Source organism: Streptomyces sp. NPDC006512, from assembly GCF_040611935.1.
Lineage (GTDB): Bacteria > Actinomycetota > Actinomycetes > Streptomycetales > Streptomycetaceae > Streptomyces.
In genome coordinates, this window is sequence record NZ_JBEXPG010000029.1 from 1 (window position 1) to 55,903 (window position 55,903).

Annotated in this window: 55 protein-coding genes and 1 riboswitch (1 of these 56 cut by a window edge); of the genes, 18 read left to right on the top strand and 37 right to left on the bottom strand. The window is 72.1% G+C overall.

The genetic code is table 11. The annotated features are described in order from the left end of the window. Positions 1-130: 130 nt before the first annotated feature. Positions 131-1,168, bottom strand: coding sequence for a mechanosensitive ion channel domain-containing protein (locus ABZZ17_RS21155; protein WP_356877922.1), 1,038 nt, complete (start codon positions 1,166-1,168; stop codon positions 131-133). A 56-nt stretch (positions 1,169-1,224) separates the two neighbouring features. Between ABZZ17_RS21155 and ABZZ17_RS21160 the strand changes: the two genes are divergently transcribed. From ABZZ17_RS21160 to ABZZ17_RS21185, 6 genes are all read left to right on the top strand, one after another. Then, positions 1,225-1,794: a dienelactone hydrolase family protein gene (locus ABZZ17_RS21160; RefSeq protein WP_356877842.1), complete on the top strand. Its 570-nt coding sequence runs from the start codon at positions 1,225-1,227 to the stop codon at positions 1,792-1,794. Positions 1,795-2,097: 303 nt separating this feature from the next. After that, the gene (locus ABZZ17_RS21165) at positions 2,098-3,123 is read left to right on the top strand and encodes an adenosine deaminase (RefSeq protein ID WP_356877843.1); all 1,026 of its coding nucleotides are present in this window, start codon (positions 2,098-2,100) and stop codon (positions 3,121-3,123) included. 36 nt (positions 3,124-3,159) lie between these two features. Continuing rightward, entirely contained in the window at positions 3,160-3,849 is a 690-nt protein-coding gene (locus ABZZ17_RS21170) for a glycerophosphodiester phosphodiesterase (RefSeq protein ID WP_356877844.1), read from the top strand. 59 nt (positions 3,850-3,908) lie between these two features. After that, positions 3,909-5,027, top strand: a complete 1,119-nt coding sequence (locus ABZZ17_RS21175) for a histidine kinase (RefSeq protein ID WP_356877923.1) — start codon at positions 3,909-3,911, stop codon at positions 5,025-5,027. After that, complete coding sequence (locus ABZZ17_RS21180) at positions 5,024-5,737, top strand: response regulator transcription factor (RefSeq protein WP_356877845.1); 714 nt, start codon at positions 5,024-5,026, stop codon at positions 5,735-5,737. The genes ABZZ17_RS21175 and ABZZ17_RS21180 overlap by 4 nt, the downstream gene beginning before the upstream one ends. A 144-nt stretch (positions 5,738-5,881) precedes the next feature. Beyond that, a complete protein-coding gene (locus tag ABZZ17_RS21185) occupies positions 5,882-7,084 on the top strand; it encodes a serine hydrolase domain-containing protein (protein WP_356877846.1) in 1,203 nt (400 codons plus the stop codon). A gap of 20 nt (positions 7,085-7,104) precedes the next feature. Here ABZZ17_RS21185 and ABZZ17_RS21190 read toward each other — a convergent pair whose 3' ends face one another. From ABZZ17_RS21190 to ABZZ17_RS21200, 3 genes are all read right to left on the bottom strand, one after another. After that, positions 7,105-7,647: a hypothetical protein gene (locus ABZZ17_RS21190; protein ID WP_356877847.1), complete on the bottom strand. Its 543-nt coding sequence runs from the start codon at positions 7,645-7,647 to the stop codon at positions 7,105-7,107. 98 nt (positions 7,648-7,745) lie between these two features. Then, a complete protein-coding gene (locus ABZZ17_RS21195; protein WP_356877848.1) occupies positions 7,746-8,924 on the bottom strand; it encodes a spermidine/putrescine ABC transporter substrate-binding protein in 1,179 nt (392 codons plus the stop codon). A gap of 101 nt (positions 8,925-9,025) precedes the next feature. Then, entirely contained in the window at positions 9,026-10,465 is a 1,440-nt protein-coding gene (locus ABZZ17_RS21200) for a gamma-aminobutyraldehyde dehydrogenase (protein WP_356877849.1), read from the bottom strand. Between the two features lie 169 nt (positions 10,466-10,634). Between ABZZ17_RS21200 and ABZZ17_RS21205 the strand changes: the two genes are divergently transcribed. The 10 genes from ABZZ17_RS21205 (at position 10,635) to ABZZ17_RS21250 (ending at position 20,391) form a co-directional block, all read left to right on the top strand. Next, a complete protein-coding gene (locus ABZZ17_RS21205) occupies positions 10,635-11,138 on the top strand; it encodes an Lrp/AsnC family transcriptional regulator (protein WP_356877850.1) in 504 nt (167 codons plus the stop codon). Beyond that, positions 11,123-12,502, top strand: coding sequence for an aspartate aminotransferase family protein (locus tag ABZZ17_RS21210; protein WP_031144108.1), 1,380 nt, complete (start codon positions 11,123-11,125; stop codon positions 12,500-12,502). Before ABZZ17_RS21205 ends, ABZZ17_RS21210 begins: the two co-directional genes overlap by 16 nt. 177 nt (positions 12,503-12,679) lie before the next feature. Further along, positions 12,680-13,429 carry an ATP-binding cassette domain-containing protein gene (locus ABZZ17_RS21215; protein ID WP_356877851.1) on the top strand — a complete coding sequence of 250 codons (750 nt, stop codon included), beginning with the start codon at positions 12,680-12,682 and terminating at the stop codon, positions 13,427-13,429. Then, the gene (locus tag ABZZ17_RS21220) at positions 13,411-14,514 is read left to right on the top strand and encodes a hypothetical protein (protein WP_356877852.1); all 1,104 of its coding nucleotides are present in this window, start codon (positions 13,411-13,413) and stop codon (positions 14,512-14,514) included. The genes ABZZ17_RS21215 and ABZZ17_RS21220 overlap by 19 nt, the downstream gene beginning before the upstream one ends. Positions 14,515-14,540: 26 nt before the next feature. Beyond that, positions 14,541-15,632, top strand: coding sequence for a Rossmann fold nucleotide-binding protein (locus tag ABZZ17_RS21225; protein ID WP_356877853.1), 1,092 nt, complete (start codon positions 14,541-14,543; stop codon positions 15,630-15,632). An 80-nt stretch (positions 15,633-15,712) separates the two neighbouring features. Further along, positions 15,713-16,630, top strand: coding sequence for a hypothetical protein (locus tag ABZZ17_RS21230; protein WP_356877854.1), 918 nt, complete (start codon positions 15,713-15,715; stop codon positions 16,628-16,630). Positions 16,631-16,750: 120 nt separating this feature from the next. Then, positions 16,751-17,401, top strand: a complete 651-nt coding sequence (locus ABZZ17_RS21235) for a hypothetical protein (RefSeq protein ID WP_356877855.1) — start codon at positions 16,751-16,753, stop codon at positions 17,399-17,401. Between the two features lie 60 nt (positions 17,402-17,461). Then, positions 17,462-17,701, top strand: coding sequence for a ferredoxin (locus ABZZ17_RS21240; RefSeq protein WP_356877856.1), 240 nt, complete (start codon positions 17,462-17,464; stop codon positions 17,699-17,701). Continuing rightward, positions 17,691-19,085 (top strand): FAD-dependent oxidoreductase, encoded by a 1,395-nt coding sequence (locus ABZZ17_RS21245; protein WP_356877857.1) that lies wholly within the window; start codon positions 17,691-17,693, stop codon positions 19,083-19,085. The genes ABZZ17_RS21240 and ABZZ17_RS21245 overlap by 11 nt, the downstream gene beginning before the upstream one ends. 58 nt (positions 19,086-19,143) lie before the next feature. Further along, positions 19,144-20,391 (top strand): cytochrome P450, encoded by a 1,248-nt coding sequence (locus ABZZ17_RS21250; RefSeq protein ID WP_356877858.1) that lies wholly within the window; start codon positions 19,144-19,146, stop codon positions 20,389-20,391. A gap of 32 nt (positions 20,392-20,423) precedes the next feature. Here ABZZ17_RS21250 and ABZZ17_RS21255 read toward each other — a convergent pair whose 3' ends face one another. The 9 genes from ABZZ17_RS21255 to rpsB form a co-directional block, all read right to left on the bottom strand. Beyond that, a complete protein-coding gene (locus ABZZ17_RS21255; RefSeq protein ID WP_356877859.1) occupies positions 20,424-21,458 on the bottom strand; it encodes an ABC transporter ATP-binding protein in 1,035 nt (344 codons plus the stop codon). Then, positions 21,458-23,074, bottom strand: coding sequence for an iron ABC transporter permease (locus ABZZ17_RS21260; RefSeq protein ID WP_356877860.1), 1,617 nt, complete (start codon positions 23,072-23,074; stop codon positions 21,458-21,460). Before ABZZ17_RS21260 ends, ABZZ17_RS21255 begins: the two co-directional genes overlap by 1 nt. Positions 23,075-23,130: 56 nt before the next feature. Beyond that, positions 23,131-24,228 (bottom strand): thiamine ABC transporter substrate-binding protein, encoded by a 1,098-nt coding sequence (locus tag ABZZ17_RS21265; protein WP_356877861.1) that lies wholly within the window; start codon positions 24,226-24,228, stop codon positions 23,131-23,133. Positions 24,229-24,309: 81 nt separating this feature from the next. Continuing rightward, positions 24,310-24,419, bottom strand: a riboswitch (TPP riboswitch). Between the two features lie 67 nt (positions 24,420-24,486). Continuing rightward, complete coding sequence (rlmN, locus tag ABZZ17_RS21270) at positions 24,487-25,599, bottom strand: 23S rRNA (adenine(2503)-C(2))-methyltransferase RlmN (protein ID WP_356877862.1); 1,113 nt, start codon at positions 25,597-25,599, stop codon at positions 24,487-24,489. Between the two features lie 158 nt (positions 25,600-25,757). Beyond that, positions 25,758-26,834 (bottom strand): phosphatidate cytidylyltransferase, encoded by a 1,077-nt coding sequence (locus ABZZ17_RS21275; RefSeq protein ID WP_356877863.1) that lies wholly within the window; start codon positions 26,832-26,834, stop codon positions 25,758-25,760. After that, entirely contained in the window at positions 26,834-27,391 is a 558-nt protein-coding gene (frr, locus tag ABZZ17_RS21280) for a ribosome recycling factor (protein WP_243630638.1), read from the bottom strand. The genes ABZZ17_RS21275 and frr overlap by 1 nt, the downstream gene beginning before the upstream one ends. Positions 27,392-27,487: 96 nt before the next feature. Further along, positions 27,488-28,267 carry a UMP kinase gene (gene pyrH / locus ABZZ17_RS21285; protein ID WP_281207363.1) on the bottom strand — a complete coding sequence of 260 codons (780 nt, stop codon included), beginning with the start codon at positions 28,265-28,267 and terminating at the stop codon, positions 27,488-27,490. A 162-nt stretch (positions 28,268-28,429) separates the two neighbouring features. Beyond that, a complete protein-coding gene (tsf, locus tag ABZZ17_RS21290; RefSeq protein ID WP_356877864.1) occupies positions 28,430-29,266 on the bottom strand; it encodes a translation elongation factor Ts in 837 nt (278 codons plus the stop codon). 135 nt (positions 29,267-29,401) lie between these two features. After that, complete coding sequence (gene rpsB, locus ABZZ17_RS21295) at positions 29,402-30,295, bottom strand: 30S ribosomal protein S2 (protein WP_356877865.1); 894 nt, start codon at positions 30,293-30,295, stop codon at positions 29,402-29,404. Between the two features lie 250 nt (positions 30,296-30,545). On the opposite strand from rpsB, the gene ABZZ17_RS21300 reads away from it, so the two are divergent. Next, positions 30,546-31,052, top strand: coding sequence for a M23 family metallopeptidase (locus ABZZ17_RS21300; RefSeq protein ID WP_356877866.1), 507 nt, complete (start codon positions 30,546-30,548; stop codon positions 31,050-31,052). A gap of 66 nt (positions 31,053-31,118) precedes the next feature. On the opposite strand, the gene ABZZ17_RS21305 is transcribed toward ABZZ17_RS21300, so the two are convergent. From ABZZ17_RS21305 to proS, 18 genes are all read right to left on the bottom strand, one after another. Beyond that, positions 31,119-31,658, bottom strand: coding sequence for a helix-turn-helix domain-containing protein (locus ABZZ17_RS21305; protein WP_356877924.1), 540 nt, complete (start codon positions 31,656-31,658; stop codon positions 31,119-31,121). 89 nt (positions 31,659-31,747) lie between these two features. Next, positions 31,748-32,584, bottom strand: a complete 837-nt coding sequence (gene whiG / locus ABZZ17_RS21310) for an RNA polymerase sigma factor WhiG (protein ID WP_356877867.1) — start codon at positions 32,582-32,584, stop codon at positions 31,748-31,750. A 209-nt stretch (positions 32,585-32,793) separates the two neighbouring features. Next, positions 32,794-34,155 carry a DNA-processing protein DprA gene (gene dprA / locus ABZZ17_RS21315; protein ID WP_356877868.1) on the bottom strand — a complete coding sequence of 454 codons (1,362 nt, stop codon included), beginning with the start codon at positions 34,153-34,155 and terminating at the stop codon, positions 32,794-32,796. Next, positions 34,152-35,777 (bottom strand): YifB family Mg chelatase-like AAA ATPase, encoded by a 1,626-nt coding sequence (locus tag ABZZ17_RS21320; RefSeq protein WP_356877869.1) that lies wholly within the window; start codon positions 35,775-35,777, stop codon positions 34,152-34,154. Before ABZZ17_RS21320 ends, dprA begins: the two co-directional genes overlap by 4 nt. After that, on the bottom strand, positions 35,777-36,148 hold the full coding sequence (locus ABZZ17_RS21325; RefSeq protein ID WP_356877870.1) for a YraN family protein: 372 nt from the start codon (positions 36,146-36,148) through the stop codon (positions 35,777-35,779). The genes ABZZ17_RS21320 and ABZZ17_RS21325 overlap by 1 nt, the downstream gene beginning before the upstream one ends. 229 nt (positions 36,149-36,377) lie before the next feature. Continuing rightward, positions 36,378-36,686 (bottom strand): DUF2469 domain-containing protein, encoded by a 309-nt coding sequence (locus ABZZ17_RS21330; protein WP_281206306.1) that lies wholly within the window; start codon positions 36,684-36,686, stop codon positions 36,378-36,380. 55 nt (positions 36,687-36,741) lie between these two features. Beyond that, the gene (locus ABZZ17_RS21335; protein WP_356877871.1) at positions 36,742-37,209 is read right to left on the bottom strand and encodes an NUDIX hydrolase; all 468 of its coding nucleotides are present in this window, start codon (positions 37,207-37,209) and stop codon (positions 36,742-36,744) included. Between the two features lie 109 nt (positions 37,210-37,318). After that, positions 37,319-38,101 (bottom strand): signal peptidase I, encoded by a 783-nt coding sequence (lepB, locus tag ABZZ17_RS21340; protein WP_356877872.1) that lies wholly within the window; start codon positions 38,099-38,101, stop codon positions 37,319-37,321. A gap of 44 nt (positions 38,102-38,145) precedes the next feature. Then, a complete protein-coding gene (lepB, locus tag ABZZ17_RS21345; RefSeq protein ID WP_356877925.1) occupies positions 38,146-39,042 on the bottom strand; it encodes a signal peptidase I in 897 nt (298 codons plus the stop codon). Positions 39,043-39,156: 114 nt separating this feature from the next. After that, complete coding sequence (gene lepB, locus ABZZ17_RS21350) at positions 39,157-39,909, bottom strand: signal peptidase I (RefSeq protein WP_356877873.1); 753 nt, start codon at positions 39,907-39,909, stop codon at positions 39,157-39,159. 283 nt (positions 39,910-40,192) lie between these two features. Further along, positions 40,193-40,918 carry a signal peptidase I gene (lepB, locus tag ABZZ17_RS21355; protein WP_356877874.1) on the bottom strand — a complete coding sequence of 242 codons (726 nt, stop codon included), beginning with the start codon at positions 40,916-40,918 and terminating at the stop codon, positions 40,193-40,195. Positions 40,919-40,962: 44 nt separating this feature from the next. Next, entirely contained in the window at positions 40,963-41,313 is a 351-nt protein-coding gene (gene rplS, locus ABZZ17_RS21360) for a 50S ribosomal protein L19 (protein WP_030227407.1), read from the bottom strand. A gap of 133 nt (positions 41,314-41,446) precedes the next feature. Further along, complete coding sequence (trmD, locus tag ABZZ17_RS21365) at positions 41,447-42,268, bottom strand: tRNA (guanosine(37)-N1)-methyltransferase TrmD (RefSeq protein WP_356877875.1); 822 nt, start codon at positions 42,266-42,268, stop codon at positions 41,447-41,449. Further along, positions 42,268-42,825 carry a ribosome maturation factor RimM gene (rimM, locus tag ABZZ17_RS21370; RefSeq protein WP_356877876.1) on the bottom strand — a complete coding sequence of 186 codons (558 nt, stop codon included), beginning with the start codon at positions 42,823-42,825 and terminating at the stop codon, positions 42,268-42,270. Before rimM ends, trmD begins: the two co-directional genes overlap by 1 nt. Before the next feature lie 164 nt (positions 42,826-42,989). Then, on the bottom strand, positions 42,990-43,229 hold the full coding sequence (locus tag ABZZ17_RS21375) for an RNA-binding protein (RefSeq protein ID WP_030011889.1): 240 nt from the start codon (positions 43,227-43,229) through the stop codon (positions 42,990-42,992). 2 nt (positions 43,230-43,231) lie between these two features. After that, complete coding sequence (gene rpsP / locus ABZZ17_RS21380; RefSeq protein ID WP_030162461.1) at positions 43,232-43,672, bottom strand: 30S ribosomal protein S16; 441 nt, start codon at positions 43,670-43,672, stop codon at positions 43,232-43,234. A gap of 268 nt (positions 43,673-43,940) precedes the next feature. Continuing rightward, complete coding sequence (locus tag ABZZ17_RS21385; protein WP_356877877.1) at positions 43,941-44,540, bottom strand: hypothetical protein; 600 nt, start codon at positions 44,538-44,540, stop codon at positions 43,941-43,943. 252 nt (positions 44,541-44,792) lie between these two features. Next, a complete protein-coding gene (gene proS, locus ABZZ17_RS21390) occupies positions 44,793-46,205 on the bottom strand; it encodes a proline--tRNA ligase (protein ID WP_356877878.1) in 1,413 nt (470 codons plus the stop codon). Positions 46,206-46,336: 131 nt separating this feature from the next. On the opposite strand from proS, the gene ABZZ17_RS21395 reads away from it, so the two are divergent. Beyond that, positions 46,337-47,017: a methyltransferase type 11 gene (locus tag ABZZ17_RS21395; RefSeq protein WP_356877879.1), complete on the top strand. Its 681-nt coding sequence runs from the start codon at positions 46,337-46,339 to the stop codon at positions 47,015-47,017. A gap of 39 nt (positions 47,018-47,056) precedes the next feature. Here ABZZ17_RS21395 and ftsH read toward each other — a convergent pair whose 3' ends face one another. From ftsH to ABZZ17_RS21425, 6 genes are all read right to left on the bottom strand, one after another. Beyond that, positions 47,057-48,994, bottom strand: a complete 1,938-nt coding sequence (gene ftsH / locus ABZZ17_RS21400; RefSeq protein WP_356877880.1) for an ATP-dependent zinc metalloprotease FtsH — start codon at positions 48,992-48,994, stop codon at positions 47,057-47,059. A gap of 176 nt (positions 48,995-49,170) precedes the next feature. Then, the gene (ffh, locus tag ABZZ17_RS21405; RefSeq protein WP_356877881.1) at positions 49,171-50,745 is read right to left on the bottom strand and encodes a signal recognition particle protein; all 1,575 of its coding nucleotides are present in this window, start codon (positions 50,743-50,745) and stop codon (positions 49,171-49,173) included. Positions 50,746-50,970: 225 nt separating this feature from the next. Then, positions 50,971-53,412 (bottom strand): [protein-PII] uridylyltransferase, encoded by a 2,442-nt coding sequence (locus tag ABZZ17_RS21410; RefSeq protein ID WP_356877882.1) that lies wholly within the window; start codon positions 53,410-53,412, stop codon positions 50,971-50,973. A 17-nt stretch (positions 53,413-53,429) separates the two neighbouring features. Next, positions 53,430-53,768 carry a P-II family nitrogen regulator gene (locus ABZZ17_RS21415; RefSeq protein ID WP_356877883.1) on the bottom strand — a complete coding sequence of 113 codons (339 nt, stop codon included), beginning with the start codon at positions 53,766-53,768 and terminating at the stop codon, positions 53,430-53,432. Next, positions 53,765-55,105, bottom strand: a complete 1,341-nt coding sequence (locus ABZZ17_RS21420) for an ammonium transporter (protein WP_356877884.1) — start codon at positions 55,103-55,105, stop codon at positions 53,765-53,767. Before ABZZ17_RS21420 ends, ABZZ17_RS21415 begins: the two co-directional genes overlap by 4 nt. Positions 55,106-55,412: 307 nt before the next feature. Further along, on the bottom strand, positions 55,413-55,903 hold the final stretch of the coding sequence (locus ABZZ17_RS21425) for a hypothetical protein (protein WP_356877885.1). The gene runs 1,003 nt beyond the window's last position; the window shows 491 of its 1,494 coding nt (coding positions 1,004-1,494); its start codon lies beyond the right edge, outside the window; the stop codon is at positions 55,413-55,415.

Here is a 55,903-nt window from a genome sequence, read left to right on the forward strand (position 1 = left end):
TACGCGGGCTTCCGCCCGGCGCACCGAGAGCACGCACCAGACGCCGCAGGGCCGCCCTCCGGGCGACGACGGGAGTTTGACGACAGGCCCTAGGCAAGCCGCTCCCCGCCCGGGCGCGGGCTCGCCGCGGCTACGGGCGGGGGGCGGCCTCGGCCGTCGTGACGCGGGGGAGGGCGTACGGGTGGTGCGCGGTCAGCCAGGTGAGCAGCCGCTCGCGGACCGCGCAGCGCACGGTCCAGACGTCGTCGGCGTCCTTCGCGGTGACCACCGCGCGGACCTGGATGGTGTTCGGGGTGGTGTCCGTGACGACCAGACCGCTCGCCCGGCCGTCCCACTCGGGCACGTCCTTGAGGATCTCCGCCAGCTGCTCCCGCATCAGCGCGACCGGCGCCGAGTGGTCCAGGTGCCAGAAGACGGTGCCGGTCATCTCCGCGCCGCCGCGCGACCAGTTCTCGTAGGGCTTGCTGGTGAAGTACGAGACCGGCATCGTGATCCGGCGCTCGTCCCAGGTGCGGACCACGAGGAAGGTGAGGGTGATCTCCTCGACCGTGCCCCACTCCTTGTCCACGACCACGGTGTCACCGATGCGCACGGTGTCGCCGAAGGCGATCTGCAGCCCGGCGAAGAGGTTGCCGAGGGCGGCCTGGGCCGCGATGCCCGCCACGATGCCGAGGACCCCGGCCGAGGCCAGCATCGAGGCGCCGAGGGTGCGCATCGGCGGGAAGGTCAGCAGCATGGCGGCGATGGCGACCACGACGACGACGGCCGTGACCACCCGCTGGATCAGCGCCACCTGGGTGCGGACCCGGCGGACCCGGGCGTTGTCGGGGGCGCCGGCCGCGTAGCGCGCGTACGAGGCGTCGACGATCGCCGTCGCGATGCCCACGAGGAGCCAGGCCGTCGAGGCGATCATCACCAGGGTCAGCGCGCGGCCCACGCCGACGCTGTGGTCGGGCAGGACCTCGGCCTTCCGGTAGCTGGCCCGGAGCAGTGCCGTGCCCATGACCAGCCGGAAGGGCAGGCGGCAGCGCCGCAGCAGTCCCCACAGCGGGGTTTCCGGGTGCCGGGCGTCCACCTTGCGCAGCAGCAGGTCGAGCAGCCAGCCGACGAGCAGCGTCAGCGCCACGATGATGCCGATGACGAGGACCGGACGCAGGAGTTTCTCCATATCCATGCCAGAGAACGTAACCGCGAGAGGCGTCCGGAAACTGGCACGATGGAGGTATGAACATCATGCTCTTCCATTCGACGTACGGGCTGAGGCCCGCGGTGCACGCGGCGGCCGACCGGCTGCGCGCGGCCGGACACCGGGTCGAGGTGCCCGACCTCTTCGAGGGGCGCACGTTCGGCACGGTCGAGGAAGGCATCGCCCACCAGGAGGAGATCGGCCGGGACGAGCTGCTCAAGCGGGCGGTGCTGGCCTCGGCGCCCCACTCCGACCAGGGACTGGTCTACGCGGGCTTCTCCTTCGGCGGTTCCGTCGCCCAGCACCTGGCGCTGGCTGACGACAAGGCGCGCGGGCTGCTGCTCCTGCACGGTACGGCGGACCTGGCGGAGGACGCCTCCGCGGACGAGCTGCCGGTGCAGCTGCACATCGCCGACCCGGACCCGTTCGAGCCGCACGACTGGCTGACGGCCTGGTACCTGCGGATGCGGCGGGCGGGGGCGGACGTGGAGGTCCACACCTATCCCGGGGCCGGGCACCTCTTCACGGACCCGGACCTCGACGACTACGACGCGCAGGCCGCCGAGGAGACCTGGAAGGTGGCGCTCGGCTTCCTCGACACCCTCTAGTGCCGTGGCCGGGAAGGTTTGCCGGGTCGCGGCGTCCGGTGCGGTGCGTCTCAAGGCGGAGGGCCGCGGCTCGTACTGGACGTACCTCCGTGGTCCGACAACGCGGAGAGGTGCCGTGCCGGGCGTCGCGACCCGGTGGACCTTTCCGGTCACGGCACTAGGCCGTCTCTTCCGGATCGTGCCGGGCCGGTGCCGCCCGGCACGATCCGGAAGGGACGACCTGGGCGCTGCCGCCGACAGGCCCGGGGGCTGCCTACGATGAAGCCGACCTGACCGCACCCGCGCGCCCACGGAGGCACACCCATGCCCGACCTGCACCCCTTCATCGCGGGGCTGCCCAAGGCCGAACTGCACGTCCACCACGTCGGTTCGGCCTCCCCGCGCATCGTGGCCGAACTCGCCTCCCGCCACCCCGACTCGAAGGTCCCCACCGACCCCGAGGCGCTGGCCGACTACTTCACCTTCACCGACTTCGCCCACTTCATCGAGGTCTACCTGTCGGTCGTCGACCTCGTGCGCACCCCCGAGGACGTCCGGCTGCTCACCTTCGAGGTGGCCCGCGACATGGCCCGGCAGAACATCCGCTACGCCGAGCTGACCATCACCCCGTACTCCTCGACCCGCCGCGGCATCGACGAGAAGGCCTTCATGGAGGCCATCGAGGACGCCCGCAAGGCCGCCGAGACCGAGCTCGGCGTCATCCTGCGCTGGTGCTTCGACATCCCCGGCGAGGCCGGCCTGGAGGCGGCCGAGGAGACCACCCGCCTCGCCGTCGACCTGCGCCCCGACGGCCTGGTGTCCTTCGGGCTCGGTGGCCCCGAGATCGGCGTACCGCGCCCGCAGTTCAAGCCGTACTTCGACCGGGCCCGCGCCGCCGGCCTGCACAGCGTGCCGCACTCCGGCGAGACCACCGGCCCCGAGAGCGTCTGGGACGCCGTCCGCGAGCTGGGCGCCGAGCGCATCGGCCACGGCACCAGCGCGGCGCAGGACCCTGAGCTGCTGGCGTACCTCGCCGAGCACCGCATCGCCCTGGAGGTCTGCCCGACCTCCAACATCGCCACCCGCGCCGTCGCGAACCTCGACGAGCACCCGGTGAAGCAGATGGTGGCCGCGGGCGTGCTCGTCACCATCAACAGCGACGACCCGCCGATGTTCGGATCCGACCTCAACAACGAGTACGCGGTCGCCGCCCGGCTGCTGGACCTCGACGAGCTCGGGCTCGCGCGCCTGGCGAAGAACGCCGTCGAGGCCTCGTTCCTGGACGAGGGCGGCAAGGCGAAGCTGAGCGCGGAGATCGACGCCTACACGGCGGCCTGGCTGTCGCGCTGACCTTCCGTCGAGCGCTCCGGCCCCGAGAATGGGGCCATGAGCACTCTGACTGCCGTCGGCCACCGCGGCGATCCCTACCGGTTCCGTGAGAACACCCTCGCCTCCGTCCGCTCCGCCTTCGCACGGGGAGCGGACGCGGTGGAGGTCGACGTCCGCCTGACCCGCGACGGGGTACCGGTCCTGCTCCACGACGACACGCTCGAGCGGCTGTGGGGGCACGACGTGCGGCTCGACGCCGTGACGGCCCCGCAGCTCAAGGAACTGACGGAGGGCCGGGTCCCGACCCTCCGTCAGGCCCTGATGGAGGCCGGGGCCGGCCGGCTGATGCTCGACCTGCCCGGCGCGTCGTCCGAGGCCGTGCGGACCGTCGTGGGCCTGGTGCGGGAGTGCGGTGCGGGCGAGCGCACCTACTACTGCGCGGGCCCGAACACCATGCTGGCGGTGCGTGCCGCCGATCCGGCCGCGGAGATCGCCCTGACCTGGACGACGCTGTCGCCGCCGCGCCGGGTACTGATCGACGCGGTGCGCCCGCGCTGGCTCAACTACCGCTTCGGGCTGGTCGACCGGCCGCTGACGGACGCCCTGCACCGGGACGGGCTCCTGGTGTCGGCGTGGACCGCCGACACCAAGCGGTCGATGCGGGCGCTCCTGACGGCGGGCGTCGACGCGATCACCACGAACCGGGTGGACGTGCTGACGGCCGTGAGAGCCGGCCTCGGCCGGTGATACGCGCCTGGGGGGAGTGGGTGCGGCGGGCGGATCCGCGCCGGCAGGACCTGGGGCTGATGCTGCTGGTGCAGCTGGCCACCGCCATCCCGTTCGTCGTGCCCCGGGATCCGCGGGAGGATCCCGCGACCTGGACGGCGTACCTGGTCACGGTGCTGGGCAACCTTCCGCTGGTGTGGCGGCGGCGGGCGCCCGTGCTGATGCTGTTCGCGGTCGTGGCGGCCGGGTCGGTCTACCAGCTGGCCCTGGACGGTCCCGGGCAGCCGCTGCCGTACACCGGGCTGATCTGCCTGTACACGATCGCGCTGCACTGCCCGGAGCGGGTGCGGCTCGTCATGGGCGGGGTGGCGGTGGTGATCATCGTGATCTCGGTGGCGCTCAACACGCGCACGGCCCGGGAACTGCTGTTCACGCTGTTCGTGTTCGCGGCGGCGTACGCCCTCGGGCGGCTCCAGGCCACCCGCCAGGCCTACACGGCCGCCGTCGAGGACCGGGCGGCCCAGCTGGAACGGGCGAACCGGATCGAGGCGGAGCAGGCGGCGGTGCGCGAACGCGCCCGGATCGCACGGGAGATGCACGACGTCCTCTCGCACGCGGTCAGCATCATGATCGTGCAGGCCGAGGCGGGCCCGGTCGCGGTGCGCAGTGCTCCGGCCCGGGCCGAGGCGGCCTTCGAGGCGATCGCCGAGACGGGCCGGGACGCGATGGCGCAGCTGCGCACGATGCTGGGCGTGCTGCGGACGCAGGAGGCGGCGCCGCGTGCGCCGCAGCCGGGGATCGCGGCGCTGCCCGCCCTGCTGGACCGGGTGCGGGCGAGCGGGCCGAGGGTGTCGTACGCGCGGACGGGCGAGGTGCGCGAGCTGCCCGCCGCGCTGGAGGCGACGGTGCACCGGGTGGTGCAGGAGGCCCTGACGAACGTGGTCAAGCACGCCGGGGCCGGTGCGGTGGACGTACGGCTGGACTACGGGTCGGCGGCGCTGACGGTGACGGTCGCCGACGACGGGCGGGGGCCCGGCGGGGTCCCGTCCGGGGCGCCGGCCGGCGGGCACGGGCTGATCGGCGTCCGCGAGCGGGCGGCCGCCCACGGCGGTACGGCCTGGACGGGACCGGGCCCGGACGGGACCGGGTTCGTGGTGCGGGTGGATCTTGTAACGTCCCCGCTGGAGGTGGGGACGTGACGATCCGTGTGGTGGTGGCCGACGACCAGGAGCTGGTGCGCAGCGGCTTCGCGATGATCCTGGACTTCCAGGAGGACATCGAGGTCGTGGCGGAGGTCGGGGACGGCGCGGCGGCGGTGGAGGCGGTGGCCCGGCTCGCTCCGGACGTGGCGCTGCTGGACATCCGGATGCCGGTGCTGGACGGGATCGAGGCCTGCCGGGCGATCTCGGCGCGCGGTGCGTGCCGGACGGTGATGCTGACGACCTTCGACTCGGACGCGTACGTGTACGAGGCGCTGCACGCGGGGGCCAGCGGTTTCCTGCTGAAGGACGTCCGGCGGGACGACCTGGTGCACGCGGTACGGGTGGTGGCGGCGGGCGAGTCCCTGCTGGCGCCCTCGGTGGCGCGGCGGCTGATCGAGGAGTACACGGCGGCGACGGCCCGGCCGGCGGCGCGGGAGCTGTCCGCGCACCGGCTGGAGGTGCTGACGGCCCGGGAGCGGGAGACGCTGCTGCACCTGGGGCGGGGGCTGTCGAACGCGGAGATCGCGGCGGCGCTGACGGTGAGCGAGCACACCGTGAAGTCGCACGTGGGGAACGTGCTGGCGAAGCTGGGGCTGCGGGACCGGATCCAGGCGGTGATCTGCGCGTACGAGACGGGGCTGATCGCGGCGGGGGCCACCGCTCCCGCGGGGGTGTCCGGGACGCGGGATTCTCCCTCTGGGGAGTGAGAGGCGGCGTGTCGGCTCCCCCGCGCCGGTGAGTTGTCGTACCGCTGAAGACCCCTCTCGCTGGTGATCCGCAACCACCCCCGTGACCAGCAACATTGAGGTCGTCGGGGCAGCCGGTCCCGGGATCTCACAGGGGGAACCACCATGAACGCAACGACCCGTACGCTGATCGCCGCCGCTCTGGTCCTGGGCGTGGCCTGCGGTCCGGCGGTCGCGGCGCACGCCGCGCCCGATCCGGTTCCCGTGCCCGTTTCGGCGGGGGCCGTTCCGCCCGTCTTCTCGGCTCCGCCGAACGCGGCGGCGCTGGAGAAGGCCGTCGCGGGTCTCGGCGCGGACCACGAGGACGCGACGGCCGCGCTGGTCCGGGTGGGTGGTACGAGTGGCAGCTGGCGGGGCGCGTCCGGCGTCGCCGACGTCCGGACGGGGCGCCCGGCGGTCGAGGAGGGCCGCTTCCGGGCCGGGTCGGTGACGAAGACCTTCACCTCGGCGGTGGTGCTCCAGCTGGCCGCCGAGGGCCGGCTGCGCCTGGACGGGACGGTGCAGGAGTACCTGCCGGGGCTGCTGCCCGCGTCGTTCAAGCCGGTCACCGTGCGGCAGTTGCTGAACTACACCAGCGGAATCCGCCCGGCCGACAGTCCGGCCGACACGTTCGAGGAGGCCTACGCCCACCGGTTCGACCTCGACGACCCGCGCGCCCTGATCGCCAACGCGGTGGCGAAGGGGCCGGAGTTCGACCCGGGGACGAGGCAGCACTACCTGAACATCGACTACACGATCCTGGGTGTGCTGATCGAGAAGGTGACCGGCACCTCGTACGAGAAGGCCCTGACGAAGCGGATCTTCCAGCCGCTCGGCCTGCGCGGCACCTCACTGCCGGGCCCGCGGCAGACGCGCATACCCGGCCCGCACAACCGGGGTTACCAGGCGGTGCCGCTGCCCGACGGCGGCAGGAAGCTGGTCGACGTCACGGAGTGGGGCTCCTCGCGGGAGTGGGCCGCCGGGGACCTCATCTCGACCACGGCGGACCTGGAGCGCTTCACGAAGGCCCTGTTCGGCGGCCGGCTGGTGCCCGGGGCTCAGCTGGAGGAGATGTTCACGGTGCCGGACGTGCCGGACTTCACCACCGGGGCCCCGGCGGAACTGACGGCGGGGATGAAGCGGTTCGCCCTGCCGGGCGGCAAGGAGGCCTGGGGCAAGACGGGCGGGCGGCACGGCTACAACACCGTGATCGGCGGTACCCGCGACCTGTCGCGCACCCTCGTGTACTCGGTGAACTCCACCGACGCCAAGGGCCCGGACATGAACAGGGTGGCCCTCGGCATCGTGAACGCGGCCTTCGCCGGGTAGGGCGGGGCAGCGGCCCGCGCTCAGGCGCCGGCGGGCAGGTGCTCGGCGGGCCGGGCGTCCAGGGGCTGGGCCTCCACAGGCTGGGCGCCCAGGGGCTGGGGCAGGGGCAGGGCCTCCAGGCGCTTGATCATGCGGCGCAGGATCAGCAGGGGTATCACCCCGAAGACGCCGAAGGACATGTCGATGACCGACCACCAGAAGGGGATGCCGCGGATCGGGCCGCAGATCAGGGCCAGCGGGATGATCCCGGCGCAGGCCACCATGCCGGCCTCGACGATCCAGATGTTGCGGACGGGGTCGCGGTGGACGCCGTAGAAGAAGACGGCGATCACCAGGTGGGCGAAGGCCAGCCAGTCGGTGCCGTAGAGGAGGAAGGGGTACTCGGCGTCGGCCCGTGTGAGGCCGTCCCCGACCCGCTGGAGCCAGTCGTTGGAGACCAGGGCGTTCGCCCACCGGAGCTCCGTGACGAGGGGGAAGGCGGTGAGTCCGCTGAGGACCAGGCAGACGAGGAACAGGGCAAGCCAGGCACGGATCCGCCGCTCAAGGGCGCTTCTCTCGCTCATGGAAGACACCCTACTCCCGAAGTTGAACACGTTCAGCCAATTTCATGAACGTGTTCAACTCTTCGGGTCTCGTATGGCGCGGACGCGGCCGGCGGCGGTCAGAGCCCGACGATGGAGTTCCAGCGCCGGGCGAGGGAACGGCGTTCGGCCGAGGAGATGTCCCGGGCCACGGCCAGGCGTTGGCGCATGTCGGCGTCGGGGAAGATCAGCGGGTTCCCGGCCAGTTCGGCGGTCTCCTTGTCCGGGGAGCCGGCCAGCACCTCCCGGGCGGCGGGCACGGGGCAGACGTAGTTGACGGAGGCGGCGAGTTCCGCGGCCACCGCGGGGTCGTAGTAGTGGTCGACGAGGGCCTCCGCATTGGCCTTGTGCCGGGCCAGGTTGGGGATGAGCAGGCTCTCGGCCCAGAGCTCGGCCCCCTCTTCGGGGACCACGAACTCGATGTCGGGGTTGTCGGCCTGGAGCTGGATGGCGTCACCGGAGTAGGCCTGGCACGCGAGGACGTCCCCCTTGCTCAGATCGGAGGTGTAGTCGTTCCCGGTGAACCGGCGGACGTGCTTCTTGCGCACCAGCTCCTCGACCTGGTCGCACATCCGGTGGAAGTCCGCTTCGGTCCACCGGGTGACGTCGACGCCGTTGCCCTGCATCAGCAGGGCGAAGGACTCGTCGAGTCCGGAGAAGAGCGTCACCTTGCCCGCCAGGTCCGGCTGCCAGAGGTCCTTGACGGACTTGATCTCGCGGCCCAGCGCCCTGCGGTTGTAGGCGATGCCCGTGATGCCCGACTGCCAGGGGACGGTGTGCAGCCGGCCCTCGTCGAAGGCGGGGGAACGCAGCTGCGGATCCAGGTACTTGGTGACGTTTCCCTGAGCCGCGCGGTCCATTTCCTGGGCCCAGCCCAGGTGGACGAAGCGGGCCGCCATCCAGTCGCTGACGACGACGAGGTCGTGGCCGGTGGCCTGGCGGTTCATCAGAGCCGGGCTGATCTTGCCGAAGAACTCGTCGTTGTCGTTGATCTCCTCGGTGTACCGGACCTCGATGCCGGTCCGCTCGGAGAAGGCGTCGAGCGTCGGGCGGCTCTCCTCGTCCTCCTCGTCGGTGTCGATGTAGAGCGGCCAGTTCGAGAAGGCGACGCTCCGGTCCCGGGCGGAGAGGTCCTCGCCCCGCCGCCGCTCCTGCGGGACGTAGGCGGCGGGAACACCGCAGCCGCCGAGGGCGGCCACCAGGCCCGCGGCACCGAGGCCGCGCAGCGCCGCGCGGCGGGAGAAGGCGAGTTCAGGCATGGGCACAGCCTCGGACACGCCGAAGGGGCGGGCAATAGACAAGGTGTCTACTGCCCGCCCCTTCAGAGCCCTGCGGTGATCAGTGTGATCACCGTGCGGGATCAGCCGTCGAGCGAGGTCATGACGTGCTTGATGCGGGTGTAGTCCTCGAAGCCGTAGGCGGAGAGGTCCTTGCCGTAGCCGGACTTCTTGAAGCCGCCGTGGGGCATCTCGGCGACGAGCGGGATGTGGGTGTTGATCCACACGCAGCCGAAGTCGAGGTTCTTGGACATCCGCATCGCGCGGCCGTGGTCCTTGGTCCACACGGAGGAGGCGAGGGCGAACTCGACGCCGTTCGCGTACTCCAGGGCCTGGGCCTCGTCCGTGAAGGACTGGACGGTGATGACGGGGCCGAAGACCTCGTTCTGGATGATCTCGTCGTCCTGCTTGAGGCCGGAGACGACGGTCGGGGCGTAGAAGTAGCCCTTGTCGCCGACCTGGTGGCCGCCCGCCTCGACCTTGGCGTGGGCCGGGAGGCGCTCGATGAAGCCCGCGACCTGCTTGAGCTGGTTCGGGTTGTTCAGCGGACCGTAGAGCACGTCCTCGTCGTCCGGCTGACCGGTCTTGGTGTCCGAGGCGGCCTTGGCAAGCGCGGCCACGAACTCGTCGTGGACCGACTCGTGCACGAGCACGCGGGTGGCGGCGGTACAGTCCTGGCCCGCGTTGAAGTAACCCGCGACCGCGATGTCCTCGACGGCCTTGGCGATGTCGGCGTCCGGGAAGACCACGACCGGGGCCTTGCCGCCGAGCTCCAGGTGGACGCGCTTGACGTCCTTGGAGGCGCTCTCGGCGACCTGCATGCCCGCGCGCACCGAGCCGGTGATGGAGGCCATCGCCGGGGTGGAGTGCTCGACCATGGCCTTGCCGGTCTCGCGGTCGCCGCAGATGACGTTGAAGACGCCCTTGGGCAGGACCGAGTCGATGATCTCCGCCATGAGGACGGTGGAGGCCGGGGTGGTGTCCGAGGGCTTGAGCACCACGGTGTTGCCCGCGGCGATCGCCGGGGCGAACTTCCACACGGCCATCATCATCGGGTAGTTCCACGGCGCGACCTGGGCGCAGACGCCGACCGGCTCGCGGCGGATGATCGAGGTCATCCCGTCCATGTACTCGCCGGCCGAACGGCCCTCCAGCAGGCGGGCGGCACCGGCGAAGAAGCGGATCTGGTCCACCATCGGCGGCAGCTCCTCGCTGGCCGTCAGGCCCAGCGGCTTGCCGGTGTTCTCCGACTCGGCGGCGACCAGCTCGTCCGCGCGCGCCTCGAAGGCGTCCGCGATCCTGAGCAGGGCCTTCTGCCGCTCGGACGGGGTGGTGTCGCGCCAGCCCGGGAAGGCGGCCGCGGCGGCGGCCATGGCCGCGTCCACGTCGGCCTGGCCGGACAGGGGGGCCGTCGCGTACGCCTCGCCGGTGGCGGGATTGACCACCTCGGTGGTCCGCCCGTCGGCGGCGTCCTTGAACTCCCCGCCGATGTAGTTGCGCAGACGACGCAGTTCGGTGGTCACTACAGCCACTCTCCTGATCACATGTCCAATGATTGAGACGAATCCCCAGCCTAGCCCCTCGGGTGACGCTTTCGACAGAGCCAGACACAGCCAACTACGAAATCCGTGCAATCGAAGACTTCGCACAACGGATTTCATCGCTTACGGGTTGCGGAACAGACGACTCCTCGTGCACAGTGAGGTCGTGGTCAGTCGAAGCGCAGATTCCAGGAACAGACAACCGTCCCCTTCGGTCAATGCTGTGTCCCTGGCGATCATCGAGCAACTGCAAGAGGACGGCCGCCGTCCCTATGCATCGATCGGCAAGGCCGTCGGCCTGTCCGAAGCGGCCGTACGCCAGCGCGTGCAGAAGCTGCTCGACCAGGGAGTCATGCAGATCGTCGCCGTCACCGACCCGCTCACCGTGGGCCTGCGACGGCAGGCCATGGTCGGCATCAACGTCGAGGGAGACCTCGACCCGGTGGCCGACGCGCTGACCGACATGGCCGAGTGCGAGTACGTGGTGATGACCGCGGGGTCGTTCGACCTGATGGTGGAAATCGTCTGCGAGGACGACGACCACCTACTCGAAACGATCAACAAGAAGATCCGCACGCTCCCCGGCGTGCGATCAACCGAAAGCTTCGTTTACCTGAAGCTGAAGAAGCAGACCTACATGTGGGGAACCCGATAACCGTGAGCCAGGACCTCTCCAAGACCGCGTACGACCACCTGTGGATGCACTTCACCCGCATGTCGTCCTACGAGAACTCCCCCGTCCCCACCATCGTCCGGGGCGAGGGCACCTACATCTGGGACGACAAGGGCAAGCGCTACCTGGACGGCCTCGCCGGCCTGTTCGTGGTCAACGCCGGTCACGGCCGCAAGGAACTGGCCGAGGTCGCCTACAAGCAGGCGCAGGAACTCGCGTTCTTCCCCATCTGGTCGTACGCGCACCCCAAGGCCGTGGAGCTCGCCGAGCGCCTCGCCCACTACGCCCCCGGTGACCTGAACAAGGTCTTCTTCACCACCGGTGGCGGCGAGGCCGTCGAGACCGCCTGGAAGCTCGCCAAGCAGTACTTCAAGCTGCAGGGCAAGCACACCAAGTACAAGGTCATCTCGCGTGCGGTCGCCTACCACGGCACCCCGCAGGGCGCCCTGTCCATCACCGGCCTGCCGGCCCTCAAGGCCCCCTTCGAGCCGCTGGTCCCCGGCGCGCACAAGGTGCCGAACACCAACATCTACCGCGCCCCGATCTTCGGCGACGACCCCGAGGCCTACGGCCGCTGGTGCGCCGACCAGATCGAGCAGGAGATCCTGTTCGAGGGCGCCGACACCGTCGCCGCCGTCTTCCTGGAGCCGGTGCAGAACGCCGGCGGCTGCTTCCCGCCGCCGCCCGGGTACTTCCAGCGGGTCCGCGAGATCTGCGACGAGTACGACGTGCTCCTCGTCTCCGACGAGACGATCTGCGCGTTCGGCCGTCTGGGCACGATGTTCGCCTGTGACAAGTTCGACTACGTGCCGGACATGATCACCTGCGCCAAGGGCATGACCTCGGGCTACTCCCCGATCGGTGCCTGCATCATCTCGGACCGCCTCGCGGAGCCCTTCTACAAGGGCGACAACACCTTCCTGCACGGCTACACCTTCGGCGGACACCCGGTGTCCTCCGCGGTGGCCCTCGCCAACCTCGACATCTTCGACAAGGAAGGCCTGAACCAGCACGTGCTGGACCAGGAGGGCAACTTCTTCAACACCCTGAAGAAGCTGCACGACCTTCCGATCGTCGGCGACGTCCGCGGCAACGGCTTCTTCTACGGCATCGAGCTCGTGAAGGACAAGGTCACCAAGGAGTCCTTCACGGACGAGGAGACGGAGCGCGTGCTCTACGGCTTCCTCTCCAAGGCGCTCTTCGAGAACGGCCTGTACTGCCGCGCCGACGACCGTGGGGACCCGGTCATCCAGCTGGCCCCGCCGCTGATCGCGGACCAGGGCACCTTCGACGAGATCGAAGGCATCCTGCGCTCGGTGCTCACCGAGGCGTGGACCAAGCTCTGACAGGCGCGGACCGGACCCGAATCGTCCGGCCACACGGCCCGGACCCTCCGTTCGAGTGAGAACGGAGGGTCCGGGCCGTGTGCTGTCACCATCCAAGCGGTTCATCTCTTTACATCTCAGTGCGGCGCCAGTGACCGAAAGGGCTCCGCTTCGTTCCCCCGGACGGAGGTGTACGCCATGGTGGCTCCACCGGACACTGCCCCGCCAGACGATGACGTCCTGTGGGCGCGGTCCCTTCACTACTCCCACAGCGGTTCCCCCGGCCTGATCGGGGTCTCCGCCGGCGTGCGGCAGGGCGAGATCCTGGCCGTGACCGGCCCCCGCGGCAGCGGGAAGACCACCCTGCTGCGCTGCCTGGCCGGGCAGCTGGTCCCGGAACAGGGCGAGGTCTGGTTCGACGGCGTCCCCGTCCACACCCTGGGAGCCCTGGCCCGCGAGCGCCTGCGCCGCGACCGGTTCGCCTGGATCGGCCCCGAGCCGCAGCTGCTGCCCGAGCTCAAGGTGTGGGAGAACACGGCCCTGCCGCTGCTGCTCGCCGGCGTCGCGCACCGCGCCGCCAAGCACGCCGCCTGCGAGTGGCTGGACCGCCTGGACATCGGCGCCTTCGCCCGCAAACGCCCCGGCGCCCTGACCCGGTCCGAGTCCCAGCGGGTCGCGCTGGCCCGTGCCCTGGTCGGCGAGCCGGCCGTGCTCTTCGCCGACGAGCCGACGGCCCCCCTGCACCGCGCCGAGCGGGCCCTGCTCCTGCGCACGCTCACCACCGCCGCCCGCTCGCACGGGATCACCGTGCTGCTCGCCACCCACGACGAGGAGAGCGCCGCCGCGGCCGACCGCGGCCTGGCCCTCCTCGACGGCCGCCCGGCCACCGCCGAGGACGGCTCCCCCCGGACGACGGAGGACCAGGCCGCGTGCTCGCTCTCCGCCTAGCCCGCGGCTCCCGGCCCCTCGTACAGCTGCGGCGGCTGCTCGTCGCCGCGGCCTCGGCCGGCACCGGATTCCTGCTGCTGTACGTCCTCGCCGGGGCGACCGCCCGACCTGCCGGATCGTTCCCGCGCCTGTTGTGGGCCCTGGTGCCGCTGGCCGCGACCGTCCAGTTCGCCGTGGCCGTGGCCAGGACCGACCCGGCGACCCGGCCCCGCGAGGGGCTGGACGCCGTCGGACTCGGACCCGTACGGCTCGCCCTGGCCGCAGCGGTCTCCACCGCCGTCGCGTGCGCCCTCGGCAGCGCCCTGGCCCTGGCCGCGTTCCTGCACCTGCGGGGCGAGCTGACCGGGCTGCCGTTCGACGGCACGGGCGCCCGGCTGCTGCACGCCGAACAGCCGCTGCCCGTCGCGGCCGCCCTCACCCTGCTGACCCTGGTCCCGCTGACCGCCTCGGCCGCCACGGCCCTCGCCCTGCGCCCCCGCCCCCTGCCGCGCGGGGCCATCGCCCCGGCCCCGGCGCCGTCCCCCCTGACCGGGGTGCCGTGGGGGGTGGCGCTCACCGCGTGCGGACTGACCGTCGAGGCCTACACCGGCCCGGACGGGGCGGCGATGCCGGCCGGCTGGGCCCTCATCGCCGCCGGGCTCGCCCTCGCCGGGCCGGGGCTCGCCTACACCTGCGGAACCCTCGTCCAGGCCGCCCGCCCGGGCGCGCTCCGGCTGCTGGCCGGCCGGGCCCTCCAGGAGGAGGCCCCCCGGCTGGGCCGGCCCCTCGGGGTGCTGTGCGCGGTCGGCGCGGCCGCCCTGACGGCCGTCGCCCTGCGCGGCCGGGCCGGACCGATCGACCCGCTGGGCCCGCTCACCGGACCCGCCGCCCTGCTCGTGGCGCTGTGCGCGGCCGCGACCCTTCTCACATCGGCGGTCGAATCGAGGCAGTCCCGGTCCGCCGCCCGGGCCGCCCTCCTCGACCTCGGAACCCCCGGAACGGTGCTGCGTACGGCGGCTACGGTGCGGGCCGGAGCACTGCTCGCGGTGTGCCTTCCGCTGTGCTGGGGTGTGGCGCAGCTGACGTCCCTGGCGTTGACCCGCTGACGGAAACGGCCCTTAGGGTGGGCCGAATGGTCAACGCAGACATCGAGATCGAGACGCTCGCCGAATTCGACCGTGTCGTCGCCCGGGGTTCCCTGAGCGGCTACCGCGTCCAGTCGGTCAACCTGCTGGAGCGGACCTTCGCGCTGCTGTCCGCCGACACCTCCGCCGCGGTGTTCCTGGGCTGCCCGATGGAGCCCGACGCCTCGGTGAAGGTCCGCGCCGACGGCGCGCTCGTCTTCCCTCCGGTGCCGGACCTGCCGTTCAACCCGTACCGGGGCCTGCTCTACACGGCCGAGGAGCTCTTCACCGGCCTGGCCGAGGGCTACGAGGCCACCCCGGACGCCCAGGCCTACACCTGGTTCCAGGAGACCGGGACCGACGGCGACGTCTTCTCCTCGATGCTCCGCTCGGTGCACGACGACGCGATCTCCGACGCCCTCGACGAGCACCTGTCGGGCGCCCGCGTGGTGGGCGTCATGGGCGGGCACGCCATGGCCCGCGGCGGTGCGGACTACCGCGGGGCGGCCGAGCTCGGCCGCGCGCTGAGCCGCTCCGGGTTCACGGTCGCCACGGGCGGCGGCCCCGGCGCCATGGAGGCCGCCAACCTCGGCGCCTACCTGGCCCCCGCCCCGGACGGGGCCCTCGGCGAAGCGCTGGAGCTGCTCGCCAAGGTCCCCTCCTTCACCCCGTCGGTCTCCGACTGGGCCCGCGCGGCCTTCGCCGTACGGGAGCGCTGGCCCGACGGCGGCGATTCGACGGGGATCCCGACCTGGTTCTACGGTCACGAGCCGCCGAACGCCTTCGCGGGCCACATCGCCAAGTACTTCGCGAACGCCACCCGCGAGGACGGGCTGCTGGCCCGCTCGAACGCGGGCGTCGTGTTCCTGCCCGGCGCGGCCGGAACCGTCCAGGAGGTCTTCGACAACGCGACGCCGAACTACTACGCGTCGCGGGGCGAGCCGACCCCGATGGTCCTGGTGGACCGTACCCACTGGACCGAACACCTGCCGGTGTGGCCCCTGCTCAGGGCGCTGGCCCGGGGCCGCGCGATGGAGTCCCGGATCGCGCTGGTGGACTCCGTGGACGAGGTCCCGGACGTCCTCGCCTCAATGCGCTGACCCCGCGAGGCAACTTCTCATCCGTTTCTCACGTCTGGCAGAGGTAACGCGAAACCTGCCAGACGTGAACGGAGCCCTCTGTGCTCATAGGCCTGCTGACCGCTGTCGCGGCGTCCATCTGCTACGGCACGGGATCCGTCCTGCAAGCCGTGGGCTCGCGGCGGGCGGCCCGGATGTCCCCGGCCGCCGCCGGGGTGACCGCGCACGGCGGACCCAACCTGACCTCCACCGCCAAAGCCGCGATGACCTGGGAGTTCATCGTCGGCACCATCCTCGACTTCGTGGGCTTCGGGCTCGGCGCGCTGGCCGCCCGGATGCTGCCGCTGTTCCTCTCCCAGACCGTGATCAGCGCCAACCTCGTGATCACGGCCGTGCTGAGCGTGAAGATGCTCGGCATCCGCCTCACCCGCAAGGAGTGGACGTCGATCGGCGTCGTCTGCGCGGCGCTGGTGCTGCTCGCCACGGCGGCGGGCCACGAGGGCGGCCACCACGCCCCGATGGCCACCCACTGGTGGCTGCTGGGCATCACCCTGTTCCTGATGGTCGGCGGCACCGTCGCCGTGCGCCTCCTCGGCGGCAACGCGGCGATCCTGGCGGGTCTGCTGTCCGGTCTGGGCTTCGGCGCGCTGGGGGTCGGCGTCCGCATCCTGAACGGGGTCGACCCGTTCGACCTCGGCTCCTTCCTCGGCGACCCGGCCCTGTACGCCATCCTGGCGGCGGGCTTCGGCGGCATGTACCTGCACACCGTCGCCCTGCAGATCGGCTCGGTGAACGGCGCGACCGCCGCCCTCGTCGTCGGCGAGACCGTGCTCCCCGGTGCCATCGGCGTGATCTGGCTCGGCGACGCCTCGCGGCCCGGCCTGGCCTGGCTGGCCGTCCTCGGCTTCGTGCTGGCCGTGGCCGGTGCGGTCGCCGTCGCCTGGTACGGCAAGCACGAGGCCGAGGAGGAAACGGGGGCGGGGGCGACCGAGGCCCCGGTCCCGGTACCCGTCCGGTAGCCCGGTCCCGCGCCCTCTCCCCCGCCCGGCTCACCCGCGCGGCTCACCCGCCCGGCGGCCCCCTGGTGGCGGCCCTGCGGTCGCTGCCGCTTGCTGGACGGGGGAGAGAGCGAGAGGTCCATGGAGGAGTCCACGAGCGAGCGGCTGCGCACGCCCCGGGCCGCCGGGACGGCCGGGATCGTCTTCGCCCTGCTGCTCGGTACGGCGATCGTGCTGATGCGGATCGCCGTACCGGCCGGCAGCGCCGCCGACGCGGTGGTCGACCCCGGTGAGCGGTGGGCGGTACGGCTGGCCCTGGAGATCGTCCCGTTCGCCGGGATCTTCTTCCTGTGGTTCATGGGCGCCCTGCGCGCCCACGCCGGCGAGGCCGAGGACCGGTTCGTGTCCACCGTCTTCCTCGGCAGCGGCTTCGTCTTCGTCGCCACCCTGTTCGTCGCCGCCGGTTCCGCGGGCACCGTGCTCGCGGAGGGCACGGACACCGTCTTCGGCCGCGACTACGCGTACACGATCCTGACGACGTACGCGATGCGCATGGCGGCCGTCTTCGTCTTCGCGACCTCCACCATCGGGCGCCGCCTGGGGATCTTCCCGCGCCCGATCGCCCTGCTGGGGTACGCGACCGGGCTGATCCTGATCGTCATCGGGTCCGGCGTGCCGTGGTCCGAGCTGATCCTCCCGGCCTGGGCCCTGGTCGTGGGCGCCCACATCGTGCGGGCCGCCAGGCGCCCCGGCCGCCCGGCGGGCGGACCCCGGCCCTCCCGTGCATCCTGAGTGAAGGGAGGGGCTCGGGGACGACGGGGATCGCAAGGGCCACGGAAAGGCTGATGCCCCATGAGGCTTGTCGTCGACCTCAACCGCTGCCAGGGATACGCGCAGTGCGCGTTCCTCGCTCCGGACGTGTTCGCCATGCACGGCGACGAATCGCTGCTGTACAACCCCGAGGCGGATCCGGAGCAGCGCGAGAACGTCCTGCGCGCCGTCGCCGCCTGTCCCGTCGGGGCCATCCTCCTCGAACTGGAGGACTCGGACCTGACGGCGCTCACCACCACGGAGGCGCACGGTGCACGCTGACGGCAACCTGGAACGGCTCAAGCGCGACGGCCGGATCGTGGTCGTCGGCGCTTCCCTGGCCGGTCTGCGGGCCGCCGAAACCATGCGGGACAAGGGCTTCACCGGTTCGCTGACCATGATCGGCGACGAGCCGTACGAGCCCTACGACCGGCCCCCGCTGTCGAAACAGGTCCTCCTCGGCAAAGCGGCCGCGGACCACACCGCCCTCCCCCGCCGCCGGGACATCGGCGCCGAGTGGCGCCTCGGGGTCCCGGCCAACGGACTGGACATGGCGGAACGGCGGGTCCGGCTCGCGGACGGCGAAGAGGTGGAGTACGACCGGCTGCTCATCGCGACGGGCGTGCGGGCCAGGCCCTGGCCCAACGCGGAGGAGGGCGCGCTCGACGGCGTCTTCGTGCTCCGCACCCGGGACGACGCCGTCGGCCTGGAACGCGCCCTCGCCGCCGGTCCCCGACGGGTGCTGGTGATCGGCGCCGGGTTCACCGGCTCCGAGATCGCCTCGGCCTGCCGGGAGCGGGGGCTGCCCGTCACCGTCGCCGAGCGCGGCGCGGCGCCCCTGGTCGGCGCGCTCGGCGGGGTCATCGGCGAGGTCGCCGCCGAGATGCACCGCGAGAACGGCGTCGACCTGCGCACCGGGGTCATGGTGACAGCCCTGGAGGGGGACCCGGCGGGGCGGTTCCGTGCCGCCCACCTGTCGGACGGGACCTCCGTCGAGGCGGACGTCGTGGTCGTCTCGCTCGGCGCCCAGCGCAACACCGAATGGCTGGCCGGGTCCGGGCTGGGCGCGGGACCCCGCGGCATCGCCTGCGACGCGGGCTGCCGGGCCTTCGACGTCCGGGGCATCGTCACGGACGACATCTACGTGGCGGGTGACGTGGCACGCTCCCCGCACGCCCTCTTCGGGTACCAGTTCCTGTCGCTGGAGCACTGGGGCAACGCCGTGGCCCAGGCCGAGACGGCGGCGCACAACATGCTCAGCGAGAGCACGGACCGCCGCCCCCACCTGTGGGTGCCGGCGTTCTGGTCCTCCCAGTTCGGTGTGAACATCAAGTCGGTCGGGGTTCCGCCGATGGGCACCGAGATCATGATCACCCAGGGTTCGCGCGACGAGCGGCACTTCGCCGGCGTCTACGGCTACCAGGGCCGGGTGATCGCGGCGGTGACCTTCGACAACTGCCGCTGGCTGCCCTTCTACCAGCAGATGATCGAGGCGAACACCGCGTTCCCGCCGCCCTTCCCGACCGTGGACCGCAGGCCCGAAGGGCACAAGCCGATGCCCGCGGACTTCCCGGACCCCTCGGTGCCGACGCACGGCCCGACCATCTCCCTCACCGGGTACTCGCCGGCCGACCGGAAGATGACGTTCACCCCGGGGCACCCCTGAACCGCGCGCCCGTCCCCCGCCCCGTCCCGAGGACCCCCGAGGAGCACGAGGACCTGCCATGACACAAGCCATCCTGCGGGAGATCCTGGACCCCGCGAACCGCGCGAACCCGTACCCGCTGTACGAGGAACTCCGCAAGACGCCCGTGTCCCACGACGGGGACGGCCCGTACGTGATCAGCACGTACTACGAGATCCAGAGCCTCCTGCACGACCCGCGCATCAGCTCCGACTCCCGCAACCTGACGTCGACGGCGGACGACCCGCTCGCCGAGGGCGGGGAGGAGGGGACGCCCGCCCTGCCGCCGTCCTTCCTCAAGCTCGACCCGCCGGACCACGACCGGCTGCGCCGGATGACGAACCGGCCGTTCGGCCCGCCGCACTCCCCGCACCGCGTGCACGACATGCGCGGCGAGCTCAGCGGCATCGTGTCCGGGCTGTTCGACGACATCGTGGCGGCCGACGGGCTGGACCGGATCGACCTCGTCGACCAGTTCGCCTACCCGTTCCCGGTCACGGTGATCTGCCGCCTGCTCGGGATCCCGCCCGAGGACGAGCCGCGCTTCCACGTATGGGCCGACACCCTCGCCGCCAGCCTCGACCCCGACCCGGACGCCGACCCGGCGCAGCACGGCAAGAAGGCCATGGACGCCCGGATGGAACTCGGCATGTACCTGGCCGGGCTGATCGAGGAGCGGCGCAAGAGCCCCGGCGACGACATGCTGTCGCACCTGGCGACCGCGGACGGGCCCGACGGCGCCATGACCACCATGGAGGCGCTCAGCACCTCGGCGCTGCTGCTGATCGCGGGCCACGAGACCACGGTCAACCTGATCACCAACGGGATGCTCACCCTGCTGCGCCACCCGGACGTCCTGGAGCGGCTGCGCCGGGACCCGGAGCTGGCCGTGCCCATCGTCGAGGAGCTGCTGCGGTACGAGCCGCCGGTGCAGCTGCTGCCCCAGCGCACCACGCTCGGCGAGATCGAGGTGGGCGGCGTCACCATCCCGAAGGGCGCCTCGCTCTGGCTGATCCTGGCGTCCGGCAACCGGGACCCCCAGCGCTTCGAGCACCCGGACCGCTTCGACCCCGACCGCGGGGACATCCAGCACCTGGGCCTCGGCAGCGGGATCCACAGCTGCTTCGGGGCTCCGCTGGCCCGGCTGGAGGCGCAGCTCGCGCTGAGCGAGCTGGCCCGCAGGCTGGAGAACCCGAGGCTGCTGGAGGACCCGCCCCCGTACCGCCAGAACGCGGTGCTGCGCGGCCCCCGCCACCTGCCGATCGCGTGTGACGGCATCGCCGCCTGAGGCCTGACGCCCCCGTCCGTCGGGCGGGGGCGTCAGGCGGACCCCGGTCCCGTCGGCAGGACGACGACCTCGCCCGGGGCGAAGGCCACCGACACCCGGTCGCCCACGGCCGGCGCCCCGGCCAGCTCGCACTCGGCCTCCAGGACCGGTCCCGCCCCGGGCCGCAGCAGCAGCGCCACGTGCGTGCCGCGGAAGGTGCGGGACAGCACCTCGCAGCGCAGGCCCTCCTCGGCCAGGAGCACTCCGGCGGGCCTGATCAGCAGCTGCCGTTCGCCCTCCGCCGCCCCGGCCGGTACCGGGACCTTCCCCCACGGGGTGGCGGCGGCCCCCGCCGACACCGTCGCGGGGACCACGTTCTCGAAGCCGAGGAACCGGGCGACGAACTCCGACGCCGGCCGCTGCCACACCTCCAGCGGGGTGCCCGCCTGCGCGATCCGCCCGTCCCGCATCACCACGACGCGGTCGGCCAGCGCGAAGGCCTCCCCCTGGTCGTGGGTGACGGCCAGCACGGTCGTACCGAGCCGGGAGAAGAGCCCCTGGAGCTCGACGACGAGCCGTTCGCGCAGCCCCCGGTCCAGCTGGCCGAGCGGTTCGTCCAGCATCAGCAGCCGCGGTGAGGGGGCGAGCGCCCGGGCCAGCGCGACCCGCTGCTGTTCGCCGCCCGACAGGGAGGCCACCGCCCGGCCCTGCGCCCCGGGGAGCCCGACCAGCTCCAGGAGCTCCGCGACCTGGGCCCCGTAGGCCGCCTTCGAAGAGCCCCGCATCCGCAGGCCGAAGGCGACGTTCCCGCCGACGTCGCGGTGCGGGAACAGCTGGTGGTCCTGGAACATCAGCCCGACGCCCCGCCGGTGCACGGGCACCGCGGCCTGGTCGGCGCCGCCCAGCAGGACCCGCCCGCCCGAGACCGGCTGGAGTCCGGCCACCACCCGCAGCAGGGTGGACTTGCCGCTGCCGCTCGGCCCCAGGACGCAGACGGTCTCGTGCTCGGCGACCTCCAGGTCGACGGCGTCCACGACCGCGCGCTCGCCGAAGCGGACCGTCACCCCTTCCAGACGGAGCAGGGTCATCAGAACTCTCCCGAGGTCTTGTCGGGTCGCAGCCGCTCCAGCACCAGCAGGGACACCGCGCACACCAGCATCAGAATCGTGCTCAGGGCCATGGCCTGCCCGTAGTTCACCTCGCCGGCCCGGCCCAGCAGCCGGGCGACGGCCACGGGCAGCGTCGGGCTGTCCGCGCGGGCGATGAACACGGTCGCTCCGAACTCGCCGAGCGACACCGCGAAGGCGAACCCCGCCGCGATCAGCAGGGCCCGCCGCACCAGCGGCAGGTCCACCTCGCGCCAGGCCCGCAGCGGGGACGCGCCCAGCACGGCGGCCGCCTCCCGCAGCCGCCCGTCCACCGCCCGCAGGACCGGCAGCATGGTCCGTACGACGAACGGCACCCCGACCAGTGCCTGCGCCAGCGGCACCAGGATCCACGAGGTCCGCAGGTCCAGCGGCGGCTCGTCCATGGTGATCAGGAAGCCGAAGCCCACCGTCACGGCGGACACGCCGAGCGGGAGCATCAGCAGCGCGTCGAAGCCGCGCACGAAGCGGCCCGCGCGCCGGGTCAGCGCGGCGGCGGCCAGACCGCCGACGAACAGGGCGATGGCGGTGGCGGCCAGCGCGTACCGCAGGGAGTTCCAGATCGCCTCCAGCGGCGGCACCAGGAACGTTCCGCCACCGGCCCCCTCGTCCTGCAAGGCCCGGTAGAAGCCGAACCCGTACCCGCCGGGCGCGTCGAAGGACCGCTCGACCAGCACGCCCAGCGGCAGCACGATCAGCAGCGCCACCGTCAGCAGCACCCCGCCCAGCAGCGCCCGCTGGGCCCAGCCGCGCGGTCGGTGCGCGGTGCGCGCCGGGTCGACCAGCCGCAGCGCGGTCTCCCGCCGGCGCACCGTCCAGGCGTGCAGGGCGAGGATCGCGCCGACCGCGGCGAACTGCACGAGCGTCAGCACGGCGGCCGTCGGCAGGTCCAGCAGCTGCGCGGTCTGCCGGTAGACCTCCACCTCCAGGGTGGAGTACGAGGGACCGCCCAGGATCTGCACGACGCCGAAGGAGGTGAAGGTGAACAGGAACACCATCAGCGAGGCGGCCGCCACGGCGGGCCCGAGCGCGGGCAGCGTCACCCGCCGCCAGGCCCGCAGGCGCCCCGCGCCGAGGACCCGGGCGGCTTCCTCCTGGCGGGGGTCCAGCTGGGCCCACAGCCCGCCGACGGTACGGATGACGACGGCGTAGTTGAAGAAGACGTGCGCCAGCAGGATCGCCCAGACGGTGGTGTCGAGGCGGACGCCCCACAGCTCGTCCAGCAGCCCGCCCCGGCCGACCAGCGCGAGGAAGGCGGTGCCGACCACCACGGTCGGCAGCACGAACGGGACGGTCACCACGGCGCGCAGCAGCTGCTTGCCGGGGAACTCCAAGCGCGCGAAGACATACGCGCCGGGGAGCGCGATCAGGAGGGTGAGCACGGTGGAGGCGAGCGCCTGCCAGGTGGTGAACCACAGCACGTCGGCGATGTCGGGCTGGGCCAGCACCTCGCCGATCCGTCCGAACTGCCAGCCCTCGTCCGTCTTGAGCCCGCGGCCGACGATCGCCGCCACGGGATAGGCGAAGAACAGCCCGAAGAAGACGAGCGGCACCGCCATCAGGCCCAGCCTGACGGCGGTGGCCCGCCCGCCCTCCTTCGGGGAGCTCTCGCGTGCTACTTCACGACGAGCGAGGACCATGCCTTGACCCACTGCTCACGGTTCTTGGCGATGGCGTCCGGGGTGACGTTCTCCGGCTTCTCGATCACCACACCGTGCTTCGTGAAGATCTCCGGCAGCTGCGCGTCCTTGACCACCGGGTTCACGAACATCTGGAGCGGCATGTCCTCCTGGAACTTCTTGCTCACCAGGAAGTCGAGGAGTGCCTTGCCGCCCTCGGGGTTCTTCGCGCCGTTCAGCAGGCCCGCGAACTCGGTCTGGCGGAAGCAGGTGCCGGTGGAGACGCCCGTGGGGGCCTCGGCCGGCTGCGGCTCGCCGTAGAGGACCTCGACCGGCGGGCTGGAGGCGTACGAGACGACCAGCGGGCGGTCGCCCTTGGCCTTCTTGCCGCCCGCGGAGCCCGAGAAGCGCTCGTTGTAGGCCTGCTCCCAGCCGTCGACGACCTCGACGCCGTTGGCCTTGAGCTTGCTCCAGTAGTCCTTCCAGCCGTCCTCGCCGTACTTGCCGACGGAGGCGAGGAGGAAGCCGAGGCCGGGCGAGGAGGTCGCCGCGTTCTCGGTGACCAGCAGGTTCTTGTACTCCGGCTTGATCAGGTCGTCCAGCGTCTGCGGCGGGGCGATCTTCTTGTCGGCGAAGTACTGCTTGTCGTAGTTGACGCAGATGTCGCCGGAGTCGACCGGCGTGACCCGGTGCTGCTGGTCGAGCATGAACTCGGGCTTGATCCCGTCCATGCCCTTGACCTCGTACGGAGTGAAGATCCCGTTGTCGAGGGCGCGCGAGAGCAGCGTGTTGTCGACCCCGAAGAAGACGTCGCCGCGCGGGGAGCCCTTGGTGAGGATCTCCTGGTTGAGGGCCGCGCCCGCGTCTCCGGCCTTCAGGCGCTTGACGGTGTAGCCGCTCTGCTGCTCGAACTCCTTGAGGACCGAGTCGGTCACGTTGAAGGAGTCGTGCGAGACGAGCGTGACGGTCTTGGACTTCGGGGCGTCGCTCGCGCCCGCCGGGGTGTCCTTGGCGTCGCCGCCGCACGCGCTGAGCGTGGTCACGCCGAGCGCGGCCGCGAGCGCGGCGCCCGCGATCTTCTTGGTGGTGCTCACTTGATTCCTCCTGGGATGACCAGGAGAAGACGCGGCCCTGCCCGGCGCTCTTGCGAGCGGACGCCGGGCAGGGCGCAACAGCATGAGTGGTGACCGAACTTCCTACCCCGAATGACCGGGGCGAGGTTCAGAGGGTCTGCGGATGACGGATACCGCACTCTCAGCGCTGTGGCGCTCCCCTGTCGGAATATGAAATTGGTTCGGCCACAGGGTACCCCGTGGCCGAATCTGATCGATCAGGGCCGAAAACGGCCCTTCCTAGCGCTCCGAGGCGGCCAGCTGGCCGCACGCGCCGTCGATCTCCTGACCGCGGGTGTCGCGCACGGTCACGGGGACGCCGTGGCGGGCGATCGCCTCGACGAAGGCCTTCTCGTCCTCGGGCCGCGAGGCGGTCCACTTCGAGCCGGGCGTCGGGTTCAGCGGGATCAGGTTGACGTGGACCCGCTTGCCCTTGAGCAGCTTGCCGAGCAGGTCACCGCGCCAGGCCTGGTCGTTGATGTCGCGGATCAGGGCGTACTCGATGGAGATGCGCCGGCCGGACTTCTCGGCGTACTCCCAGGCCGCGTCCAGGACCTCGCGGACGTTCCAGCGGGTGTTCACCGGGACCAGGGTGTCGCGCAGCTCGTCGTCGGGGGCGTGCAGCGAGACGGCGAGGCGGCACTTGAAGCCCTCGTCGGCGAAGCGCAGCATGGCCGGGACCAGCCCGACGGTGGATACGGTGATGCCGCGCTGCGACAGGCCCAGGCCGTCGGGCTCGGGGTCGGTGAGGCGGCGGATGGCGCCGACGACGCGGTTGTAGTTGGCGAGCGGCTCGCCCATGCCCATGAAGACGATGTTCGACAGCCGCGCCGGGCCGCCGGGGACCTCGCCGTCGCGCAGGGCGCGCATGCCGTCGACGATCTGGTGCACGATCTCGGCGGTGGAGAGGTTGCGGTCGAGGCCGGCCTGGCCGGTGGCGCAGAACGGGCAGTTCATGCCGCAGCCGGCCTGCGAGGAGATGCACATGGTGACCCGGTCGGGGTAGCGCATCAGCACGGACTCGACGAGCGTGCCGTCGTGCAGCTTCCACAGGGTCTTGCGGGTGGTGTCGTTGTCGCAGCTGATGTGCCGGATGACGTTCATCAGGTCGGGCAGCAGCTCCTGCTGGAGCTTCTCCCGGGAGGCCGCGGGGATGTCGGTCCACTCGGCCGGGTCGTGCGCGTACCGGGCGAAGTAGTGCTGGGAGAGCTGCTTGGCCCGGAACGGCTTCTCACCGATGGCGGCCACCGCCTCGCGGCGCTCGGCCGGCGTGAGGTCGGCGAGGTGCCGGGGCGGCTTCTTGGCCCCGCGAGGGGCGACGAAGGTGAGCTCTCCCGGAACGGGGCGGGCCATGGCAGGTACTCCTTGTAAGACGAAAGGCGCGCCGCAGAAGCAGCGCGCCCTTCAAGGGTAACCGCCCGGCCCGGCCGGAGCTTTTCCTCCGGCACCGTCCCGGGCCGGCCGCGGCCGACGGACCGGCCGGTGGATCAGCTGGAGGACCGGCCGGTGGATCAGCCGGTGCCGACGAAGGCCGCCAGGAGCAGCCAGACCACCGGGGCGGTCGGCAGGAGCGAGTCGAGCCGGTCCATGATGCCGCCGTGCCCCGGCAGCAAGGTGCCCATGTCCTTGATGCCCAGGTCGCGCTTGATCATCGATTCGCCCAGGTCGCCCAGGGTCGCGCTGACCGCGACGGCCAGGCCGAGGACCAGGCCCTGCCACCAGGAGCCCCCCTCGATCAGGAACTCCATGCACAGCGCGCCGGCGGCCATCGCGAAGGCCACCGCGCCGAACAGTCCCTCGCGGGTCTTTCCGGGGCTGATGCGCGGCGCGAGCTTCGTCTTGCCGAAGCGCCAGCCCACGGCGTAGGCCCCCGTGTCGCTGACCACGGTGAGGACCAGGAAGGTGACGACCCGCTGGGGGCCGTCGTCCGCGGTGAGCAGCATCGCGACGAAGGTGGCCAGGAAGGGCACGTAGAACGCCGCGAAGACGCCTGCGGTGACGTCCTTGAGGTAGTCCTCGGGCGGTTCCGTCATCCGCCACACCAGGACCGCGAGGGCGGTCAGGGCCATCGCGACCCAGGCGCCCTCGGCCCCGCGGACGTAGCCGGCGATGACCATGGCGGCGCCACCGACCGCGAGCGGGACCAGCGGGGCCTTGATGCCCTTCTTCTCCTGCAGCCGGGAGGTGAGCTCCCACAGGCCCACCACGACCGCGACGACGACGACACCGACGAAGACGGCCTTGACGATGAACAGCGAGGCGAAGATCACCGCTCCGAGGCCGACCCCGACCCCTATGGCGGCCCGTAGATCCCGCCCCGCGCGCTTCTTCTGCGGCGGCGGGGAGGCGTCCTGCGGTGCCTGCGAAGGCGGAGGCGGAGGGCTGGGCATGGGCTCCTGCAACGGCGTCTCGGCGCGGAACGGGGGGCCGCCGACGAAGGCGGCCCCCCGATCGCGTGCTTCCCGGTCGTCGAAGGCACGGCCGGCGGCATCGGGCACGATGGGCATGGGCCGAGTCTGCGGGCCCACCAGCGCATCGTATGCGGGACCCGCCGGAACCGGCTCCGCGGCCCAGGGAGAGTCGTTCATCAGACCTCGAGGAGCTCGGCTTCCTTGTGCTTGAGCAGCTCGTCCACCTGCGCGACGTACTTCGCGGTGGTGTCGTCGAGCTCCTTCTCCGCGCGGCGCACCTCGTCCTCGCCGGCCTCCTTGTCCTTGACGAGCTTGTCAAGGGCGTCCTTGGCCTTGCGGCGGACGGAGCGGATGGAGACCTTGGAGTCCTCGGCCTTGTTCTTGGCGACCTTGATGTACTCCTTGCGGCGGTCCTGCGTCAGCTCGGGGAAGGTCACCCGGATGATGCGGCCGTCGTTGCTCGGGTTGACGCCGAGGTCGGAGTCGCGGATGGCCTGCTCGATGTTGCGCAGCGCCGACGCGTCGAACGGCGTCACGATGGCCATGCGCGGCTCGGGCACCGCGAAGGAGGCCAGCTGGTTGATGGGCGTGATGGCACCGTAGTAGTCCGCCACGATCTTGTTGAACATCGCCGGGTGCGCACGGCCCGTGCGAATCGCGGCGAAGTCTTCCTTGGCGACGACGACGGCCTTCTCCATCTTCTCCTCGGCCTCGAGGAGGATTTCTTCGATCACCACGTGCTCCTGCATGTCAGATATGGATGGTTCAGGCGGGCGGGGGCGGGACGGGCCGCCCGGGACCGGGCCGGAAGGGCCCGGTCCGGGGAACGCTCAGGCCCGGGTGCCCTGGTCGCTCACGAGCGTGCCGATCTTCTCACCCTTGACGGCGCGGGCGATATTGCCCTCGGCGAGGAGTTCGAAGACCAGGATCGGGAGCCGGTTGTCGCGGCACAGCGTGATGGCGGTGGCATCGGCGACCTTGAGGTCCCGGGACAGCACCTCGCTGTACTCCAGCGCGTCGAACTTCACCGCGTCCGGGTTGGTCTTCGGGTCGGAGTCGTAGACCCCGTCGACACCGTTCTTGCCCATGAGCAGGGCCTCGGCGTCGATCTCCAGGGCGCGCTGGGCGGCCGTGGTGTCGGTGGAGAAGTACGGCATGCCCATGCCGGCGCCGAAGATGACGACGCGGCCCTTCTCCAGGTGCCGGACGGCACGGAGCGGGATGTACGGCTCCGCGACCTGGCCCATGGTGATGGCGGTCTGGACCCGGCTGTCGATGCCTTCCTTCTCCAGGAAGTCCTGGAGGGCGAGGCAGTTCATGACGGTGCCGAGCATGCCCATGTAGTCGGACCGCGCGCGGTCCATGCCGCGCTGCTGCAGCTCGGCGCCGCGGAAGAAGTTGCCGCCGCCGATGACGATCGCGATCTCCGCGCCGTCACGGACCACGGCCGCGATCTCACGGGCGATGGCGTGCACGACGTCAGGGTCGACACCCAGTCCGCCGCCGCCTGAGAAGGCTTCGCCGGACAGCTTCAGCATGAAGCGGCGACCCTTCTTGCCGTGGTCGCTCTTGTCGTCGGAAGCGGTGTGGGGGTCCACGCCCTGATTCATGGAGATCTCCTCGTGCACATACGAAGAAGGCCATTGCCGGTGGGTCCTCGCGGTTCCCTCTTCGGCAATGGCCTCCTCGTCAGATCTGCGGTCGCCTCGCGCGTGCGCGGACGACTGCTTCAGACCCTACCGGGGTCCGGTGTCCGTCGCGTACGGACGGACTCAGATGCCGACCTTGATGCGGGCGAAGCGCTTCAGGGTGACACCGGCCTCGTCCAGAACCTTCTGGACGGACTTCTTGTTGTCCAGCGCGTACGGCTGGCCCAGCAGCGTGACGTCCTTGAAGAAGCCGTTGACGCGACCCTCGACGATCTTGGCGATCGCGGCCTCGGGCTTGCCCTCGGCGCGGGTGACCTCTTCGGCGACGCGGCGCTCGGACTCGACGACCTCGGCCGGAACGTCCTCGGCGGTCAGGTACTTCGGCGCGAACGCGGCGATGTGCTGGGCGATGCCCTTGGCCAGGTCGGCGTCGGCCTTGTCCAGCTCGACCAGGACACCGATCTGCGGGGGCAGGTCGGGCATGGTGCGGTGCATGTAGGAAGCCACGAAGGCACCCTGGTACTGCGCGAAGCGGTCCAGGACGATCTTCTCGCCGAGGTTGGCGTTGGCCTCGTCCACGAACGCCTGGACGGTCTTGCCGGCCTCGATCTCGGACGCCAGCAGCGCCTCGATGTCCGCCGGGTTGGTGGCGGCGACGTGGGCGGCGAGCTGGTCGGCGACGACCAGGAACTTCTCGCTCTTGGCGACGAAGTCGGTCTCGCACTTGAGCTCGAGCAGCACACCGGAGGTGGCGTCGGCGGCGATCAGGGAGGTGACGGCACCGTTCTCGGCGGAACGGCCCTCGCGCTTGGCGACACCCTTCAGGCCCTTGACGCGCAGGATCTCGTTGGCCTTGGTGACGTCACCGTCGGCCTCGACGAGCGCGTTCTTGCAGTCCAGCATGCCGGCGCCGGTGAGCTCGCGGAGCTTCTTGACGTCAGCGGCGGTGTAGTTCGCCATGAGTCTGTGATTCTCTCTCGAAGTCGTAGATCTACGGGTGAACGGCGGAGGAGTCGCGCTCGTGGCGCGGCTCCCCCGCCGTCATCGTCCGTGCTGCGAGTGCCCGGCGGATGAACGCCGGGCTCTCTCAGAGGGTCAGGCCTGCTCGGCGTCGGCGGCCGGGGCCTCGACGACGGGCTCGGCGACGGCCTCGGCGGCCGGGGCCTCGACAGCGGCGTCGGCCGCGGGGGCCTCGGCGTCGTCGGCCTTCTTCTCGCCCTCGAGCAGGTCGCGCTCCCACTCGGCGAGCGGCTCGGCGGCGGCCTTCTCGCCCGGCTTCGAGTCACCGGTCGCAGCGCCGGAGCGGGCGATGAGGCCCTCGGCGACGGCGTCGGCGATCACGCGGGTGAGCAGGGTGACGGAGCGGATCGCGTCGTCGTTGCCCGGGATCTTGTAGTCGACCTCGTCGGGGTCGCAGTTGGTGTCGAGGATCGCGACGACCGGGATGTGGAGCTTGCGCGCCTCACCGACGGCGATGTGCTCCTTCTTGGTGTCGACGATCCAGACGGCGCTGGGGACCTTCGACATCTCGCGGATACCACCGAGGGTCTTCTCCAGCTTGATCTTCTCGCGGGAGAGGACCAGGAGCTCCTTCTTGGTGAGACCCGAGGCGGCGACGTCCTCGAAGTCGATCGCCTCAAGCTCCTTCAGACGCTGGAGGCGCTTGTAGACGGTCGAGAAGTTGGTGAGCATGCCACCGAGCCAGCGCTGGTTGACGTACGGCATGCCAACGCGGGTCGCCTGCTCGGCGATGGCCTCCTGGGCCTGCTTCTTCGTACCGACGAACATGATGGAGCCACCGTGCGCGACGGTCTCCTTCACGAACTCGTAGGCGCGGTCGATGTACGACAGCGACTGGAGCAGGTCGATGATGTAGATGCCGTTGCGCTCGGTGAAGATGAAGCGCTTCATCTTCGGGTTCCAGCGACGGGTCTGGTGACCGAAGTGGACGCCGCTTTCCAGCAGCTCCCGCATCGTTACGACGGCCATGGCCATCTCCTTGGTTTCTCGGTTTGGTTCCTGACGCCCCGCCGCGCCCTGCCCCGCAGAGGGACCGAGAGACGCTTTCACCAGGCCGTTCCGGGCTGGTGCTGGGGCGTGCGAAGTCGACCCGGTGACCCGGATCGCCACAAGAAGTGTACGGGACCCACCGGTATGCCGGGTGACGCCGTTGTCCACACCCGCGCGGCCGTCCACAGGCCCGGACGCGCCCGGTCACCCTCCCGGCACGCTGAGCGGTATGACGACGCTGCTGCTCACCGTGCTCCTGGCCCTGGCCCAGACCCTCGTCCCGGGGGTCCGCCCGCTGCCCCCGCCGCTGTCCGTGGCGCGCTGGTGGGACCCGCCGCCGACCCCGTACGCGGCCGGGCACCGGGGCGTCGACCTGTCCGCCCCGGTGGGCGCCGAGCTGCGGGCCGTCGGCCCGGGGCGGGTCCACCACGCCGGGCCGGTGGCCGGCCGCGGGGTGCTCTCGCTCACCCTCCCGGGCGGCCTGCGCACCACGTACGAGCCGGTCCGGCCGCTGGTCGCGGAGGGTGAGACGGTCGAGGCGGGCCAGGTCGTGGCCGTCCTCACGGCGGGCTCGCACTGCGCGGCCCCCTGCCTGCACTGGGGCCTGCTCGCGGGCAAGGACGTCTATCTCAACCCGCTGACCCTGCTCCCGCGCCCGACACCCCGACTGCTCCCGGGGACGGCGGGCGCCGCGACGGACGCGGGAGGCTCGGCGACGCACGGGGATCCGCCGTGATCCCGCCCCGCGTGACCCGGCCCGCCGGGGGCGGCGGGGGCGTCGGGCCGGCGGGCTCCGGCAGAGTCAGCCGCGCACGCCGCGCAGGGCCATCGCCACGGCCGCGGCGGTGACGACGGCCGGGTCCTCGGCGGCGCCGAGCTCGATCCGGCGGACGGCCGCGTCGACGACGCCCTGCAGCAGCATCGCGGCCAGGCGGGGCTCCGCCTGCCCCAGCGCGGCCAGGGCCTCGACGATCATCGCCACCAGGCCGCCGTGCGCGGCGCGGATCTTCTCCCGCGCGCCCGCGTCCAGCTCGCTCGCGGAGATCGCCACCACCGCCCGGTGGCGCCGGTCCCCGACCAGCCCCAGCTGGCTGCGCACGTACGCCTCGATCTTCTCCTCGGGCGCCTCGGCGGCCTCCATGGCCGCCTCGATCTCGGCGGCCCAGACGGGGAAGTCCACGGCGCACAGCTCTTCGACGACGGCCGCGCGCGACCGGAAGTACTCGTACACGGACGACCGGGCGAGCCCGGTGCGCTCCGCGAGGGCGGGGAAGGTCAGCGCCTCCGTCCCGCCCTCGGACAGCAGGGAGCGCGCGGCGTCCAACAGGGCGCCGCGCTGCATCGACCGGTGCTCGGCCACGGAGGCCGCTCGAATCCTGGGCACGTGACCACTCTACGGAGGTTCCGCAAGGTCATCGCGGGCTCAGCGGCTCAGCGGCCGACATCCGCCAGCTTCGCGCGCAGCTGGAGGACCGATTTGGTGTGGATCTGGCTGACCCGGCTCTCGGTGACGCCCAGGACGTTGCCGATCTCGGCGAGCGTGAGCCCCTCGTAGTAGTAGAGGGTCACCACCGTCTTCTCGCGCTCGGGCAGGGTGTTGATGGCCCGCGCGAGCAGTCGGCGCAGTTCCCGGTCCTCGGCGACTTCCACCGGGTTGTCGGCGGCGTGGTCCTCCAGGGTGTCCATCAGCGAGAGCCGGTCGCCGCCTTCACCCCCGACGTGCAGCAGCTCTTCCAGGGCCACCACGTTGGCCAGCGACAACTGGCTGAAGACCGTGTGGAGTTCCTCCACCGCGATCCCCATCTCACCGGCGACCTCGCCCTCGGTGGGGGTGCGCCGCAGCTGGGCCTCCAGCGTCGCGTAGGCGCGCTCCACCGCGCGGGCCTTCTGCCGCACGGAGCGCGGGATCCAGTCCAGCGCCCGCAGTTCGTCGATCATCGCGCCCCGGATCCGGGTGATCGCGTACGTCTCGAACTTGATGGAGCGCTCGATGTCGAACTTCTCGATCGCGTCGATCAGACCGAAGACCCCGGACGACACGAAGTCGGCCTGCTCCACGTTGGGCGGGAGCCCCACGCTGACGCGGCCGGCCACGTACTTCACCAGCGGCGAGTAGTGCAGGATCAGCTGCTCCCGCAGCCGCTCGTCACCCGAGTCCTTGTATGAGCGCCAGAGGACCTCCAGGGACGAGGGCGCGGTGGACCGCACGCTGCCACGGGCAGCGGGGGGCACCGCGGCGCGGTCGGACCCTGAGGTGTGCTGGGGCATGCTTCGCCTTTGCCGGAGCCGGATTCCTTGGGAGCGTAGCGTGACGGAAGTGTCGCGGTGCGCGAAGAGTACGGGATGGCGCGGGGGCACAGGGGCGCCCGGACTCGCACGGGCGGCCCGGGACCGGCGCCTGGCGCTCGGCCCCGGCGGATGCCACCGGGAAGACAGCGTCTCTCATCGCCGTCACTCTTTCACCGGAACGCCCCAGGTCAGCGAACGCCTCGCCGGGCAGCTCCCGATTGCGCCCCCTCTCCTGGCTGCCGCCTGGTCAACTGCCATGCGTCGCCCTGCCGTTCGACGAACCCCAGGGAGTGAAGTTCGTACAGTCTGCCGATGACTTCATCGGTACCGGTGCCCGCGGCGAGGGAGATCTCGTCGAGTTCCGCGGGTCGGCCGAGGGGAAGGGCTTCGAGCACCCGCGCGCTGTCCCGGTCCAGGAGGTCGCGGGCGAGCACCGGGCCGCGCCGCTCGGGTGCCAGCTCGCCCATGTCGCCGACCAGCTCGACGACCTCGGCGGCGTCCGTCACCAGCACCGCCTCGCCCCGCAGGAGTTCGTGCACGCCGCCCGACAGCCCGCTGGTCGCGGGCCCGGGAACGCCCATCGTGAGGCGGCCGAGCCGCTGGGCCCGCCGGGCGGTGACCAGGGAGCCGCTGCGGTGCGCCGCTTCGACCACGACGGTTCCCCGGGTGAGGGCGGCGATGACGCGGTTGCGCAGTACGAACCGGCTCGGCGTGGGGTGGCTGCCGGGCGGCAGTTCGCCGAGGACCAGCCCCTGGCCCGCGATCCGGAGGAGCAGTCCGGCGTGGCCGCGCGGGTAGGCCACGTCGACCCCGCAGGCCAGTACCGCCGCCGTGGCGCCGCCCGAGGCGAGGGCGCCGCGGTGGGCGGCGGCGTCGATCCCGTACGCCGCTCCGGAGACGACCACCCAGCCGCGCTCGGCGAGCCCGGCGGCCAGGGTCTGCGCCATGTGCGCCCCGTACGGGGTACAGGCGCGCGCCCCGACGACGGCGACCGAACGCAGGGCCCAGGTACGGAGGTTGGGACTGCCCCGCAGCCACAGTCCGACGGGCCGGGCGTCGCCGAGGTCGTCGAGCTGGGTCGGCCACTCCGGGGAGCCTGGGCAGACGAACCGGCAGCCCGCCTCCGCCGCCAGCGCGAGGTCCCGCCGGGGGTCGGCGGCCGCGGCCCGTCTGCGGTACCCCGCGAGCCGCTCGGGCCCGACCCCGGTCAGGGCCGCGGCCTCCGGCTCCGGGCCGGTCAGCAGGCGCATCAGCCCGACGGCGCCCCGGGCGCGGAGCCAGCGCCCCCCGTGCTCGTCCCCGGGCTCCAGTACCCGGGTCAGCGCGGCCCGCGCCAGCAGCTCCGCACCGCCCCCGGCGGCCCCGGACCGCGACTCCCCCTCAGACCCGGCGGTGCCGGCGGCCCCGGCGGGTGCGGCCATCCGCTCCGCGGCGCCCCCGACGCCCCCGGGCGGCAGCCCGCCCCCGGACCAGCCGGCCCTGCCGGCCGGGGCGTCAACCGCGTCCGCCGGCTCCGGGCCGGCGGCCCCGGCGGACCGGTCGGCGGTCATGACGGCGCCCCCGCGGCCAGCGTCGCCCCGCGGGCGATCCCGGTGCGCAGCTCCAGCGCGACGGTCGCGTCCAGCGCGTCCGGGCGGTCCCGTCCCCGCAGATCGGCCACCGTCCAGGCGACCCGCAGCACCCGGTCCAGTCCCCGGGCGGTGAGCAGCCCGCGCTCCATGTCCCGCTCGGCCTGGGCCAGGGCGCCGGGACCCGCGGGCCAGCGGGTGCGCAGCTCGTGCCCCGGCACCTCGCTGTTGAGCCGCCAGGGCGTGTCGGCGAGCCGGGCGGCGGCACGGTCGCGGGCTTCCAGGACCCGGGCGGCGACGGTCTCGGTGCTCTCGCCCCGGCCGCCGCGGCCGAGCAGGTCGGAGCGGGTGACCGGCTCCACCCCGACGCGCAGGTCCACCCGGTCGAGCAGGGGCCCGGACAGCCGGGCCTGGTAGCGGCGGACCACCGAGGCGGGACATTCGCAGCCCGCTCCGAGCAGGGTGTGCCGGCCGCAGGGGCAGGGGTTGGCCGCGAGGACCATCAGGAACCTGGCCGGGAGCCGCACCACTCCGGCGGCCCTGGCGATGACCACGTGGCCCGCCTCCAGGGGCTGGCGCAGCGCGTCCAGGGCCTTGCCGCTGAACTCGGCGGCCTCGTCGAGGAACAGCACGCCCCGGTGGGCCAGGGACACCGCCCCGGGCCGGGGGATCCCGGCCCCGCCGCCGACGAGCGACTGCATGGTCGCGGAGTGGTGCGGGGCGCAGTACGGGGCCCTGCCGACGAGGGGTTCGCCGGGCGGCAGGATTCCCGCGACGGAGTGGACGGCGGTCACCTCCAGCGAGTCCTGCCGGGTCAGCGGCGGCAGGATCCAGGGGATCCGCTCGGCCATCATCGTCTTGCCGGCGCCCGGGGGCCCGCTCAGGAACAGGTGGTGGCCTCCGGCGGCCGCCACCTCCAGGGCCCGGCGGGCCGCCTGTTGTCCGGCGACGTCGGCGAGGTCGGGGAAGTCCGGGCCGTCACCCGTGCCGCGGGACAGGCCCGTGCCGAGCCCGGCACCCGGGACGGTGAGGCCCGCGAGCATGGAGTCGGGGCGTCCCGCACGCTCGGGCGGCTCCTCCTCGGGCAGTTCCCCGTCGGTCAGCACCGCGATCAGCTGCCGCAGGCTGCGCACCGCGAGCACCGAGACGTCCGGGACGAGCCCGGCCTCCGCGGCGCACTGCTGCGGCACCACCACCTGCCGGTATCCGGCCTCGGCGGCGGCGAGCACCGCGGGGAGGATCCCCCGGACGGGGCGGACCCGGCCGTCGAGGCCGAGCTCCCCGATGAGGACGAGGTCGGCGATCACGGCTGGGTCGACGACCTCGGCGGCGCCGAGCACGGCCGCGGCGACGGCGAGGTCGAAATGGGCTCCCGATTTCGGCACGGACGCCGGGCTGAGCCCGACCGTGAGCTTCTTCTGCGGCCACTGGGCGCCGGAGTTCACCACCGCGGCCCGGACCCGGTCCCGGCTCTCGACCAGGGTCTTGTCGGGCAGCCCCACGAGCGTGAAGGCCGCGACCCCCGGCTCCAGGTCGGCCTGGACCTCCACGAGCACGCCCTCGACGCCCACCAGGGCCACCGAGCAGGCCCGGGCGAACCCCATCAGGCCACCCCCCGGACGTGCTCCACCACGGGCGCGCCGCGCCGTGGCAGCAGGACCGCGACCAGGTCGATCCGTACTCCGCCGGGCGGCGGGCCCCCGTGATCGGCCAGCCAGCGTTCGGCGAGCCTGCGCAGCCGCGCCGCCTTGGCGGCCCGGACGGCCGCCAGGGGGTGCTCGAAGTCCCCCACGCGACGCGTCTTGACCTCGCACACGACGAGGGCGTCCCCGTCCCGCGCGACGATGTCGATCTCACCGCCCCGGCAGCGCCAGTTCCGCGCGATCACCGTCAACCCCGACCGGGTCAGCCTCCGCGCGGCCAGCTCCTCGCCGTACCGCCCCAATGCCTGCTGTGCCACGCCCTTCGCGTTCATCCGGCACCACCTCCGGCACCGACGATCCCGCGTCCCCGCCCACCCTGTGGATCTTGGTGGACAACCAGGCGGTTGTGGAGAACCCGCTCACTCCCCGGAGGGAACCGCCCCTCGAAGGAACCGGCCCCGAGGAAACCGGCCGGCCCCCCTTGAGGCAACCCACCCCGGCACGTCAGCCCCCGCGCGCAAGCCCCCACCGGATCGGTCCCGCCGGATCAGCCCCAGCGCATCAGGCCCCCGGCAGTTCGAGGTCGGTCTTGTTGAGCTCCTCGATGTTCACGTCCTTGAAGGTCAGCACCCTGACCTGCTTGACGAAGCGGGCCGGCCGGTACATGTCCCAGACCCAGGCGTCCGCCATCGAGACCTCGAAGAAGACCTCTCCCTGGACCGAGTGCACCTGCATCTCGTAGTCGTTCGTGAGATAGAACCGGCGTTCGGTCTCGATCACGTACTTGAACAGCCCGACGACGTCGCGGTACTCCCGATAGAGCTTCAGCTCCATCTCGGTCTCGTACTTCTCGAGGTCCTCGGCGCTCATGGCATGTTCCCCTTCAGCCGTGCGTCCCCCTATTGTGCGCCAGCGCCCCTGGCCCCTAAACGATTTCCGGGGCCAGGACCACCGGAGCGTCCGGGGGACCGTCGTCGAGCAGCGTACGGAGCAGCTCGGCGAGTCTGGTCGGGTACACCGTCTCACGCGCCGCCGACAGTTCCTCGGAGGTCCACCACCGCGCTCCCGTGACGCTGCGGCGCTCCAGCTCGGTGAGCCCGTCCATCGCGGTCTCGGTCCGGTCGGTCCGGGCGAGGAAGTACCACTCGTCCTGCTCCCAGCGCCGCCCGTCGAAGGGGAAGGCGCAGTACCGGTGCCACAGCACCGGCCCGAGGTCCACCCCGGTAATGCCGGTCTCCTCGGCGAGTTCCCGCAGTGCGGCCTGTTCCCGGGTCTCGGTCCCCTCCAGCCCGCCTCCGGGGGTGAACCACCAGCTGTCCGCCGGGTCCCCCGGTTCGAAGCCGTGGAGCAGCAGGATCCGGTCCGCGGGGTCCAGCAGGATCACCCGGGACACCTTCCTGGGCTCCGACCGCGACCCCGATTCCGAGCCCGGATCGGACCCCGCCTCCGACCCCGACTCCGACCCCGACCCCGGCCCGGTCTCCGGCCCCGTGCCGGCCCGGTCAGCGGGCACCGGAGCGCTCCCGTCGCCCGCGCCCCAGGAGCCGGGCGAGGGGCCCGTACGCGGCTCCCAGCACCACCAGCACCGCTCCGGCGGCCACCGCCGCCACCTGGAGGCGCAGCGGCCCGGGCTGCGAGATGCCTCCGGGCAGGTCGGCGTAGGTCCGGGCCGGGTCCAGCATCTTCATCGACGGCCACGCCAGCGCGTCGACCCGCGCCGTCACCGCCGAGCGGGGCACGGTCCCCTGCCCGGCCTCCGTCAGGTGGGCCCGGGAGTCCAGCGAGGCCCCGCGCCGGTCGCCCAGCAGGAAGAGGTTGCCCTCGGGGACCTTGACCTCGAACGGCGTCCCGGAAGCCGTACCGGCCGCCACGGCCGCCGCGTCGTTCTGCGCGGGGGCGAGGTAGGGCTCGTCCAGCTCCTTGCCGTTCACGGTCAGCCGGCCGCCCTTGCCGCAGCAGGACACGGTGTCGCCGCCGACCGCGACGACCCGCTTCACCATGGGCGAATCGCTCCACACGGCATCAGTGAAGACGACGACGTCCCCGCGCCGCACCTCGGCGCCGTCGATCCGCTGGGCGAGCACCCGGTTGCCGGGATTGACCGTCGGGACCATCGAGTCCGTCGGCACCGTGTACGGCTGGTACACGAGCGCGCCCCAGACGAAGCCGCCGAGGAAGAGCAGAAAGCCGATGGCCGCGGCCAGCCCCGACAGAGTGTTGCCGAGGCCGCCGCGGCCGTCCTTGCCACCACGTATACGTGTACCGCTCGCCTGCGTTCCGCCCATTGCAGCGCCCCCACACCTCGGAGATCGTCGACCTGGGCGGCACCCTACCGGGCGGTACGCCCCTTGGTCAGCCTCCGCCTGCGCCACAGGACGAGCGGAACCGCACCCGCGAGCCCGAGGGCGGCCGGGCCGAGCCCGACCGGCGCCAGTCCGGCGGCCCCGAGGCCGAGCGCGGTCGCCGCGGCCTGATTGCCGATGCCCGGCTGGTCGAAGGTGTCCGGGATCGGCAGGGTGGACCAGCGGGTGAGCGGCCACGCGACGACCACGGCGCGCCCGACGACCTTGTCGACCGGCACGAAGCCCTGCGTGGAGTCCTGCATGTGCCAGCGGGAGTCCCGGGAGTTCTGCCGGTGGTCGCCCATCACCCAGATCTTGCCCTTGGGCACGGTGATCGGGCCGAACGGGGCGTCGTCGCAGGGCGTGTTGCCGGGGAAGATGTACGGCTCGTCGAGCTCCTTGCCGTTGACGACGACCGGTCCGCCCTTCTTGCACGAGACCGTGTCCCCGCCGATGGCGATGGTCCGCTTGATCAGGTCCTTCTCGTCCGCGGACGGCATCAGACCGATCTTGCTGAGGATCTGCTGTGCGAGGTTCGGCTCCGGTGCGGGCTGGTCGGACAGCCAGTCCGCGGGGTCGTGGAAGACGACGACCTCGCCACGCTCCGGCTCCGATCCGAACCACGGGGTCAGCTTGTCCACGAGGACCCGGTCACCGCGCTGCAGCGTGTTCTGCATCGAGTCGGACGGGATCGAGAACGCCTGGACCAGGAAGGTCTTGATCAGCAGGGCCAGCAGCAGGGCGATACCGATCAGGAGCGGCAGCTCCTTCCAGAAGGAACGCTGCGGGCGCTCTTCGGCCGCGTCCTCCTCGGCCTCGCGCTTGACGGCGTCGTCCGGCCGCTCCTCGCCCTCGTCGCGTCCGGATCGTGCGCCTACCGCCACATCCCCCACATCCACTCCTCAATCGAGAATCGCCGCCCGCTCCAAAGGGGAAAACGGGCCCTCCCCTCCCTTAACGAGCGGGAGTTCCCTAAGGCGCGGGAGACCAAGGACACACTATGCGAACGCCGTGCCCCCACGGCGCCCGCCGGGTCCGCGCCGCCGCCCGCGCCGGGCCTGATCGGGCACGTTGAGGAAGGTCGCGGGCTGCTCCAGCCGGCGCCAGTGGTCGAAGGGCCAGGCGATCACCACGGCCTCCCCCACCACCTCCTCCTCGTCGATCGTCCCCTCGAACGCCTCGTCCAGGTGGAAGCGGGAATCGGCCGAGTTCGCCCGGTGGTCGCCCATCACGAACAGCCGCCCGGCGGGGACCCGCACCTCGAAGCGGATCTCCGAGGGGGCGTTGCCGGGAGACACGTACGGCTCATCGAGCGGCGCGCCGTTGACGGTCACCCGGCCCCGGTCGTCGCAGCACTTCACGGTGTCCCCGCCCACGCCGATGACCCGCTTGATCAGGTCCTGTTCGTCGGCGGAGGGCAACAGGCCGATGAAGGTCAGGGCCTCTTTGATCTGCTTGATCCCGGCCGGGTCCCGGGCCGGCCGGGCCGCCTCGCCTTGGAGCCAGCCCCCCGGGTCCTCGAAGACGACGACGTCACCGCGCTCGACCTTCGAGCCGAACCACGGGGTCAGCTTGTCCACGAGCACGCGGTCGCCGATCCGGATCGTCTGCTCCATCGAGCCGGACGGGATGAAGAAGGCCTGTACCAGGAAGGTCTTGAGCACCAGGGCAATGCACAGCGCCACCACCACCAGCAGCGGCAGCTCGCCCGCCCGCCGGGTACGCCTGCGCCGACGGACCCGGCGCGCCATCCGGCGCCGCTCCGCCCGGCTCGCGCCCTCCCCCGGCCTGGGCCCGGAATCCGGCTTCCGCCCGGATCCCGCCGCCGCCCCGGCACCCGCGTCCGTACCCGCACTCGTACCCGCACCCGTGCCCGCCCGGGCGTCCGGCCGCACACCAGCATCGGCCTCCATGCCGATGCCGGGCCACGCGCCGAAGTCCGGCTTGCCCTTGCGCGCGGCCCACCCGGAAGGCGCCGCGGCGGGAGCCTTCGACCCGGATCGGGGCGTACGTCCGCCCTTCGGGCGCCCCCGGCTACCCATGCGGGCCACCGGCCCCGCCGCCGGGCCCCGTCACGGAGCCCCAGCGCGACACCGGCCAGCCGATCCAGTCGGCCCGCCCGATCACCTTCTCCACCGGCACCATCCCCCCGCCCGGCTCCCCCAGGTGGTCGCGCGAGTCCCGGGACTGGGACCGGTGGTCACCCATCACCCACAGGGTGCCCAGCGGCACGACGATCCGGAAGGGCACCTTCGAGGGGGTGTCCCCGGGAAAGAGGTACGGCTCGTCGACCGGGACCCCGTTGACCTGGATCCGGCCGACCGCGTCGCAGCACACCACGTCGTCGCCGCCGACGCCCACGACCCGCTTCACGAAGTCGGTGTCGGGCGGCTCCGCCAGCCCCAGCGCCGATCCCGCGCCCCGCAGCAGCTCCCCGACCGGGTTGCCCGCGGCCGGCTCGCGCACGAAGGAGCCGGTCCCGTCGAAGACCACCACGTCCCCCCGCTCCGGCTGGTCGCCGAAACGGTACGCCAGCTTGTTCACCAGGATCCGGTCGCCGACCCGCAGCGTCGGTTCCATCGAGTGGCTCGGGATCAGGAAGGGCTGTACGACGAAGTTCCCGAGCAGCAGCAGGAACACGGCGCAGGCCACACCGAGCACCCCGGCCCGCCGCCAGGACGGAAACGCAGAACGCGACCGCTCCGACCCCTGATCGGGGGCGGAGTGGCCGCGTTCTGTGAGCTCTGCTTCGGTGTCCATCGGGAACGAGCCTATCCGGCCGCCCCCTGGATCCGGAGAGGAGATCAGCGGTCGCGCTTCTCCTTGATCTTCGCGGCCTTGCCGCGGAGCTCACGGAGGAAGTACAGCTTGGCGCGACGCACGTCACCGCGGGTGACGAGCTCGATCTTCTCGAAGATCGGGGAGTGGACCGGGAAGGTGCGCTCCACGCCGACGCTGAAGGAGACCTTGCGGACGGTGAAGGTCTCGGAGACGCCAGAGCCCTGGCGACGGATGACAACGCCCTTGAACTGCTGGATACGGGAGCGGTTGCCCTCGATCACGCGGACGTGCACGTTGATCGTGTCACCCGGGCGGAAGGCCGGGACGTCGGTGCGCAGCGAGGCGGCGTTGACGCCATCGAGCAGGTGAGACATGTTGTTCGTCTGCTTTCTTCGCACGACGCCACAGGTCGCCGGTGCGGATTTCCGTAGAGAATTCGGGAGTCGTGTCACGTCGCGGACGACGGTCCCCCTGTGGCAGGGGCGCCCGCGAGCACACAACAGCCGCCTATTCTTCCACGGCGGCGGGCCTGCGCCAAAATCGGCCGTCCGCGGTCGGCTTCCAGCCCAGGATGCTGAGGATCTCCCGGTCCTTCTTGTCGAAGGCGGAGGCCTCGCAGCGTTCGATCAGATCGGGACGGTTCCGCGCGGTGCGGCGGAAGGCCTCGTCCCGGCGCCAGCGGGCGATCTTTCCGTGGTGGCCGCTCAGCAGCACCTCGGGGATGCCGCGCCCGCGCCACTCCGGGGGCTTCGTGTAGACGGGGCCTTCCAGCAGGTTGGCCATCTCGCCGGGCGCGAAGGAGTCGTCGCGGTGCGATTCGGCGTTGCCCAGCACACCGGGCAGCAGCCGGGCGACGGCCTCGGTGACGACCAGGACGGCGGCCTCGCCGCCGGCCAGCACGTAGTCGCCGATGGAGACCTCGTAGACCGGCATGCGCGTCGCGTACTCGTCCATGACCCGGCGGTCGATGCCCTCGTACCGGGCCGGCGTGAAGATCAGCCAGGGGCGCTCGGACAGTTCGACGGCCAGTTCCTGGGTGAAGGGCCGGCCGCTGGGGGTGGGGACGACGAGGACCGGGCCGTGCGCGCCGGACTCGTACCCGTCGGCCAGCGCCGCGTCGAGGGCCTCGCCCCACGGGTCGGTCTTCATGACCATGCCGGGGCCGCCGCCGTACGGGGTGTCGTCGACGGTGTTGTGCCGGTCGTACGTCCAGTCCCGCAGGTCGTGGACGTGTACGTCGAGCTGTCCGCGGGCGCGCGCCTTGCCCACGAGGGAGACGTTCAGCGGTTCCAGGTACTCGGGGAAGATCGTGACGACGTCCAGCCGCATCAGGCGTCGCCCTCGTCACCCGCGTCGCGCGCGGAGGCGATCTCGGCGCGGTCGTCGATCAGCCCGGGCGGCGGCGTGATGACGCAGCGCTGCTCCTCCAGGTCGATCTCGGCGACGATCTCCTCGACGAAGGGGATCATCACCTCGCTGCCGTCGGGACGCTCGACGATGAAGAGGTCCTGCGAGGGCAGGTGGGAGATCTCCGTGATGCGGCCGATCGCGGTGCCGTCGGCGAGCACGACGTCCAGGTCCATCAGCTGGTGGTCGTAGTACTCGTCGGGCTCCTCCGGGAGCTCCGCCGGGTCCACCTCGGCGATGAGGAGGATGTTGCGCAGCGCCTCGGCGCCGGTGCGGTCCTTGACCCCGGCGAAGCGGAGCATGAGCCGGCCGCTGTGCACGCGGCCCGTCTCGATGGTCAGGGGACCCGCCGAAGCCGGTTCGGTCTTGAGGACGGCGCCCGGTCCGAGCCGCAGCTCGGGCTCGTCGGTCCGTACCTCGACGGTGACCTCACCCTTGATCCCGTGGGCGCGGCCGATCCGCGCGACTACCAGCTCCACTGTGTGTCCCTCTCCATTTCGCGGCCGACCCGCCGCCCTCGCGGAGGCGGCACCTCTCCGTCGCGGTCTCTCAGGTCAATGGTGGCTCCGCCCGGGGGCGGAAACGACTCGGGCCGGGGTGGGCGACGAACGCCCTCCCCGGCCCGTGCCGGTGTTTCAGCTGTTCAGCGGACCTGGTCCACGTCGACGAGGTCGACGCGGATCCCCCGGCCGCCGATGGCACCCACGACGGTACGCAGAGCACGTGCGGTGCGGCCGTTGCGGCCGATCACCTTTCCGAGGTCATCCGGGTGGACCCGGACCTCGAGCACCTGTCCGCGGCGCAGGTTGCGCGAGGCGACCTGCACTTCGTCGGGGTTGTCCACAATGCCCTTCACGAGGTGCTCAAGAGCCTCCTCGAGCATGCTCAGGCCTCGGTCGACTCGGCGGCGGCCTCAGCCTCGTCCGCCTTCTTGTCGGCCTTCTTCGCCTTCTGCGTGATGGCCTCGCCCTTGGTCTCGCCGATGCCCTCGAGGGCCTTGGCGAACTCGTCGAAGGAGCGACGCTTGCTCTCCTTCGTCTCCGGCTGCAGCAGCGGCGCGGGGGCCGGGAGGCCCTTGTGCGCCTGCCAGTCACCGGTCAGCTTCAGGATGGCGAGCACAGCCTCGGTGGGCTGGGCGCCGACCGACAGCCAGTACTGCGCACGCTCGGCGTTGACCTCGATGCGCGACGGGTTGTAGGTCGGGTGGTAGATACCGATCTCTTCGATCGCGCGACCGTCCCGACGGGTACGGGCGTCGGCGACGACGATGCGGTAGTGCGGCTGGCGAATCTTGCCGAGGCGCTTGAGCTTGATCTTGACTGCCACTGGAGTGGTGTCTCCTGAACTTGACGTGGTTGGGCACATGAGATGCCACGTGGGGTTGCGGTACTCGGGTGCCCGATGGACGCGTCAGCCGGAGGAGAGAGGGGTCCTATGCGACTGTCGAGTACAGCTAGCCATTGTGCCATACGCCTGCGGCGCGCTCGGCCGGGAGAGGCGCGCCGGCCTCACCCGGCGCCCGCTCCGGGCAGGCGGACGCCCCGCGTCCCACGGCGTGCGGCCCGGCCGGAGGACGCCCTGCCGCTCCGGGCCTTCAGGAGGCGGCCGCGCTGACGGCCACGTCCGGGATCCGGAAGGGCTTCATGCAGCCGCCGCACACGATCGGCGCCTGGGCCAGTACGGAGGGGACGACGCGCACGTTGCGCCCGCAGTCGCAGACCGCCTTGACCCGGACGCCGCCGCCGGAGGAGCCGTGACGGGCGGCGGGACCGCGGAAGCTGCGCTTGGTGTCGGCCGCGGTGGCGGCCGTGTGCGCCTTGAGGGCGCGCTGGAGCCGCTCGATGGTGGGGCGGTAGCGCTTCTTCGCCTCGGGGTTGAGGGAGACCAGCGAGAAGCCGCTGCTGGCGTGCGGCTCTTCGGAGTGGTCCAGCCCCATCTCCTCGGCGATCGCGAGGAATCTGCGGTTGTGGTAGCGGCCTGCCCGGGAGGTGTCTCGGACTCCGCGGGCGGCTGCGATGCCGTGGACTGCCTCGTGCAGCAGTCGCTCGAAGGAGAGCTCGGCGCCGCAGGCGGACGAGGACTCTCCGATCAGGGACTCGGGCGCGGCAAGGTCAGGCAGCTCGGGGTGGTACCGCTGAATGTCGGCCCACGCCTGCGCCAGCTCTGCGGCGAGAACAGGTGGTGTCGTGCTCACGTCGTGACAACGAGCCGGGGTGCCCCGGTGTTCCGATTCCGGGCCATTCCAAATTTTTTGCACGTACCAGTCAGTTCAGTCTCATGCGTCCGGAGGAGGACGGGTGCGTAGAACTCAGGAGGAGTCGGTACGTAACGAGGGCTAACGACGGCCACGCCCCCGGCGCGCGGCCGAAGCCGCACGCCGGGGGCGTGATCCTGGAACCCAGTGATCCTGGAACCCAAGGGTCCTTGAACCCAGCGGTCCTGGAACTCAGTAGGAGCGCGCGACGATGGCGAGCGTACCCGGGGCGTCGTCCGTCTCCGGAACCGACCCGTCCGGGGCGATCAGGCAGCGTACGGAGACGGCCTGCTCGGCCAGCTTGGCCTCGCCCTCGGGGCCCAGGTCGGCCCACGGGATGCGCGCCCAGCCGCCGGCGATGGCGGCCTCGGCGGCCTCCTCGATGGTCGCGACGTCCGACGTACGGGCCTCGCGGCGCTCGCGGGACTCGCGCAGCAGCTGGGCCTGGTCCTCGTCGAGGACCTTGGGCAGCAGGTCGGCGAGCGCGTCGATCTGCACCGGGGTCTTCCCGCCCGGGATCCGGCGGGCCAGCATCGCGGTGCCGGCCTCCAGGTCGCGGGGGCCGATCTCGATGCGGACGGGTACGCCCTTGAGCTCCCAGTCCACGGCGCGGCGGCCGAAGGGGGTGTCGACGCGGTCGTCCACGTGCACGCGCAGGCCGGCGGCCTTCAGCTGGGCGCCTAGCTCGCGGACCTTGGTCACGGCCTCGTCGCCCTTGATCGCCATGACGACGACCTGGACGTGCGCGAGGCGCGGCGGGACCCGCAGGCCGTTGTCGTCGCCGTGGGACATGATCAGGCCGCCGACCATGCGGGTCGAGACGCCCCACGAGGTCTGCCAGACGAGCTCCTGCTTGCCTTCCTTCGACAGGTACTGGGTGTTGAAGGCCTTGGCGAAGTTGGTGCCGAGTTCGTGGCTCGTGCCCAGCTGGAGGGCCTTGCCGTCGCCCATCATGCCCTCGAGGGTGAGGGTGTTGATGGCGCCGGCGAAGCGCTCCTTGGCGGTCTTGCGGCCGAGGACGACGTCGATGGCGAGGACGTTCTTCATGAAGTCGCCGTAGACGTCCGTGTGGATGCGCGCCGCGTACTCGCGGGCGTCCTCGTAGGTGGCGTGGGCGGTGTGGCCCTCCTGCCAGAGGAACTCGCTCGTACGGAGGAACACGCGGGGGCGCATCTCCCAGCGGACCACGTTGGCCCACTGGTTGATCAGCAGGGGCAGGTCGCGGTAGCTCTGGACCCACTTGGAGAAGTAGTCGTTGATGATCGTCTCGGAGGTGGGCCGGACGACGACCGGCTCCTCCAGCTCCTTGCCGCCGCCGTGCGTGACGACCGCGAGCTCGGGGGCGAAGCCCTCGACGTGCTCCGCTTCCTTCGTCAGGTAGGACTGCGGGATGAACAGCGGGAAGTACGCGTTCTGGGCGCCCGCGTCCTTGATCCGCGCGTCCATCTCCTGCTGCATCCGCTCCCACAGGCCGTAGCCGTACGGTCGGATGACCATGGTGCCGCGGACCGGACCGTTGTCGGCCAGCTCGGCCTTGTTGATCAGATCCTGGTACCAGCGGGGGAAATCCTCCGCCTGCGGGGTGAGAACGGGTGCCTTTGCCATGGCGCGAATGGTACGGCGCCTCGTGCGCCGAGCGTGAATCGGGTGGCGCGCTCCTCTGGACGCGGGGGCGAATGGGGAGTTCCCTGGCAACGGGGGCAAGGGGGCGACACGGAATCAGGAGCGCTCTTTCGATGACACCGACGCCGACGGCGACGCTCGTCGCCCGGGACTGGGCTGAGATCCAGGAACGGATGCTGGTACCGCTCTACGAGGCGGTCTACGAACGGCTGGAGGTCGGGCCGGGCGACCGGCTGCTGGGCCTCGACTGCGGGGCCGGGCTGGCCCTGCTGCTGGCTTCAGGGCGGGGAGCCGCCGCCACGGGCGTGGAGGCGGATCCGGCGCGCCGGGCGCTGGCCCGCGAACGGCTGCTGGAGGTGGTGGCGGGCCCTCCGGTGCCCACGGCGCGGCCCTACGACGTCCTGCTGGCCTTCTCGCCGGCTCCGGGCGCGCTGGCCGCGGCCCTGCCCGCCGTGCGGCGGGGCGGGGCCGTGGTGCTGGCCGACTGGGGGCCGGTGGAGCGGTGCACGGTGCCGGCGGTGCTGGGCGGCGGGCCGGTGGCGCGGGACCTGGACGCGATGGTGGCGCGGGCGGGGCTGGTGCCGGACGGTTCGGGGCGGGTGTTCTGCCCCTTCGGGTACGCGGACGTGGACAGCGCCGTGCGCGGCCTGCTGTCGACGGGGCTCTACGACGGCGCGGCCGATCCCGCGCTGGCGGAGAAGGAGCTCTCGGAGGCGCTTCACCCGTACGAGCGGGGCGACGGCGCCGTCTGGCTGCCGAACATCTTCCGCTACGTCGTCGCCCGGGTGGCGTAACGGGACCGGTCCGGCTCCTCGCGGAGGGGCCGGAACCGGTCAGCCCGCGCCGTGGTCCTTGGTGAGGCGCGTGATGCCCGCTGCCGCGTACGCCGCCGCCTCGTCCAGGGTTTCGGCGGCGAGCAGGGCCTCGGCGAGCGCGTCGAGCTGCGGACGGTGCTCGCGCAGCAGGCGGCAGGCCTCCTCGTAGCACTCGTCGACGATCCGGCGCATCTCGTGGTCGACCGTGTCGAGGGTGGCGGGGGCGGCCGCGAGGCCGTACGGGCTCTGGCCGTCGGACGGGATGGCGGTGAGGCGGCCGACGCGCTCGCTCATGCCCCAGCGTCCGGCCATGCCGCGGGCGATGCTCGTGACCTGTTCGAGGTCGCTCTCGGAGCCCGTGGTGATCACCTCGTAGACGACGTGTTCGGCGGCCATGCCGCCGAGGGCTCCGATGATGCGGCCCCGGAGGTACTCCTCGGTGTAGGCGTAGCGGTCGGCGTCCGGGGTGGAGAGGGTGACGCCGAGGGCCCGGCCGCGGGGAACGATGGTGATCTTGCGGACGGGGTCGGCGCCCGGCTGGAGCATGCCCAGGAGGGCGTGTCCGCTCTCGTGGTAGGCCGTGCGGCGGCGCTCCTCCTCCGGCATGACCAGGGACCTCTCGGCGCCGAGCTGGACCTTTTCCAGCGCGTCGGACAGGTCGGCCTGGGTGACCGCCTGCTGTCCGCGCTTGACGGCGAGCAGCGCGCCCTCGTTGGCGAGGTTGGCCAGTTCGGCGCCGGTCATGCCGGGGGTGCTGCGGGCCACCTGGGCGAGGTCGACGTCGCCGGCGAGGGGGATGTCGCGGGTGTGGATGCGCAGGATGGCCTCGCGGCCCCGGCGGTCGGGCGGGGAGACGACCACGGTCCGGTCGAAGCGTCCGGGGCGGGTGAGCGCGGGGTCGAGGACGTCGGCCCGGTTGGTGGCGGCGAGGACGACGACGCCCTCCGAGCCGGAGAACCCGTCCATCTCGGTGAGGATCTGGTTGAGGGTCTGTTCGCGTTCGTCGTGGCCGCCCATGCCGGCGCCGGCGCCCCGGGCGCGGCCGATGGTGTCGATCTCGTCGATGAAGATGATCGCGGGGGCCACCTTGCGGGCCTCGGTGAAGAGTTCGCGGACCCGGGAGGCGCCGACGCCGACGATCATCTCGATGAACTCGGAGGCGGAGGCGGAGAAGAAGGGCACTCCGGCCTCGCCGGCGACGGCCCGGGCCAGCAGGGTCTTGCCGGTGCCGGGAGGGCCGGAGAGCAGGACGCCTCCGGGCATGCGGGCGCCCATCTTCCGGTACCGCTGGGGGTTCTTGAGGAAGTCGACGACGTCGTTGAGCTCGCCCGCGACCTCGTCGATGCCCGCCACGTCCTCGAAGCTGGTGCGGTGGACGCCCTCCAGTTCCACCGGCTTGGGCGGGGCCTTGCGGCCGAGTCCGCCCATGCCGCCGCCCATCGCCGAGCCCATGCGGCGGGCGATGACCACCCACAGCAGGACCAGCAGGAGCATCGGGGCGAGGGAGATCAGGAGGTTGGCGAGGAAGCTGCGCTGGACGACGACCGGGGAGGCGGTCACGGTCACGTTCTGCTGGGTGAGTTCGGCCCACAGGGCGTCGTCGGCGAAGGCGGGGCGCTGGGTGACGAACTTGGTGTAGTCGCCCTTGTCCCCGTCGGGCAGCGGTTTCTTGGCCTTGAGTTCGCCCTGGATGGCGTCGCCCTTGGAGTAGATCTTCGAGACGTTGCCGTCGGCGACCTGCTTGCTGAACTCCGTGTAGGAGATGACGGGCTCGTCGCCCTCGTTGAAGAACGACAGGACGACGTTGGTGATCAGGTAGACGATCAGGGCGGCGAGGACGAGCGCCCGCCAGCCCCCGGGCATCTTCTTGCGGGGCGGCGGGGAGGGCGGTGCGCCTTCCGAGCGCCAGGGCGTGTCGGCCCGGTCGCGCGGCGGTACGGGGGTGGGGCTGGGCACGGGGCCTCCTTATGCCGTCCTCCCGGCCGACGATAAGGGACAAACCTGATCATTGCCCCCGCAGGAGTCGGCGCGTGGAACGAGCGCGCGGAAACGTGGAAACCAGGAAGGGCCCCGGCCGCGCGACCAGGTGCGGTCACGTCGGCCGGGGCCCTCCCCCGCTCGCGGCGTACGTCCTACTTCATGAACTTCTTGAACTCGTCCGGCAGGTCGAAGTCCTGGCCGGGCTGGCCGCCGCCGGCCGGGAGGCCGAACGGGTTGCCGCCCGCGGCGGGCTCCGCCGCCTGCGGACCCTGCTCGCGCCGGGCCGCGGCCGCGGCCTCCTCTTCCTTGCGCTTCATCGGGTTGCCGCTCTTGCGCTTGCCCTTGGCCTGCTTGATCTGCTTCTTCTGCCGGCCGGGGCCGCCACCCATGCCCGGCAGGCCCGGCATCCCCGGCATGCCGCCGCCCTGGGCCATGCGGGACATCATCTTGCGGGCCTCGAAGAAGCGCTCCACGAGCGCCTTGACGGCGCTGACCTCGGTGCCGGAGCCCTTGGCGATGCGGGCGCGGCGGGAGCCGTTGATGAGGTGCGGGTCCTGGCGCTCGGCCGGGGTCATCGACTTGATGATCGCGGCCGTGCGGTCGACGTCGCGCTCGTCGATGTTGTTGATCTGGTCCTTGATCTGGCCCATGCCCGGCAGCATGCCGAGGAGCTTGGAGATGGAGCCCATCTTGCGGACCTGCTCCATCTGGGCCAGGAAGTCGTCGAGCGTGAACTCCTTCGGCCCCTTCGCCAGCTTGGCCGCCATCTTCTCGGCCTCGGCCTGGCTGAAGGTCTTCTCGGCCTGCTCGATGAGGGTGAGCATGTCACCCATGTCGAGGATCCGGCCCGCCATGCGGTCCGGGTGGAAGGCGTCGAACTCGTCGAGCTTCTCGCCGTTCGAGGCGAACATGATCTGCTTGCCGGTGACGTGCGCGATGGAGAGCGCGGCACCGCCACGGGCGTCGCCGTCGAGCTTGGAGAGCACCACGCCGTCGAAGCCGACGCCGTCGCGGAAGGCCTCGGCGGTGTTGACCGCGTCCTGGCCGATCATCGCGTCGACGACGAAGAGGATCTCGTCCGGGCTGACGGCGTCGCGGATGTCCGCGGCCTGCTGCATCAGCTCGGCGTCGATGCCCAGGCGGCCGGCGGTGTCGACGATCACGATGTCGAACTGCTTGGTGCGGGCGTACTCGACGGAGTCCTTCGCGACCTGGACCGGGTCGCCGACGCCGTTGCCGGGCTGGGGCGCGTACACCGCGACGCCCGCGCGCTCGGCGACGACGGAGAGCTGGTTGACGGCGTTGGGGCGCTGGAGGTCGCACGCCACCAGGAGCGGGGCGTGGCCCTGCCCCTTCAGCCAGAGGCCGAGCTTTCCGGCGAGGGTGGTCTTACCGGCACCCTGGAGACCCGCGAGCATGATCACGGTGGGCGCGGTCTTGGCGAAGCGCAGCCGGCGGGTCTCACCGCCGAGGATCGAGACCAGCTCGTCGTTGACGATCTTGAGGACCTGCTGGCCGGGGTTCAGCGCCTTGCTGACCTCCTCGCCACGGGCCCTTTCCTTGACGTTCGCGATGAAGGAGCGGACGACGGGGAGCGCGACGTCGGCCTCGAGGAGGGCGATACGGATTTCCCGCGCCGCAGCGTCGATGTCCTGCTCGGAGAGGCGGCCTTTGCCCCGGAGGGACTTGAAGGTCGCGCTGAGGCGGTCGGAAAGCGTATCGAACACGGTGGTCGCGATTCCTCGGGTCGGGGGCGTGGTGGTCGTCCCCCAGGGTATCGGGCCGCGCCGCCTGCCCGGCCCTGCGGGCGGCATTCCCTTCGCCCGCCCCTCCCCGTCCGCCGTCCCGGGGCGGACGGGCGTACGGGGAGCGGCGGCGGGGACGCCCCCGGGGCGTGTGGTGAAAGTGGCGCCGGGCGCCCGGAGGGCGGGGCGCCACTTTCACCGCACGCCCTACGCCAGGGCGGCCTGCACCGACGCGGCCAGGGCGGCCGCGTCCGGGGCGCCCAGGGGTTTGCCGTCGGCGTCGACGACGTAGACGGTGTCCACGGCGTTGGCGCCCAGCGTGGACACGTGCGCGCTGCGGACCCGGACCCCGGCGCCCTCCAGGGCCCGGCCGATGCGGTGCAGCAGTCCCACCGCGTCGGGGGCGCGCACCTCCAGGACGGTGGCCAGCGAGGAGACGTCCGGGACCACGCCCACCCGGGGCGGCGGCGGTACGACGCCCCGCCTCCTCGGGTAGGCCGCCTCGCGGTCCGCCAGCTTCGCCGGGACGTCCAGGGAGCCGTCGAGCGCCCGGATCAGGTCGGTCCGCAGCCGGGCCGCCTGGGGCAGGGCCCCGTATTCGGCGGCGACCCGCCAGCGCAGTACGAGGACCTCGCCGGGCAGGTCCGGGAGCTCCAGGGAGCGCAGGTCCGCCGCCCGGACGGTCAGCCGGTGCAGGGCCAGCACCCCGGCGGCCGCCGGGAGCACGCCGGGCTGGTCGGGAACGGCGAGGACCAGCTCCACGCCGACCGCCTCGTCCTCCTCCTCGCGGGCGTGCAGGGCCAGCACCGGCTCCCCGGTGCGCAGCGCCTCCACCGCCAGGCGCTCCAGTTCGGTGCCGGGGATCTCCGGCTCCGTGGCGGCGGGCGGCGCGCCCCGCAGGACGGCGGCGACCCGTTCCACGAGGTCGGCGACGAGGGAGCCCCGCCAGGTGCTCCAGGCGGCGGGGCCGGTCGCGAGGGCGTCGGCCTCGGTCAGGGCGTGCAGGATCTCCAGCGTGCCGAGCGAGCCCAGGACGCGCGCGACCGAGCGGACGGTGGCCGGGTCGTCCAGGTCGCGCCGGGTCGCGGTGTCGATGAGCAGCAGGTGGTGGCGTACGAGGACGGCGAGCACGGCGGCGTCCTCGGCGTCGAAGCCGACCCGGACGGCCATGTCCCGGGCGATGGTCTCGCCGGCCACCGAGTGGTCCCCGGGCCAGCCCTTGCCGATGTCGTGCAGCAGGGCCGCCATGAGCAGCAGGTCGGGGCGGCTCACCCGGCGGGTCAGGGCCGAGGCCCGTACCGCCGTCTCGATCAGGTGCCGGTCCACCGTCCAGGTGTGCACCGGGTTGCGCTGCGGCCTGCACCGCACCCGCTCCCAGTCGGGGAGCAGCCGGGTGATCAGCCCCTCGGCCTCCAGCGCCTCCCACACCCCGACCGTCGGCTCGCCCGCGCCCAGCAGGGTCACCAGCTGTTCCCGGGCCTCGGCCGGCCAGGGCACCGGCAGCGGCTTGGCCTGTGCCGCGAGGCGTCGTACGGAGTGCAGGGACACGGGCAGTCCGGCCTGTGCGGCCGCCGCCCCGAACCGCAGGGGCAGTACGGGGTCCCGGTCGGGCCGTGCGGCCAGGGCCAGTACGGCCTCCCCGTCGGACTCCACGACCCCCTCGGCCAGCGGTGCGCGCTCGGCTGCCGGAGCCCCCCGTGTCCCCAGCAGCCCGCGCAGCCTCGGCCGGGCGGCCCGCGCCCGCAGCACCCGGCCGACCTCGCGCCAGGTGACGTCGCCCGCGTACGCGATGACCCGCGCGGCCTCGTACACCTCGCGCAGCAGGGCGTCCGAGTCCATCAGGCCCAGCCGGGCGGCGACCTGGTCCTGCTCCTGGAGGGCGAGCCGGTCGGTCGCCCGGCCCGTTACCAGGTGCAGCGCGTCCCGCACGTCCAGCAGCCGCCGCCGGGCCTCGGCGAGTCCCTCGCGCGGGGCGTCGGCCAGCCAGGACGCCGCCACGGCCCGCAGCGCGGTGGCGTCGCGCAGTCCCCCGCGGGCCTCCTTCAGGTCGGGTTCCAGCAGGAAGCGCAGCTCCCCCGCCCGGTCGGCCCGGTCGCGGCACAGGGCGTGGAGCTGCGGGAGCCGTTTGGCGGCCTGGTTGCGCCAGTCGGCCAGGACCGAGGTGCGCAGTCCGGCGAGCAGTCCGGCGTCCCCGGCGACGGGCCGGGCGTCGAGCAGCCCGAGGTGCACCTTGAGGTCCTCGGCGGCGGTCTTGCGGGCCTCGGCCGGGGTCCGCACCGAGTGGTCCAGGGCCAGGCCGAGGTCCCACACGGGGTACCAGAGCCGGTCCGCGAGGGCGGCGAGCGCCCGCGGCTGCGCCTTGCCGTCGTGGAGCAGCAGCAGGTCGAGGTCGCTGCGCGGGGACAGTTCCCCCCGCCCGTAGCCGCCGACGGCGACGAGGGCGGCGCCCCGGACGCCCGTCTCCCGTACGGCCGTGGCGAACAGGGCGTTCAGCCAGTCGTCGGTGAGCCCGGACAGGGCGGAACGCCGGGAGGGCCCGGACCGCGACTCCTCCTGGAGGAGTCGCAGCCGGGCCGCGGCGTAGCCGCTGGGTCCCGGGTCGCGGGGATCGTTGTCCGGACCGTTCGTGGTCTCTTCGACGCTCGTCACCCAGGAGCTCCCGTCGGCTAGAGCGCGTCTGCGCCGCGCTCGGAGGTGCGGACCCGGACGACCGAGTCCACGGTGACGCTCCACACCTTGCCGTCGCCGATCTTGCCGGTGCTGGCGACGCGCACGATGAGGTCGATCAGCTCCTCGGCGTCGCCGTCCTCGACGAGGACCTCGATGCGGATCTTCGGTACGAGGTCGACGGTGTACTCGGCGCCCCGGTAGACCTCGGTGTGGCCGCGCTGGCGCCCGTAGCCGCTGGCCTCGGAGACGGTGAGCCCCTGGACCCCGAACGCCTGGAGGGCTTCCTTGATCTCGTCCAGCTTGTACGGCTTGACGATCGCGGTGATCAGCTTCATGCGTCTACCTTCTTGCTCGCGGCGGGGGCGGGTGCGGTGACGGTGCGCGAGGCCGCTCCGCCGCCGGCCCCGCTGAAGTCGTAGGCCGTCTCGGCGTGCTCGACCTGGTCGATGCCGGAGACCTCGACGTCCTCGGTGACGCGCATTCCGATCGTCTTGTCGAGGAGGAGGGCGAGGATCGCCGACGCGACGAGAGAGTAGGCGAGGACGGCGAAGACGCCCACGGCCTGCTTGCCGAGCTGCTCCAGGCCGCCGCCGTAGAAGAGGCCGGCCGCGTCGGACTGCACGCCTCCGGTGGCGAAGAAGCCGACGAGGAGGGAGCCGGCGATGCCGCCGACGAGGTGGACGCCGACCACGTCGAGGGAGTCGTCGTAGCCGAACTTGTACTTGAGGCCGACGGCCATGGCGCACAGGACACCGGCGATGGCACCGACGGCGATCGCGCCGAGGGGGCTGACGGATCCGCCGGCGGGGGTGATGGCGACGAGGCCGGCGACCGCGCCGGAGGCGGCGCCGAGGGTGGTGAAGGAGCCGTGGCGCAGCTTCTCGTAGGCGAGCCAGGCGAGCATGGCGGCGGCGGTGGCGACCTGGGTGTTGACGAACATGACGGCGCCGACGCCGTCGTCGTTGCCGAGCCAGGAGCCGGCGTTGAAGCCGAACCAGCCGAACCACAGCAGGCCCGCGCCGAGCATCACGAGGGGGAGGCTGTGCGGGCGCATCGGGTCCTTCTTGAAGCCGACGCGCTTGCCGATGACCAGGATGACGCCGAGGGCCGCGGCGCCGGCGTTGATGTGGACGGCGGTGCCGCCCGCGAAGTCGATGACGCCGAGCTCGAAGAGCCAGCCGCCCGCGCCCCACACCCAGTGGGCGACGGGGAAGTAGACGACGGTGACCCACAGGGCGGTGAACAGCACCCAGGCGCTGAACTTGACGCGGTCGGCGAGGGCGCCGCTGATGAGGGCCGGGGTGATGACGGCGAACATCAGCTGGAAGACGGCGAAGACGTATACCGGGATGGTGTAGCCGTCCCAGAGCTCGGTGATCCCGATGCCGCTGAGGCCGACGTAGTCGGAGTTCCAGCCGATGAGGGAGCCGGAGTCGGTGCCGAAGGCGAGGCTGAAGCCGTAGAGGACCCACAGGATCGTGACGATCCCGAGGCTGATGAAGCTCATCATCAGCATGTTGAGGCTGCTCTTGACGCGGACCATGCCTCCGTAGAAGAAGGCGAGTCCCGGGGTCATCAGCATGACCAGGGCGGAGCAGATGAGCATGAACCCGGTGTTCGCGGCAGACAGCGTCGGGGCGTCTGCCGCGAGGGTCGTGATGGCTGATGCCATCGGCGTCTCCTCGTCGTCGGTACGTTCGCGTGCGGGCGATCGTGAAAACCTGAGCGGCGTTAAGGGGTCCGGCCGGCTGGGGGACTGGCCGGTTAATGGCCTTGAGATTCGCGCAGGCCGGTTTCCGGCGGCGCCGCTGGGTGTTTCGCCGCGATGACGAAGAGGTCGTGCGTGTTACGCGTCCATGAACGGATCATGCGGAGAGCCCGGCCGCGGCGGTGACCCGGGTGACCTGGCTGGGGGAGCCTGATCGGGCTTCACGGGGTGACTGCCGCGGCCGGGGCCTTGGGGGCGGCCGGGAGGGCCGTCAGACGGCCTCGGCGGCCTCGGGGAGGCGGGATGCGAGGAGGTCGGTCAGCCGGACCACCTCGGCGACGTCTCCGTACTCACGGGCGGCGGTGTCCACGGTCTTGCGCAGCCGTGTGTTCACCCGTTCGGAGCGCACCTTTCGCGCCACGTCGAGGGCCTGGTCGACGAGGACGGTGGCCTGCTCGGGCTCGCGCTGGAGCAGGTGGACGGTGGCCATGCCGATGAGGTTCAGGGCGTACGAGCGCTGGTGTTCCTCGTCCTTGGCGAACAGCTCGACGGCGCGTTCCATGACCGGTTCGGCGAGGGAGGCGTAGGTGGGGCTGCGGCCGGCGACGTAGGCCAGGTCGCGGTACGAGTGGGAGTTCTCGCCGTTGAGTTCCGCCTCGGAGAAGAAGCGGATCCAGTCGGGCTCGGGCTCGCCGCCGAAGCCGACGTCGGAGAAGGTGTCCTCGGCCATCCGGACGGCCCGCTTGCAGCGGCTGGGCTGGC

What these genes read in the sequence shown, in the direction of transcription:
- ABZZ17_RS21240 (WP_356877856.1), top strand. Translation starts at nt 17,462, where the DNA reads ATGAGGCTTGTCGTCGACCTCAACCGCTGCCAGGGATACGCGCAGTGC.
- ABZZ17_RS21250 (WP_356877858.1), top strand. Translation starts at nt 19,144, where the DNA reads ATGACACAAGCCATCCTGCGGGAGATCCTGGACCCCGCGAACCGCGCG.
- ABZZ17_RS21320 (WP_356877869.1), bottom strand. Translation starts at nt 35,777, where the DNA reads ATGGGGTTCGCCCGGGCCTGCTCGGTGGCCCTGGTGGGCGTCGAGGGC.
- ABZZ17_RS21330 (WP_281206306.1), bottom strand. Translation starts at nt 36,686, where the DNA reads ATGAGCGCCGAGGACCTCGAGAAGTACGAGACCGAGATGGAGCTGAAG.
- ABZZ17_RS21190 (WP_356877847.1), bottom strand. Translation starts at nt 7,647, where the DNA reads ATGAGCGAGAGAAGCGCCCTTGAGCGGCGGATCCGTGCCTGGCTTGCC.
- dprA (WP_356877868.1), bottom strand. Translation starts at nt 34,155, where the DNA reads ATGACCGCCGACCGGTCCGCCGGGGCCGCCGGCCCGGAGCCGGCGGAC.
- ABZZ17_RS21260 (WP_356877860.1), bottom strand. Translation starts at nt 23,074, where the DNA reads ATGGCGGTGCCGCTCGTCTTCTTCGGGCTGTTCTTCGCCTATCCCGTG.
- ABZZ17_RS21215 (WP_356877851.1), top strand. Translation starts at nt 12,680, where the DNA reads ATGGTGGCTCCACCGGACACTGCCCCGCCAGACGATGACGTCCTGTGG.
- trmD (WP_356877875.1), bottom strand. Translation starts at nt 42,268, where the DNA reads ATGCGGCTGGACGTCGTCACGATCTTCCCCGAGTACCTGGAACCGCTG.
- proS (WP_356877878.1), bottom strand. Translation starts at nt 46,205, where the DNA reads ATGGCAAAGGCACCCGTTCTCACCCCGCAGGCGGAGGATTTCCCCCGC.
- ABZZ17_RS21155 (WP_356877922.1), bottom strand. Translation starts at nt 1,168, where the DNA reads ATGGAGAAACTCCTGCGTCCGGTCCTCGTCATCGGCATCATCGTGGCG.
- lepB (WP_356877872.1), bottom strand. Translation starts at nt 38,101, where the DNA reads ATGGGCGGAACGCAGGCGAGCGGTACACGTATACGTGGTGGCAAGGAC.
- ABZZ17_RS21275 (WP_356877863.1), bottom strand. Translation starts at nt 26,834, where the DNA reads ATGAACGACTCTCCCTGGGCCGCGGAGCCGGTTCCGGCGGGTCCCGCA.
- pyrH (WP_281207363.1), bottom strand. Translation starts at nt 28,267, where the DNA reads ATGAATCAGGGCGTGGACCCCCACACCGCTTCCGACGACAAGAGCGAC.
- tsf (WP_356877864.1), bottom strand. Translation starts at nt 29,266, where the DNA reads ATGGCGAACTACACCGCCGCTGACGTCAAGAAGCTCCGCGAGCTCACC.
- ABZZ17_RS21305 (WP_356877924.1), bottom strand. Translation starts at nt 31,658, where the DNA reads ATGCAGCGCGGCGCCCTGTTGGACGCCGCGCGCTCCCTGCTGTCCGAG.
- ABZZ17_RS21170 (WP_356877844.1), top strand. Translation starts at nt 3,160, where the DNA reads ATGAGCACTCTGACTGCCGTCGGCCACCGCGGCGATCCCTACCGGTTC.
- rpsB (WP_356877865.1), bottom strand. Translation starts at nt 30,295, where the DNA reads ATGGCCGTCGTAACGATGCGGGAGCTGCTGGAAAGCGGCGTCCACTTC.
- ABZZ17_RS21420 (WP_356877884.1), bottom strand. Translation starts at nt 55,105, where the DNA reads ATGGCATCAGCCATCACGACCCTCGCGGCAGACGCCCCGACGCTGTCT.
- ABZZ17_RS21395 (WP_356877879.1), top strand. Translation starts at nt 46,337, where the DNA reads ATGACACCGACGCCGACGGCGACGCTCGTCGCCCGGGACTGGGCTGAG.
- ABZZ17_RS21300 (WP_356877866.1), top strand. Translation starts at nt 30,546, where the DNA reads ATGACGACGCTGCTGCTCACCGTGCTCCTGGCCCTGGCCCAGACCCTC.
- ABZZ17_RS21185 (WP_356877846.1), top strand. Translation starts at nt 5,882, where the DNA reads ATGAACGCAACGACCCGTACGCTGATCGCCGCCGCTCTGGTCCTGGGC.
- ABZZ17_RS21175 (WP_356877923.1), top strand. Translation starts at nt 3,909, where the DNA reads ATGCTGCTGGTGCAGCTGGCCACCGCCATCCCGTTCGTCGTGCCCCGG.
- ABZZ17_RS21415 (WP_356877883.1), bottom strand. Translation starts at nt 53,768, where the DNA reads ATGAAGCTGATCACCGCGATCGTCAAGCCGTACAAGCTGGACGAGATC.
- rlmN (WP_356877862.1), bottom strand. Translation starts at nt 25,599, where the DNA reads ATGGCCCGCCCCGTTCCGGGAGAGCTCACCTTCGTCGCCCCTCGCGGG.
- ABZZ17_RS21195 (WP_356877848.1), bottom strand. Translation starts at nt 8,924, where the DNA reads ATGCCTGAACTCGCCTTCTCCCGCCGCGCGGCGCTGCGCGGCCTCGGT.
- ABZZ17_RS21160 (WP_356877842.1), top strand. Translation starts at nt 1,225, where the DNA reads ATGAACATCATGCTCTTCCATTCGACGTACGGGCTGAGGCCCGCGGTG.
- ABZZ17_RS21325 (WP_356877870.1), bottom strand. Translation starts at nt 36,148, where the DNA reads ATGAACGCGAAGGGCGTGGCACAGCAGGCATTGGGGCGGTACGGCGAG.
- ABZZ17_RS21375 (WP_030011889.1), bottom strand. Translation starts at nt 43,229, where the DNA reads ATGCTCGAGGAGGCTCTTGAGCACCTCGTGAAGGGCATTGTGGACAAC.
- rplS (WP_030227407.1), bottom strand. Translation starts at nt 41,313, where the DNA reads ATGTCTCACCTGCTCGATGGCGTCAACGCCGCCTCGCTGCGCACCGAC.
- lepB (WP_356877873.1), bottom strand. Translation starts at nt 39,909, where the DNA reads ATGGCGCGCCGGGTCCGTCGGCGCAGGCGTACCCGGCGGGCGGGCGAG.
- ABZZ17_RS21235 (WP_356877855.1), top strand. Translation starts at nt 16,751, where the DNA reads ATGGAGGAGTCCACGAGCGAGCGGCTGCGCACGCCCCGGGCCGCCGGG.
- ABZZ17_RS21165 (WP_356877843.1), top strand. Translation starts at nt 2,098, where the DNA reads ATGCCCGACCTGCACCCCTTCATCGCGGGGCTGCCCAAGGCCGAACTG.
- ABZZ17_RS21255 (WP_356877859.1), bottom strand. Translation starts at nt 21,458, where the DNA reads ATGACCCTGCTCCGTCTGGAAGGGGTGACGGTCCGCTTCGGCGAGCGC.
- lepB (WP_356877874.1), bottom strand. Translation starts at nt 40,918, where the DNA reads ATGGACACCGAAGCAGAGCTCACAGAACGCGGCCACTCCGCCCCCGAT.
- whiG (WP_356877867.1), bottom strand. Translation starts at nt 32,584, where the DNA reads ATGCCCCAGCACACCTCAGGGTCCGACCGCGCCGCGGTGCCCCCCGCT.
- ABZZ17_RS21225 (WP_356877853.1), top strand. Translation starts at nt 14,541, where the DNA reads ATGGTCAACGCAGACATCGAGATCGAGACGCTCGCCGAATTCGACCGT.